This is a genomic window from Embleya sp. NPDC059237 (assembly GCF_042754105.1).
Classification (GTDB): Bacteria; Actinomycetota; Actinomycetes; order Streptomycetales; family Streptomycetaceae; genus Embleya.
Genome location: NZ_JBHZAE010000001.1, coordinates 1036244 through 1093914 on the forward strand (window position 1 = coordinate 1036244; position 57671 = coordinate 1093914).

45 protein-coding genes and 2 pseudogenes (2 of these 47 running past the window's edge) are annotated in these 57671 nt (G+C 71.7%); 14 read left to right on the forward strand and 33 right to left on the reverse strand.

Features of this window, described 5'->3' with window-relative positions; genetic code table 11:
• A protein-coding gene (locus tag ACFXKZ_RS04615) for an asparaginase (RefSeq protein WP_379996329.1) crosses the window boundary here: on the reverse strand, window positions 1-170 show its 5' portion. The gene continues 829 nt to the left of window position 1, outside the view; the window shows 170 of its 999 coding nt (coding positions 1-170); its start codon is at window positions 168-170; its stop codon lies off the left edge, out of view.
• 281 nt (window positions 171-451) lie between these two features.
• Between ACFXKZ_RS04615 and ACFXKZ_RS04620 the strand changes: the two genes are divergently transcribed.
• The 4 genes from ACFXKZ_RS04620 to ACFXKZ_RS04635 all read left to right on the forward strand — a co-directional run bounded on the left by ACFXKZ_RS04620 (window position 452) and on the right by ACFXKZ_RS04635 (window position 6072).
• On the forward strand, window positions 452-769 hold the full coding sequence (locus ACFXKZ_RS04620; protein ID WP_379996331.1) for a hypothetical protein: 318 nt from the start codon (window positions 452-454) through the stop codon (window positions 767-769).
• Between the two features lie 349 nt (window positions 770-1118).
• A complete protein-coding gene (locus ACFXKZ_RS04625; protein WP_379997298.1) occupies window positions 1119-2249 on the forward strand; it encodes an ROK family transcriptional regulator in 1131 nt (376 codons plus the stop codon).
• 121 nt (window positions 2250-2370) lie between these two features.
• On the forward strand, window positions 2371-4320 hold the full coding sequence (gene dxs / locus ACFXKZ_RS04630; protein WP_379996333.1) for a 1-deoxy-D-xylulose-5-phosphate synthase: 1950 nt from the start codon (window positions 2371-2373) through the stop codon (window positions 4318-4320).
• Window positions 4321-4602: 282 nt separating this feature from the next.
• Window positions 4603-6072, forward strand: a complete 1470-nt coding sequence (locus ACFXKZ_RS04635) for an amino acid permease (RefSeq protein ID WP_379996335.1) — start codon at window positions 4603-4605, stop codon at window positions 6070-6072.
• 99 nt (window positions 6073-6171) lie between these two features.
• Here ACFXKZ_RS04635 and ACFXKZ_RS04640 read toward each other — a convergent pair whose 3' ends face one another.
• The 3 genes from ACFXKZ_RS04640 to ACFXKZ_RS04650 all read right to left on the reverse strand — a co-directional run bounded on the left by ACFXKZ_RS04640 (window position 6172) and on the right by ACFXKZ_RS04650 (window position 9160).
• A complete protein-coding gene (locus ACFXKZ_RS04640; protein WP_379996337.1) occupies window positions 6172-6966 on the reverse strand; it encodes a hypothetical protein in 795 nt (264 codons plus the stop codon).
• 129 nt (window positions 6967-7095) lie between these two features.
• Window positions 7096-8214 carry an LLM class flavin-dependent oxidoreductase gene (locus ACFXKZ_RS04645; protein ID WP_379996339.1) on the reverse strand — a complete coding sequence of 373 codons (1119 nt, stop codon included), beginning with the start codon at window positions 8212-8214 and terminating at the stop codon, window positions 7096-7098.
• A gap of 136 nt (window positions 8215-8350) precedes the next feature.
• Window positions 8351-9160 carry an SDR family NAD(P)-dependent oxidoreductase gene (locus tag ACFXKZ_RS04650; protein ID WP_379996341.1) on the reverse strand — a complete coding sequence of 270 codons (810 nt, stop codon included), beginning with the start codon at window positions 9158-9160 and terminating at the stop codon, window positions 8351-8353.
• Between the two features lie 1664 nt (window positions 9161-10824).
• On the opposite strand from ACFXKZ_RS04650, the gene ACFXKZ_RS04655 reads away from it, so the two are divergent.
• A complete protein-coding gene (locus tag ACFXKZ_RS04655; RefSeq protein WP_379996344.1) occupies window positions 10825-13812 on the forward strand; it encodes a hypothetical protein in 2988 nt (995 codons plus the stop codon).
• A gap of 4 nt (window positions 13813-13816) precedes the next feature.
• Here ACFXKZ_RS04655 and ACFXKZ_RS04660 read toward each other — a convergent pair whose 3' ends face one another.
• Both ACFXKZ_RS04660 and ACFXKZ_RS04665 read right to left on the reverse strand, forming a co-directional pair.
• On the reverse strand, window positions 13817-14935 hold the full coding sequence (locus ACFXKZ_RS04660) for an LCP family protein (RefSeq protein WP_379996346.1): 1119 nt from the start codon (window positions 14933-14935) through the stop codon (window positions 13817-13819).
• A 49-nt stretch (window positions 14936-14984) separates the two neighbouring features.
• A complete protein-coding gene (locus ACFXKZ_RS04665) occupies window positions 14985-15488 on the reverse strand; it encodes a GNAT family N-acetyltransferase (RefSeq protein ID WP_379996348.1) in 504 nt (167 codons plus the stop codon).
• A gap of 189 nt (window positions 15489-15677) precedes the next feature.
• Here ACFXKZ_RS04665 and ACFXKZ_RS04670 point away from each other — a divergent pair, with 189 nt between their 5' ends.
• Window positions 15678-16316 carry a hypothetical protein gene (locus ACFXKZ_RS04670; RefSeq protein ID WP_379996350.1) on the forward strand — a complete coding sequence of 213 codons (639 nt, stop codon included), beginning with the start codon at window positions 15678-15680 and terminating at the stop codon, window positions 16314-16316.
• Window positions 16317-16403: 87 nt separating this feature from the next.
• Here the strand turns inward: ACFXKZ_RS04670 and ACFXKZ_RS04675 are convergent, their stop codons facing one another.
• The 3 genes from ACFXKZ_RS04675 to ACFXKZ_RS04685 all read right to left on the reverse strand — a co-directional run bounded on the left by ACFXKZ_RS04675 (window position 16404) and on the right by ACFXKZ_RS04685 (window position 20000).
• Window positions 16404-18521: a 3-hydroxyacyl-CoA dehydrogenase NAD-binding domain-containing protein gene (locus ACFXKZ_RS04675; RefSeq protein ID WP_379996352.1), complete on the reverse strand. Its 2118-nt coding sequence runs from the start codon at window positions 18519-18521 to the stop codon at window positions 16404-16406.
• A complete protein-coding gene (locus tag ACFXKZ_RS04680; RefSeq protein WP_379996354.1) occupies window positions 18518-19765 on the reverse strand; it encodes a thiolase family protein in 1248 nt (415 codons plus the stop codon). The genes ACFXKZ_RS04675 and ACFXKZ_RS04680 overlap by 4 nt, the downstream gene beginning before the upstream one ends.
• A gap of 61 nt (window positions 19766-19826) precedes the next feature.
• The gene (locus ACFXKZ_RS04685; protein ID WP_379996356.1) at window positions 19827-20000 is read right to left on the reverse strand and encodes a hypothetical protein; all 174 of its coding nucleotides are present in this window, start codon (window positions 19998-20000) and stop codon (window positions 19827-19829) included.
• 645 nt (window positions 20001-20645) lie between these two features.
• Between ACFXKZ_RS04685 and efeO the strand changes: the two genes are divergently transcribed.
• Both efeO and efeB read left to right on the forward strand, forming a co-directional pair.
• Window positions 20646-21785, forward strand: a complete 1140-nt coding sequence (gene efeO, locus ACFXKZ_RS04690) for an iron uptake system protein EfeO (protein WP_379996358.1) — start codon at window positions 20646-20648, stop codon at window positions 21783-21785.
• Between the two features lie 85 nt (window positions 21786-21870).
• Entirely contained in the window at window positions 21871-23151 is a 1281-nt protein-coding gene (gene efeB / locus ACFXKZ_RS04695) for an iron uptake transporter deferrochelatase/peroxidase subunit (protein WP_379996360.1), read from the forward strand.
• Between the two features lie 121 nt (window positions 23152-23272).
• On the opposite strand, the gene efeU is transcribed toward efeB, so the two are convergent.
• From efeU to ACFXKZ_RS04715, 4 genes are all read right to left on the reverse strand, one after another.
• Entirely contained in the window at window positions 23273-24124 is an 852-nt protein-coding gene (gene efeU, locus ACFXKZ_RS04700) for an iron uptake transporter permease EfeU (RefSeq protein WP_379996362.1), read from the reverse strand.
• Window positions 24125-24351: 227 nt separating this feature from the next.
• Window positions 24352-25632, reverse strand: a complete 1281-nt coding sequence (locus tag ACFXKZ_RS04705; protein ID WP_379996364.1) for an HRDC domain-containing protein — start codon at window positions 25630-25632, stop codon at window positions 24352-24354.
• A 245-nt stretch (window positions 25633-25877) separates the two neighbouring features.
• Window positions 25878-26546: a response regulator transcription factor gene (locus ACFXKZ_RS04710; RefSeq protein ID WP_078974877.1), complete on the reverse strand. Its 669-nt coding sequence runs from the start codon at window positions 26544-26546 to the stop codon at window positions 25878-25880.
• Window positions 26547-26725: 179 nt separating this feature from the next.
• The gene (locus tag ACFXKZ_RS04715; protein WP_379996366.1) at window positions 26726-27322 is read right to left on the reverse strand and encodes a DUF3000 domain-containing protein; all 597 of its coding nucleotides are present in this window, start codon (window positions 27320-27322) and stop codon (window positions 26726-26728) included.
• Between the two features lie 92 nt (window positions 27323-27414).
• Here ACFXKZ_RS04715 and hemE point away from each other — a divergent pair, with 92 nt between their 5' ends.
• From hemE to hemQ, 3 genes are all read left to right on the forward strand, one after another.
• Window positions 27415-28479 carry a uroporphyrinogen decarboxylase gene (gene hemE, locus ACFXKZ_RS04720; RefSeq protein WP_379996368.1) on the forward strand — a complete coding sequence of 355 codons (1065 nt, stop codon included), beginning with the start codon at window positions 27415-27417 and terminating at the stop codon, window positions 28477-28479.
• A gap of 815 nt (window positions 28480-29294) precedes the next feature.
• Window positions 29295-30746 carry a protoporphyrinogen oxidase gene (gene hemG, locus ACFXKZ_RS04725; RefSeq protein ID WP_379996370.1) on the forward strand — a complete coding sequence of 484 codons (1452 nt, stop codon included), beginning with the start codon at window positions 29295-29297 and terminating at the stop codon, window positions 30744-30746.
• Between the two features lie 30 nt (window positions 30747-30776).
• Window positions 30777-31574 carry a hydrogen peroxide-dependent heme synthase gene (gene hemQ, locus ACFXKZ_RS04730; protein ID WP_379996373.1) on the forward strand — a complete coding sequence of 266 codons (798 nt, stop codon included), beginning with the start codon at window positions 30777-30779 and terminating at the stop codon, window positions 31572-31574.
• 522 nt (window positions 31575-32096) lie between these two features.
• Here the strand turns inward: hemQ and ACFXKZ_RS04735 are convergent.
• From ACFXKZ_RS04735 to ACFXKZ_RS04760, 6 genes and pseudogenes are all read right to left on the reverse strand, one after another.
• Window positions 32097-33301: pseudogene (locus ACFXKZ_RS04735) on the reverse strand (DUF692 domain-containing protein).
• A 132-nt stretch (window positions 33302-33433) separates the two neighbouring features.
• The gene (locus ACFXKZ_RS04740; protein ID WP_379996375.1) at window positions 33434-34321 is read right to left on the reverse strand and encodes a TIGR04222 domain-containing membrane protein; all 888 of its coding nucleotides are present in this window, start codon (window positions 34319-34321) and stop codon (window positions 33434-33436) included.
• 127 nt (window positions 34322-34448) lie between these two features.
• A complete protein-coding gene (gene msrB / locus ACFXKZ_RS04745; RefSeq protein WP_379996377.1) occupies window positions 34449-34859 on the reverse strand; it encodes a peptide-methionine (R)-S-oxide reductase MsrB in 411 nt (136 codons plus the stop codon).
• 70 nt (window positions 34860-34929) lie between these two features.
• Entirely contained in the window at window positions 34930-36357 is a 1428-nt protein-coding gene (gene murC, locus ACFXKZ_RS04750; RefSeq protein ID WP_379996379.1) for a UDP-N-acetylmuramate--L-alanine ligase, read from the reverse strand.
• Between the two features lie 59 nt (window positions 36358-36416).
• Window positions 36417-36893, reverse strand: coding sequence for an indole-3-glycerol phosphate synthase (locus ACFXKZ_RS04755; RefSeq protein ID WP_379996381.1), 477 nt, complete (start codon window positions 36891-36893; stop codon window positions 36417-36419).
• A 137-nt stretch (window positions 36894-37030) separates the two neighbouring features.
• Entirely contained in the window at window positions 37031-37771 is a 741-nt protein-coding gene (locus ACFXKZ_RS04760) for a dihydrofolate reductase family protein (RefSeq protein WP_379996383.1), read from the reverse strand.
• Window positions 37772-37802: 31 nt separating this feature from the next.
• Here ACFXKZ_RS04760 and zapE point away from each other — a divergent pair, with 31 nt between their 5' ends.
• Together zapE and ACFXKZ_RS04770 are read left to right on the forward strand one after the other, a co-directional pair.
• The gene (gene zapE / locus ACFXKZ_RS04765) at window positions 37803-38843 is read left to right on the forward strand and encodes a cell division protein ZapE (protein ID WP_379996385.1); all 1041 of its coding nucleotides are present in this window, start codon (window positions 37803-37805) and stop codon (window positions 38841-38843) included.
• 854 nt (window positions 38844-39697) lie between these two features.
• The gene (locus ACFXKZ_RS04770; protein WP_379997300.1) at window positions 39698-40570 is read left to right on the forward strand and encodes a PPK2 family polyphosphate kinase; all 873 of its coding nucleotides are present in this window, start codon (window positions 39698-39700) and stop codon (window positions 40568-40570) included.
• 49 nt (window positions 40571-40619) lie between these two features.
• Here ACFXKZ_RS04770 and treZ read toward each other — a convergent pair whose 3' ends face one another.
• The 4 genes from treZ to ACFXKZ_RS04790 form a co-directional block, all read right to left on the reverse strand.
• Window positions 40620-42380, reverse strand: a complete 1761-nt coding sequence (gene treZ, locus ACFXKZ_RS04775) for a malto-oligosyltrehalose trehalohydrolase (RefSeq protein WP_379996387.1) — start codon at window positions 42378-42380, stop codon at window positions 40620-40622.
• A gap of 84 nt (window positions 42381-42464) precedes the next feature.
• On the reverse strand, window positions 42465-44756 hold the full coding sequence (gene treY, locus ACFXKZ_RS04780) for a malto-oligosyltrehalose synthase (protein ID WP_379996389.1): 2292 nt from the start codon (window positions 44754-44756) through the stop codon (window positions 42465-42467).
• A 75-nt stretch (window positions 44757-44831) separates the two neighbouring features.
• Window positions 44832-46946 carry a glycogen debranching protein GlgX gene (gene glgX / locus ACFXKZ_RS04785; RefSeq protein WP_379997302.1) on the reverse strand — a complete coding sequence of 705 codons (2115 nt, stop codon included), beginning with the start codon at window positions 46944-46946 and terminating at the stop codon, window positions 44832-44834.
• A gap of 185 nt (window positions 46947-47131) precedes the next feature.
• Window positions 47132-47335, reverse strand: coding sequence for a hypothetical protein (locus ACFXKZ_RS04790; protein ID WP_379996391.1), 204 nt, complete (start codon window positions 47333-47335; stop codon window positions 47132-47134).
• A 309-nt stretch (window positions 47336-47644) separates the two neighbouring features.
• Between ACFXKZ_RS04790 and ACFXKZ_RS04795 the strand changes: the two genes are divergently transcribed.
• Complete coding sequence (locus tag ACFXKZ_RS04795) at window positions 47645-49063, forward strand: SAV2148 family HEPN domain-containing protein (RefSeq protein WP_379996393.1); 1419 nt, start codon at window positions 47645-47647, stop codon at window positions 49061-49063.
• Between the two features lie 52 nt (window positions 49064-49115).
• On the opposite strand, the gene ACFXKZ_RS04800 is transcribed toward ACFXKZ_RS04795, so the two are convergent.
• The 10 genes and pseudogenes from ACFXKZ_RS04800 to ACFXKZ_RS04845 all read right to left on the reverse strand — a co-directional run.
• Window positions 49116-50003 (reverse strand): phosphotransferase enzyme family protein, encoded by an 888-nt coding sequence (locus tag ACFXKZ_RS04800; RefSeq protein WP_379996395.1) that lies wholly within the window; start codon window positions 50001-50003, stop codon window positions 49116-49118.
• A gap of 24 nt (window positions 50004-50027) precedes the next feature.
• Window positions 50028-50765: a sirohydrochlorin chelatase gene (locus ACFXKZ_RS04805; protein WP_379996398.1), complete on the reverse strand. Its 738-nt coding sequence runs from the start codon at window positions 50763-50765 to the stop codon at window positions 50028-50030.
• Between the two features lie 2 nt (window positions 50766-50767).
• Window positions 50768-51688 carry an ABC transporter permease gene (locus tag ACFXKZ_RS04810; protein WP_379996400.1) on the reverse strand — a complete coding sequence of 307 codons (921 nt, stop codon included), beginning with the start codon at window positions 51686-51688 and terminating at the stop codon, window positions 50768-50770.
• Window positions 51675-52472: an ABC transporter ATP-binding protein gene (locus tag ACFXKZ_RS04815; protein ID WP_379996402.1), complete on the reverse strand. Its 798-nt coding sequence runs from the start codon at window positions 52470-52472 to the stop codon at window positions 51675-51677. The genes ACFXKZ_RS04810 and ACFXKZ_RS04815 overlap by 14 nt, the downstream gene beginning before the upstream one ends.
• Window positions 52473-52555: 83 nt before the next feature.
• Window positions 52556-53620: an ABC transporter substrate-binding protein gene (locus ACFXKZ_RS04820; RefSeq protein ID WP_379997304.1), complete on the reverse strand. Its 1065-nt coding sequence runs from the start codon at window positions 53618-53620 to the stop codon at window positions 52556-52558.
• A gap of 217 nt (window positions 53621-53837) precedes the next feature.
• On the reverse strand, window positions 53838-55184 hold the full coding sequence (locus ACFXKZ_RS04825) for a sulfate adenylyltransferase subunit 1 (protein WP_379996405.1): 1347 nt from the start codon (window positions 55182-55184) through the stop codon (window positions 53838-53840).
• Between the two features lie 2 nt (window positions 55185-55186).
• On the reverse strand, window positions 55187-56113 hold the full coding sequence (gene cysD / locus ACFXKZ_RS04830) for a sulfate adenylyltransferase subunit CysD (RefSeq protein WP_379996407.1): 927 nt from the start codon (window positions 56111-56113) through the stop codon (window positions 55187-55189).
• A gap of 55 nt (window positions 56114-56168) precedes the next feature.
• Window positions 56169-56867, reverse strand: a complete 699-nt coding sequence (locus ACFXKZ_RS04835; RefSeq protein ID WP_379996409.1) for a phosphoadenylyl-sulfate reductase — start codon at window positions 56865-56867, stop codon at window positions 56169-56171.
• Between the two features lie 74 nt (window positions 56868-56941).
• Window positions 56942-57142: pseudogene (locus tag ACFXKZ_RS04840) on the reverse strand (hypothetical protein); the annotation flags it as partial.
• Window positions 57139-57671, reverse strand: partial view of a nitrite/sulfite reductase gene (locus ACFXKZ_RS04845; protein ID WP_379996411.1) — the final stretch only. 1165 nt of this gene lie beyond the right edge of the window; 533 of the gene's 1698 nt are visible here — the last part of the coding sequence; its start codon lies off the right edge, out of view; the stop codon is at window positions 57139-57141. The pseudogene ACFXKZ_RS04840 and the gene ACFXKZ_RS04845, both read right to left, overlap by 4 nt.

A 57671-nucleotide genomic window follows, 5' to 3' on the forward strand; every position in this document is an offset into this window, starting at 1 on the left:
GGGAACATCGGCGCGTCGACCGCGCCGTGGCCCTCGACCACCGACCCGTCGGTGCCGGTCAGTACGGCCGTGCCGTGGTGTACCGATTCCAGGAAGCCGTTGCGCCACACACCGACCAGCGGTATGTGGGCGAAGGCGGCCTCGTCGCCGGAGCGGGCGGCCTGAGTCACGGGTCCTCCGTAGGTTGGCGGGCGGCCCGAAGGGGCCGGGGTGCGGCGATGTCGATCGAACGTGGGTGCGGGTGTACCCCTCCATGATCCACATGTGCATTCTCGGCCGACCACCGCGCATAATCGAACATATGTACGGCAATGGCGATCGAGACACCCCGGCATGGGAGCGGCCGGGTCGTTTCGCGCATGCGGCGACGGGGGACGAGGCGCAAGCCAGGCCGCGCGGGAAGGACGGAATCGCGCCGGCGGGTTGGCCGCGGGGTGTTCGACCGCCCGGGGTGCCGGGGTGGGAGGACACCGCCGTCGCATGGCTGTACGACCTGTGTCCGCCCGGTTATCGAAGCCATGAGGTACTGCGCAAGTACCCGGTGATCCTGGCCCGGATGGCCCGTCAGCACGTGGCGGCGGCGCTGGCCGCGGCCCGGCACGGCTACGGCACGGCGCGCGTCGACCTCAAGGAGGCTGTGCCCGTGCACGCGCTGGAGGCGACGTTGCGGATGTACGAGTACGAGGGCTCGCGCGCGGCGGCCACCGAGCGCGCGGTCCGCCTCGTCGAGGAGGCGCTGGGTGGCGAGCGGTGGGAACCGAGGCTGTGACGCCGGCGACCACCCGGGGCGGCCGGGCGAGGCGGAGCGGGGCGGGCGCCGGGGGCGAAAGGGGTGTTTGCCGCCTTCCCCGTACCGCGTGTGCGTGGAGTGGCGAATAGAGGCCCGATCGTGACGCCTGTGTTCAGGTTTGACTCTTCTGTGTAAGCAGAGGGCGCATTAGAGTTCAGGACTTGCACACAACACGTGCTGCAGATGCACCGGGGCGAGGGGAACGCAGATGTCCGACGGCACGACGGGGGCCCGCTTTCCGGAGGCCCAGTCGCCGGGGCCGCACTCGTCGGGGTCCCAGTCCTCGCTGCATCGGGGCAATCTCGACCGGGTCCTGCACGCGGTGCGGATGGCGGGGGCGCTCACCCAGGCCGAGATCGCCAGGAGCACCGGCCTGTCCGCGGCGACGGTGTCGAACATCGTACGGGAATTGAAGGCCCTCGACATGGTCGAGGTCACCCCCACCTCCTCCGGCGGACGGCGGGCCCGCGCCGTATCGCTCAGCCGGGCGTCGGGCGTGGTCGTCGGCATCGACTTCGGACACCGCCACCTGCGGGTCGCGATCGGCGACTTCGCGCACCGTGTGCTCGCCGAGGAGCATGTCCCGATCGACGTCGACTCCTGCGCCGACGAGGGCTTCGCCCTGGCCGACCGGCTGCTGGGGGTGCTGCTCGACCGGGCCGGCGTGGTGCGCTCCGAGGTCACCGGGGTCGGCCTCGGCGTGCCCGGCCCGATCGACATCGACACCGGCGCGCTCGGCTCGACCACGATCCTGCCGGGCTGGGTGGGCTGCCACCCGCGCGAGGCGATGGGCGAGCGCCTGGGCCTGCCGGTCCTGGTCGACAACGACGCCAACCTCGGCGCGCTCGGCGAGTCGGTGTGGGGCGCGGGCGTGGGATGTACCGAGATGGCCTATCTCAAGGTGTCCGGCGGCGTGGGCGCGGGGTTGGTGATCGGCGGCCGGCTCTACCGCGGCCCCGGCGGTACGGCGGGCGAGATAGGTCACATAACGCTGGACGAGTCCGGACCGGTGTGCCGCTGCGGCAACCGGGGCTGCCTGGAGACCTTCACCAACGCCTCCTACCTCCTGGACCTGCTGCGCGGCAGCCACGGCACCGACCTGACCATCCAGCGCATGATCGAACTCGCCAGGGCCGGCGACGCGGGGTGTCGGCGCGTGGTCGCGGACGCCGGCCGGCACGTCGGGGTGGGCGTGGCCAGCCTGACGAACCTGCTCAATCCGCAACGGATCATCCTCGGCGGCGACCTCGCGGGCGCCGGCGACCTGCTGATCGCGCCGATCGTCGAGTCGGTCGGCCGCTACGCCATCCCCAGCGCTTCGCGCCGATTGTCCGTGGTCACCGGCTCGCTCGGTGAGCGCGCCGAGGTGCTGGGCGCGATGGCGATGGTGATGAGCGAGATGACTCCCTTCGCGATCGAACGCATGCCCGAGCCGCAGATCGCGGGCGCCGCGATGTGAGTTGTCCCGCACGGATGGCGCGGCGTGGTGGGTCGATGCGAACCATCCGTCGGCACCGCCGCGTCTAGACTCGATGGACGCCTCTCCCGCACGCACACCCGTGGGGGTGGTGACGGATCCGATGAAGGAGGAACGGGTGGCCCTGCTGGACGGCATTCGAGGACCCCGTGATCTCAAAGCCCTCTCGCCCGAGCAACTCGCACAGCTCGCGGACGAGATCCGCACCTTCCTGGTGGAGTCCGTCGCCAAGACCGGCGGACACCTGGGTCCCAACCTCGGTGTGGTCGAGTTGACCATCGCGATGCACCGGGTGTTCGAGTCCCCGCGCGACAAGATCCTCTTCGACACCGGACACCAGAGCTACGTGCACAAGATCGTGACCGGTCGCAAGGACGGGTTCGATCGGCTCCGCCAGGCCGACGGCCTGTCGGGCTACCCCAGCCGCGCCGAGTCCGAGCACGACGTGATCGAGAACTCGCACGCCTCCACGGTGTTGTCCTGGGCCGACGGCCTGGCCAAGGCCTACCAGGTGCGCGGCCAGACCGACCGGCACGTGGTCGCGGTGATCGGCGACGGTGCGCTCACCGGCGGCATGGCCTGGGAGGCGCTGAACAACATCGCCGCGGCCAAGGACCGCCCGGTGATCATCGTCGTCAACGACAACGAGCGCTCCTACGGTCCCACCCAGGGCGGCCTCGCCGACCACCTCGCGACGCTGCGCACCACGCGCGGCTACGAGCGGTTCCTGGAGTGGGGCAAGGGCGTCCTGGGCCGCACCCCGGTCGTCGGCGGCCCCGTCTACGACATGCTGCACGGCGCCAAGAAGGGCCTCAAGGACGCGGTCGCGCCGCAGGGCCTGTTCGAGGACCTGGGCCTGAAGTACATCGGCCCGATCGACGGGCACGACGTCGAGGCCGTGGAGAACGCGCTGCGCCGGGCCCGCGGCTTCGGCGGGCCGGTGATCGTGCACGCGATCACCCAGAAGGGCAAGGGCTACGCGCACGCGGTCAACGACGCGGCGGACCAGTTCCACGCGGTGGGTGTGATCAACCCCGAGACCGGCCTGCCGGTGAAGAAGTCGGGCGCGTCGTGGACGTCGGTGTTCGCCGACGAGATCGTCGCCGTCGCCGACGAGCGGGAGGACGTCGTGGGCATCACCGCCGCGATGCTGATCCCGGTCGGGCTGCACAAGTTCGCGGCGAAGTATCCCGAGCGGGTGTTCGACGTCGGGATCGCCGAGCAGCACGCGGTCACCTCGGCGGCGGGCCTGGCCACCGGCGGGCTGCACCCGGTGGTCGCGGTGTACGCGACCTTCCTCAACCGCGCCTTCGACCAGGTCCTGATGGACGTCGCGCTGCACCGGTGCGGGGTGACGTTCGTGCTGGACCGGGCCGGGGTGACCGGGCCGGACGGGGCCAGCCACAACGGCATGTGGGACATGTCGATCCTCCAGGTCGTCCCGGGGCTGCGGCTGGCCGCGCCGCGTGACGCCGCGCAGGTGCGTGCCCAGGTGCGCGAGGCGATGGACGTCGACGACGCGCCGACCGTGGTGCGCTTCGGCAAGGGCGCGGTGGGCCCCGACATCGAGGCGATCGGCCGGATCGACGGCATGGACGTACTGCGCCGCACCGGCCCCGACCGCAACGGCGGCGGCGAGGGCGGCGACGTGCTGATCGTGACCGTCGGGCAGATGGCCGAGACCGGGATCGAGGTCGCCGACCGGCTCGCCGACCAGGGCATCGCGGCGACCGTGGTCGACCCGCGCTGGGTCAAGCCCGTACCGGCCGGCCTCGCGCCGCTCGCGGCCCGGCACCGGCTCGTGGTCACCATCGAGGACAACGGCCGCGCCGGCGGTGTCGGCGCGGCGATCGCCCAGTCGATGCGCGATGCCCGGGTGGACGTACCGCTGCGCGACTTCGGCATCCCGCAGGAGTTCCTCGACCACGCCGAGCGGGACGAGGTACTGGCGCGGATCGGGCTGAACGCCCAGGACATCTCGCGCCAGGTGGTCGAGGAAATCGCGTCCAAGACCGCCGACGCCGACGCCGAGCAGCACGAGACGACGGCCTGACCGAGGCTCGCGCCACGACGGCCCCGGGGCGTGGGACGGGAGGGGTACACCTTCCCGTTCCGTGCCCCGGGGTCGTTTGCGTGCCCGGGAGCGAGCGGGGATGACTTCGAGGTGCGAGCGCGGGCGACGATTTCGAGATGCGAGCGCGGGCGACGCCTTCGGGGCGCGAGTGCGACGGCGACCAATAGCAAGATCACCCTGACGCGCCGAGGATCGATCCCCCGTAAACAGGAGTGAAAGCCCCGATCATGGCAACGGTCTCCGCCACCAGGAGGTGTTGCCATGGCCAACGTTTTGTTTCGGACCAAGAACATCGAACAGTCCATCCAGGACACCGACGAATCCGAAGGGCACGGCCTGCGCCGGGAGTTGTCCGCCCTGGACCTGATGGTCTTCGGGGTCGGCGTGGTGGTCGGCACGGGCATCTTCGTGCTCACCGGCACGGCGGCGAAGGACTACGCCGGCCCAGCGGTTGCGCTGTCCTTCGTACTGGCGGGGTTCGTCTGCGGGCTCGCCGCGCTGTGCTACGCCGAGTTCGCGTCCACGGTTCCGGTGGCGGGTTCCGCGTACACGTTCTCCTACACCACGCTCGGCGAATTACCTGCGTGGATCATCGGCTGGGACCTGATCCTCGAACTCGCGCTCGGCGTCGGGGTGGTCTCGATCGGCTGGTCGGGGTATCTGAACTCGCTGCTCTCCCAGGCGGGTCTCGAACTGCCGGAGGCGATCACCGCCGCGCCGGGCGACGGGGGCAAGGTCAACCTGCCGGCGCTGCTGCTGGTGCTCGGCGTCGCGGTGATCCTCGTGTTCGGGGTCAAGTTGTCGGCGCGGTTCAACCTCGTGATGGTCACGATCAAGATCGCGATCGTGCTGCTCGTGATCTTCGCCGGGCTGTTCTTCGTCAAGTCCGGCAACTACAACCCGTTCGTGCCCGATTCGCAGCCGCCGGCGTCGGGCCACGGCGGGCTCAAGGCGCCGCTGGTGCAGACCCTGTTCGGGTTCGAGCCGCAGATCTACGGCGCGATGGGGATCTTCTCCGGCGCGGCGCTGGTGTTCTTCGCGTACATCGGCTTCGACGTGGTCGCCACCGCCGCCGAGGAGACCCGCAAGCCGCAGCGCGACATGCCGATCGGGATCCTCGGCTCGCTGGTGATCTGCACGATCCTGTACGTCTCGGTGTCGCTGGTCGTGGTGGGGATGCAGCGCTACGACATGTTGTCCTCCGCCGCGCCGTTGGCGGAGGCGTTCCGGTCGGTCGACAAGGGCTGGATCGCGACGATCATCAGCATCGGCGCGGTGGCCGGGCTGACCACCGTGTGCATGATCCTGATGATGGGGCAGAGCCGGGTCTTCTTCGCGATGAGCCGGGACGGGCTGCTGCCGCCGTTGTTCGCCAGGGTGCATCCCAAGTACGGCACGCCGCACGTCAGTACGATGCTGATCGCGGTGGTGGTCGCGGCGATCGCCGGGTTCACCCCGATTCACGAGATCGATGTGATGGTCAACATCGGGACGCTGTTCGCGTTTTTGGTGGTCGCGGCGAGCGTGCTGATCCTGCGCCGGACCAGGCCGGAGTTGCCCCGTGCGTTCCGGGTGCCGTTCGTGCCGTGGTTGCCGATCCTGTCGATACTGGCCACGTTGTGGTTGATGATCAACCTCAGCGGCGAGACGTGGCTGAGGTTCCTGGTGTGGATGGTGGCCGGGTTCGCCGTCTACTTCTTCTACGGGGCCAGGCACAGCCGACTGAGTTGACGTGTGGGCCGGTTGCCGTGCCGTCGACGGGTCGGGTCCGGGTCCGGGTCCGGGTTCGTTCGGATCCGAGCCCGCCGACGGCGTGGTGACCGAGGCTGGTCAGTCCCAGAGTCGGTCGGTGTACGTGTCGGTGCCGACCACGGTGGGGATCCACGGGGCGCAATAGGTGACCCGGCCGATGCCGGAGGCGTCGATGCGCGCGGCCCACTCGCGGAAGGTGTCCCAGCTTTCGCGCGGATCGCCCTCGAGGAAGTAGAGCTGCATGCTGCGCGTGGCGGCGTTCGGGTCGCGCGGGACGAAGGCCGGCGCGTCGTCCTTGAGCGGGACCGCGGTCCAGGCGGCGACCGAGGCGATCGGGGACTCGCGGAGGAATTCCGGCAGGTGGGTGGAGAACCACTTCTCCAGGTCCTCCTGCGAGACGCCCTCCTCGCGCTGCACGGCGAGCGAGACCAGGCCCTGGTAGTTGCGGTCGAGCGCGAGTTCCAGCGGGACCGGGTCCTCGTCGCGGTACCAGCGGTTGTCGTGCAGGTACATGGCGGTGTGCGCGTGCACCCGGTGCTGGAAGCCGCGGTCGTTGCCGTAGAGCCAGTTGACCTGGTCGACGGCCCACGCGTTCCACTCGTCGAACTGGCCGTCGTTGATCCAGTAGATCGCGACGTAGGATCCGGCGCCGATGGCGGGTACGACGTCGCTGTCGGCCGGGAAGCGCAGCGCCTTGAGGTCGGCGGTGGCCACCCAGCGGCTGCCCGCGAGCAGGCCGGGGCCGATCATGCAGCCGGCGTAGTAGTGGTCTCGCTCGTACCAGCGGTTGTAGCTCACCTCGTGGCCGCGCTCGGGGTCCACGGCGGTGAACAGCATGCTGCCCACCCGGATCGGGTATTCGGCGAAGCTCATGACGTGACTGCCTTTCGGGTCGTGCGGTGACTCGTGTCGGGGATGGGGTGGGTCGGTCGGGGGACCGGGGTGGATGGTCGGGCCGGTGGTCGGCGTAGTGGTCGCGGTGGTGGCCGCTTCCGCCGGCGGTCAGGCTTGCCGGCGGAAGCGGGTGGTGCGGTGTTCGGGGTCGGTGTCGAGCCCCGGGATGACGTGCCGGCCGAACAGTTCGATGGTCTTGAGCGTGTTCTCGCGGTCGTCGCAGCCGAGGCCGAGGACGAGCTGGTCGACGCCGACCGATTCGTACGCGCGCACCGCCTCCAGGACGCCGTCCGGGTCGCCGCAGATCAGCGCGCCGGCGTCGGCGGCGAACTCGACCAGTTCGGGGGTCAGGTCGGGCATCGTCTCGGGCCAGTAGGGGATGCCCTCGGGGTGCGGGAAGGTGTCGTGGTAGCGGAAGACGTTGCTGGTGAGGTACATGGGCCGGGCGGCGACCGCGTTGGCGATGGCGCGTTCCTTCGTTTCCGCGACGAAGCCGGTGCTGACCGCGAGTACGTTGTCGTTGACGAAGTCGGCGATCGGCTCGGCGTTGACGATCTCGCGCTTGTAGCCGGCGACCAACTGCTCGGCGCTCGCCGGGTCGCCGATCGAGAAGCCGAGGACGCCCAGGCCCATGCGCGCGGCCATCACGTAGGAGGGCGGGCTGCCGGCGGCGTACCACATGGCCGGGTGCGACGTGCCGTACGGCTTGGGCAGGATCCGGCGCGGCGGGAGTTGCCAGTAGGTGCCCTGGTAGCCCTCGTAGACGTCCTGGAGGAACATCTTCGGGAACTCGCGGATCACGTCCTCCCAGATCGCCTTCGTCTCGGACATGTCCTCGATGCCGGGGAGGAAGCCGAGAATCTCGTGGCTGCCGGCGCCGCGTCCGGTGCCGAACTCGAAGCGGCCGCGGGTGAGGTGGTCGAGCATCGTGACGCGTTCGGCGACCTTGGCCGGGTGGTTGACCTGGGGGAGTGGGTTGAAGATGCCGGAGCCGATGTGGATGCGCTCGGTCGCGTGGGCGAGGTAGCCGCACATGACGTCGTTGGCGGACAGGTGCGAGTACTCGTCGAGGAAGTGGTGCTCGCTCAGCCACGCGTACTTGAATCCGGCCCGGTCGGCGGCGATCGCGAAGTCCATGTCGTTCATCAGGGCTTCGTGTTCGGCGTTCGGGTTTCCCTCGCGTCGGAACGCCGGGTTGTAGCCCTGGAGAAAGATGCCGAATTCCATTGCACTCCCAGTTCCGCGGTCGGGGCGGGTGGTCGGTCGGTGCGCTCGGGTGGTTCGGGGCGGGACGGGGTGGCGGTCGCGAGGGGTCGCCGGCGGACTCTGGTGGGCGCCGGCGGGTGCGGGCGGTGGGGCGGGGTCAGGGGGTGAAGGTGCCGTCCGGGCGGCGGACCCAGCCGGAGGCGGCCATGGTGCCGCCGTCTACGTGCAGGGTGGTGCCGGTGACAAAGCGGGCGAGGTCGCCGGCGAGGAAGACGATCGGGGCGGCGCAGTCGTCGGCCTCGCCGAGGCCCAGGGGCACTTTGGCGCCGTAGTCGTACGCGCCCTCGGCTGTTTCGAACGTCTCCGCGAGATCGGCGTCCCCGGGGGTGGGGATGGCGTCGGGGGCGACGCAGTTGACCCGGATGCGGCGGTGCGAGAGTTCGAGTGCGAGCGACTTGGTGAGCTGTTCGACGGCGGCCTTCATCGCGGCGTATACCGCGAAGCCGGGCGCGGCGCGGAACGCCTCGATGCTGGTGACGTTGACGATCGAGCCGCCGTCGCGCATGAGCGGGGCGCCGTGTCGGATCACGTGCGTGACGGAGGTGAAGTTCTCGTCGACCAGTGCGCTCTGGCCCTTGGGGCGGACATCCAGGAACGGCGACCAGAAGCCGCCGCCGGCGTTGTTGACGAGGATGTCGAGCGGGCCGAGGGCGGTGTGGGCGTCGTGGAGGAAGCGCTCGACGCCGTCGCCGTCGCGGACGTCGAGTTCCACCGCGAAGGCGCGCCGGCCGGTGGCCTCGATCGCCTTGGCGGTCTCCCGGAGACCGGTGGGCTCGCGGTCGCAGACGGCGACGTCGGCGCCGAACCTGGCGAGCGCGAGGGCCGTCGCCGCGCCGATGCCCCGGGCCGCGCCCGTGACCACGGCCACTCGATCGGTGAGCAGGGCGGCGGAAGGGTCGAGCAGCACGGGGGCACCTCACTATGGATCGCGTACGTTGTCGCCTCGGCGCGGGGCCGCCCATCGCGGGCCGTGCTCTGCGCTGGGGTCACCATGCCACCTGACGACCCGTCACCTGAAGGGAGACAGGCGTCTTTTTCCGTTCCGGGGCACCGGTGTCGCCGCAGGCCCGCAGGTGATCTGACGGTGCGTCAGTCAAAAGTGGCGGACATCACCGGCAGGAACCACCCCGACGACCCCATCCGCAACGCCCCGAGACCCGCACCCGCACCCGCGCCCATGCCCGGGGCCGACGCCGTCGGCCCCGTAGGCGCGGGTGACCACAAGCGGCCACGTCCGCCCCACAGCCACCGGAGCCCAAGGCTGCCCTCGCAGCCTCCTCGCGCCCGCAAGCCCAGTCGCGAACCGCCCGAGGACACCCGTGCGGGAGCAGGTACCGCTTGTCGGCGAGCGCAGGCGGCAGCGCCGGCGAGCGCGTTGCCGCTCGGCCGAGGTCGGGCGCCGGTCGGGATCGTGCGGGCGCAGGCACCAATGGTGGCCTGCGGTTGTCCCTGCGGGGGCGCGTGCCGCTTGTCGGCGAGCGCAGGCGGCAGCGCCCGCGAGTGCGTTGCCGCTTGGCTGACGTCGCCCCCGCAGGCGCCCGCAGGTGCAGGCGGTCCGAGGCCGTCCCTGCGGGCGCAGTTGCCCCGGCCTGTGATGCAGTCGCAACCTGCTTGTGGGCGTCCCGCAGGTGTATCCGCGTCCAGGCGCTGGTCGCCTGAGGTTGCTTCCGTGGGCGCAGGCAAGGGTGCGGTTGCCACCGCTACCGCCCCCGCCACCGCCCGCAGGCATCGGTGCCGACTGCTAGGGGTTGCCACCACTGGCAGGTGCAGCGGTACCCGCCCGCGTGATGGCCCCGTGGGCGCCGGCGGTCCGAGGTCGTCCTCACACGCGCCGTGCGCCTCCCAGCGCCGGCGGTCCGAGACCGCGTTCGCAGGCGCGCGCGCCCGTCCCGCCGTTCGCGGGTGTTGACGTTGGCCGGCCGAGTCGGCCCCTGCACGTACGTGTGGCCGACACCTGCTTGCGGTTGTACCCGTGTGCGCCGTTCGCCTCCGGATGTCAGTGGCCTGAAGTCTTCCCGCAGGCGCAGGCGCAGGCGCAGGCGCAGGTGCCGTCTGTCTGCGAGGCAGCCGCAAGGCGCGAGGTCGCCTTCGCAGGTGCTACCTGCCGGCGAGCGCGGTCCGAGCGCGGTCACCACCCGTGCGAGGTCGCTCGACAAGCTGGGTTGTTGCCCGTCCGAGGTTGTTCCGCAGGCGTACGTGTCTTCCATTCGGCACGTGGGTGGTGGTTGCTGCCTGAAGTCGCTGCCGCATGGGTGATGCGTTGGTGAGTGTCGGCGTCGGCCGTCCGAGGCGCCCCGCCTGTGGTTGTCCTGCGGGTGCATGTGTCTTTCGTTTGGCACGTGTCGTGGCCGGCTCTGTCTGAGGTCGCCCCGCAGGCTGACGGCGGCTGGTTGAGGGGTGCTTGGGGTTGTGCCTGTGGGTGTGTGGGTTGTTCGGTTGCGTGTGTAGGGGGTGGTGTCTGGGGGCGCCTTTGTTGCTTGTTGCCGATGGGGACGGGGGCTGCGTCGGTGGTTCGCATGGATTGTCCGAAATCCATGCGAACCGGGGATGGTGCTCACTACGCTCTGCGACGTGGCGCTATCTCCCGATTCCTGCGGCATCGTGGCCGACTTCGGAACGTGGCTCGCGCGGGTCGGTCGGCCTGCCCGGGATGCCGAGCGGATGGTCGATGTCCTCGGCACCCTGCTCGATCTGCGGGTCGCGTGCCTGCGGCTCGACGATCACACCCGCTGGCGGGCCGGCGATCTGAACGCGCTGCTCGAGACGTTGGTGCCGGCGCATGTCGCGCTGCCCCGCGAGGACACGGTGGCGCTGGTGGTGCCCGCGTTGCGGTTGTTCCTGGAGTTTTTGCGCGAGCAGGGTCCCCTGCACCCGGACAGCGACCGGCTCGTCCCGTTGTTCGAGGTGCTGGATCGGCACGAGGACGAACTGCCGGCGAGGATGGCCGACTCGCGGCGGTGGGGCTCGGCGAAGAAGTTGTTCGTGGCGGGCTATGCGACCGGGCCCGGGCGAGGGCGGGCGTTGCCGGCGGTGCGGCTGCCGGACGAGCGGGAGTTGGCTCGGGCCGCTTCGGCCGCGCCGTCGTTCGCCGCCGCCCTCACCCTCGCCCGCTGGGTCGGTCGCGGGCGTCCGGTGACCGCGACCGGGGTCCTGAGACTGGCGCCCGCGGCCGAGGCGGTGCGGCTGCTCGGCATCGACGAACCGGTCGCCGGCGTTCGCAGTGCGCGCGACGTGGAGCCGTTGCACCAGGTGTGGTCGATCGCGTGTACGGCTGGCCTGATCGAGGTCGGGCGTACGGTCGCGACCGCCGGGGAGCTTGCCCGGGCGCTGGCGGTCGGGCGACCCGGCGACGTTCTGCGGGTGTGGTCGAGCCTGTGGGAGGGCGTCGCGGTCGGCGAGGCCACCGGGCGACCCGAGGTGCGGCGCGCGGCGTATGTGCTGCGCGGCGGTGATGTGATCCGTGAGTTGTTGCGGGAGTTGTACGACCACGCGGGTCGGTGGGTGCCGATGGGTGGGCTGTTCGAGTTGCTCTCGTACACGCCCGACGGGCGGCCCCGGTCGCCCTCGGTCGCCGACCCGGCGTTGTTCACCGGTTTGTCGTTGGCGCATCAGATGGACGACCTGCGGGCGTTCGGCGTGCTGGAGATCCGTGAGCTGGTGGGTGGCGGGGCGCCGTTCATGGCGGTGCGGCTGACGCCACTGGGGATGTACGGGCTGCGCACCCGCTTCCTGGAACTGGGCGTGCCCGCCCCGCTCACCGGCCCGGGCGGATGCGACGAACCCGCGCTGCCGCCGCTGTACGTGCCGCCCCGATCCGAGTGCGCGTTGGCCGCGCGGATGTCGCCGCTGATGGCGCAGGCTGCGGCGCTCGCGGAGTACGTCGAGCGGCACGGGCCGTTGCCGATCACCCACGAGGGGGTACTGGCGACCGCGGTCGCCGACTGCGTCATGGCCGAACTCGGCATCCCTCGGCAGCCGTCGCGGGCCGAGGGGCCGCCCCGTACCGCCCGGGACGAGCATGCGCTGCACCGGCGGTGGACGCTCGCGATCGGTACCGGGCTGCTGGTGCCGAAGGATGGTGCGGTGCGGGTGGCCGACGGCTTGCGGGTGTGGCGTGAGGGGGACGACGGGGAGCTGATCGCGCTCGCCGCGCGCGCGATGGTGGTGGTGGCCGAGGACAACGCGACGTTCGGGGAGGCGCACGACGAGCGTTGGGACGTCCCCGAGGGGCTGGCCGCGTCGCTGTTCACCGGACTGGTGCAACTCGGCGGGCCGCTCCCGGTGTCGCTGTTCGTCGGCCTCGCGGTGCGCCGCGACCTCGACCACGTGGTTCGAATGTTGCCGCCCGAGCCCTCCGCCGACGACGAGGCGTTCGCGCTGGGACGGATCCTGGACGCGCCCGACCTGGTCCGCGAGATGGGTCGCCTGTGCGGGACGGATGGCCCCGGCACCGCGTCGACCCCACCGGCACCCCCACACCCGCAGCCGCAGCCGCCGGTGTCGGGGTCTGCGCCCGCGACCGGGTCGCCCGCGCCTGCGACCGGGTCACCTGCGTCCGCGACCGGGTTGCCTTCACATCCGCCGGTGTCGGGGTCTGCGCCTGCGACCGCGTCGCCTGCGCATCCGCCTGCGCCTGCGCCCGCGACCGGGTCACCTGCGCCTGCGCCCGCGACCGGGTCACCTGCGCCTGCGCCTGCGACCGCGTCCCCGTCACCCGCGCATTCGCCGGCGCCTGCGACCGCGCCCGCGACCGACTTCCCGCCGGTGTCACCCCCGCACCTGTACCCGCACTCGCCCGCGCCGGGGGTGTCCGCCTTCTCCGGCGAGTGGTCCGGGGAGGTCTTGGCTCGGGTGCGGGCGGGGGTGATCCTGCTTGCCGATCGCCTGGCCGCGCTCGGCATCGTTCGGCGCACCGCCGAGGGCATCACCCTCACCGGCCTGGGCGGCACCCTCGTGCACCGGATGTTTCGCGAGCAGGGCCTGCCGGTCGCCACCGTCGACGACTACACCGCAGCCTCGGGCGCCCGTCTGCTCGGCGCGATGGGAGCGTGGCCGCGACCGATCGCCACGCGTACGTTCGCGAGCTGGATCGGCTGCCGCCCGATCGACGCCGCGCTGTCCGAGCTGTGTGCGGTCGCGGGCGCCGCCGGCCCCACCGAGCGGCTGATGCTCTTCGCCCATGTGGGTGACGCCGACCTGCCCGAGGCCGCCGTCGAACAGGCCCTCGCCGACGCCGGCGCCGACCCCACGCTGGCCCCGCACGTGTGGAACTGGCGACTGACCCACGACCGCGACGTACCGCCCGCGACGCTGCGCACGCTCGCCTGGCTGACCGCCGACAACGCCGCCGCGGCGCTGCTCGGCCGACACGAGGCGGCGGTGCTGGGCCTGCTCACCGAGGTGACGGGCAGTCAGGGCCCGGGCGCCGATGTGGTCTTCGGTGAGCTGGCGACGATGGGCCACCCCTGCGCCGAGGACGTCCTGCGCTTCGCCGAGACCACCCACCCCGACCCCGCGGTCGCCGGCGCAGCCCGCCGCGCCCTGCGCCGCCTGCGCTGAGCGTTCACGGTCGCCAGAGTTCGCCGGGGGCGGGCTCCGGCCACGGGATGTCGGTGCGGACGGCGGCGAACAGCTCCCGGCAACGTTTGTCGTCGAGCAGGACCACGCTCTGCCCACCACCACGCTCGGCGAAGCCGGCCACGGGCGCGGTGCGAAAGGCCAGATCGGACTCGTCGATGCCCTTGAGGTCGGTGGCCAGGTCGAGCAGCGCCTTGAAGTTCAGATTGTCGTCGACGGTCAGCGACTTGGTCAGCGACTGCAACAGGTTCTCGGTGCGCAGCGGACTGCCGAGCACCCCCTCCGCGGTGATCTGCTTCGCGATCGCGCCCAGGAGTTGCTGCTGGTGTGCCACCCGGTCGAGGTCGCCACGCTGCAACCCGTAGCGCTGCCGGACGAATTCCAGCGCCTTGGTGCCGTCCAGCCTGGTTCGGCCGTGGTCGGCGTCCACCGATACGCCGCCGAGCGCGTCGACCATGCCCTTGAAGCCGCCGAAGTCCACCGCCGCGTAGTGGTCGATCCGCACTCCGGTCAGATTCTCGATCGTGGCCACCAGCAGTGCCGGCCCGCCCCACGAAAAGGCCGCGTTCAGCTTGGCCTCGCCGTGTCCCGGGATGGACACCCACGCGTCGCGCGGCAGCGAGACCGCCGAGATGGACGCCCGGCCCGCGGGCAGGTGCAGGATCATCATGGTGTCGCTGCGCCGCCCCTGCAGCGCCTCGGGGTCGGCGCCGGCGGCCGCCGCGTCCATGCCCACGAGCAGGATGTTCAGGGCCCGGCCGGCGGCGGGATCGGCCGGCGGACGCGGTCCCGCCGCGGGGATGCCCGACCGGTCGAACACGCCGTCGATGCGCTTGATGTTGGAGTTCAGCGAGTACAGCAGCCAGGCCGTACACCCGCCGACCACCAGCAACGACAGGGTCAGCAGACCGACCAGGGCGACGGCCGCCTTGCGCCGGCGCGACCACGGCTTGCGCGCGGGTGTCGGGGCCGGCTCGAAGTGAGCCTCGGCCTCGTCGGTCGAATCGTTCGTTCTGTCCGCCTCGTCGGCGTCGGCCGACTCATTCGCTCTGTCCGCTTCGTCGGCCTCGGCCGACTCGCCCGTCGCATCCGGCGCATCTTTCATGCGCAGAAGTTAGCGGACCAACTGTCGCAAATGGCAGGGGATTCGCGGATCAGTGCTGATCCGAGATCGGCCGGCGCATGCACACCCGGGGCCAACGATCGAGTCCGAGCGCCGCCTCGTGTGCCCGGATCGCCGCCAAACCCGGCGTCACTTCGGCCGGCTCGAGCGTGCGGAACCCGATCCGCGCGTAGTACGGGGCATTCCAGGCCACATCCCGGAACGTGGTCAACGTCAACGCCAGCCCGGTGTCCGCCTGCACCCGATCGATCATCGCCCGGCCCAGCCCGCGCCGCGCGCCGTCGGGATGTACCGAGACCTGCTCGATGTGCGCGGCGCCGTCCACGAGGTCCCAGATCACGTAGGCCAGCGCGGGCTCGCCGACCACCAGGCAGCGTCCGCCGGTCCGATATGCGTCCAACTCCTCGACGGAGAACGGCTCGTCCGCCGCGATCTCCGGCATCCCCACATCCAGGAAGCGCACCCCGGCCGCGACCTCGATCTCCCGCAACCGCTCCAGATCGCGCACCGAGGCCCCACGCATCGCATCACTCATGATCACCATTGTGGCCGCTGCCGAAGTCCCGCTGCCCGAACCGGGGGCAGTGCGGGCGGCGGCTGTGGAGCGCCCGAAACCGGGGCCAACCGATTCCTTGACCGGCGTTCGCGTGCTCACTTAACGTGACCTGATCGGCGTCGAGGCCCATCTCCGAGGCATCGGCCGATCGCCGGCGGCCTCACGGGGGTGGTCACCATGACCGATTTCGCCATCGATCTCGCCTGGCTCGAAGGCGTGTCCGGCCGATCGGCCGAGGCCGCGTCCGTCTCCAGGACCACACTGGACGCTCTGGTGGAGATCGGTCCCAAGCGTATGGGGCACAAGGATCTCGACAAGGCGTGCTCGGAGTTCCACGAGAAGTGGGACGAACGTATCCGCGGCTTTACGCAGGGCGTGGACCACATACGTCAGGCGGTGGCCGCGGCGAAGGCGAGCTACGGAGCGACCCGAGACCGCCGCTGGCGCGTCCTTCACCGCGCCGAGCGCGCCCGGCGTGCCCGCTGTGCCGGCTACGACCACGACCGCTCCCGCCGCCCCGACCGCGCCTGCCGCTCCGGCCAAGAGCCGCATCGAGCAGGTGATGGGCTGATGTCGGACGCGAAGGACTTCCCGGGGCTCGGCTTCGATCCCGCACCAGGCATCGTGCCGGCCGTGGACGGGCTGCTCGGTCAGGTGCGCGACGCGGTCAACCTGAACGGCCGGCCGTTGGCGGATTCCGTGAATCGTGCCGCCGGCGGCCGGGCGCACGTCCGCTATACGTATATGTTCCGGCGTATTCAGAACCTGTGGTACTTCCAGAAGGCCGACTCCGAGGCCACGTTCTGATCCCGCCGGACACGAACGCCGACGGGCGGCCCCATTGATCGGGCCGCCCGTCGGATGTTCTCGACTACCGCTATTGCGGAACCGAAGCTACCGCGGAACCGAGGCCGTGCCTGCCGGCAGGAAGCGCTTGCCGAGGGTTTTCTCGGTGACGCCCGCGCGGTCCAGGTACGGGGTGATGCCGCCCAGGTGGAAGGGCCAGCCGGCGCCGGTGATCATGCACAGGTCGATGTCCTGCGGGGCGGCGACGACGCCCTCCTGGAGCATGCGGTCGATCTCGTCGGCCAGGGCCGCCAGCGCGCGGTCGCGGACCTGCTCCTCCGTGGACGGCGAGTCGCCCACCTCCAGGAGCGCCACCACCTCCGGGTCGACCTCCTGCGCGCCCGAGGCCCAGGTCAGGAACGAGCGCTTGCCCGCCTTGACCACCCGCTCCAGGTTCGGCGACACGCCGAACCGGTCCGGGAAGGCGCCGTGCAGGGTGCCGCCCACGTGGGCCGCGATCGCCGGGCCGACCAGTTCGAGCAGCACCATCGGCGACATCGGCAGACCCAGCGGGGCCAGCGCGTTGTCGGCGACCTCGATCGGGGTGCCCTCGTCCACCGCGGCCAGCACCTCGCCCAGGAAGCGGGTCAGCACACGGTTGACCACGAACGCCGGGGCGTCCTTGACCAGGACCGAGGTCTTCTTCAACTGCTTGGAGACGGCGAACGCGGTGGCGAGCGCCCCGTCGTCGGTCTGCTCTGCGCGCACGATCTCCAGCAGCGGCAGGACCGCGACCGGGTTGAAGAAGTGGAAGCCGACGACCCGCTCGGGGTGGGCCAGCTTCGAGGCCATCTCGGTGATCGACAACGACGAGGTGTTCGTGGCCAGGATGCAGGTCGGCGAGACCACCGCCTCCACCTCGGCGAACACCTGCTGCTTGACCGCCATCTCCTCGAACACGGCCTCGATCACGAAGTCGGCGTCGGCGAACGCGTCCTTCGTCAGCGAGCCGGTCACCAGCGCCTTGAGCCGGTTCGCGGCGTCCGGCGAGACGCGCCCCCGCAGCAGCAGCTTGTCGACCTCGTCGTGCACATAGCCGACGCCCTTGTCCACCCGCTCCTGGTCGATGTCGGTCAGCACGACCGGCACCCGCAGGCGGCGCGCGAACAGCAGCGCGAGTTGGGAGGCCATGAGTCCGGCGCCGACCACGCCGACCTTGGTGACCGGGCGGGCGAGCGCCCGGTCGGGGGCACCCGCCGGTCGCTTGGCGCGCTTTTGCACCAGGTTGAAGGAGTACAGCCCGGCGCGCAGCTCGTCGCCCATGATCAGGTCGGCGAGCGCGTCGTCCTCGGCGTCGAAGCCGGCCTGCACGTCACCGTCGCGGGCCGCGTCGATGATCTCCAGCGCGCGGTACGGCGCGGGGGAGGCGCCGTGCACCTTCGAGTCGGCGATCGCTCGACCCCGCGCGACGGCCGCGTCCCAGCCGGCGCGGCGGTCGATCTCCGGGCGCTCGACCACGATCTCGCCGGAGACGACCTTGCCGGCCCACACCAGCGACTGGGCCAGGAAGTCGGCCGAGTCCACCAGCGCGTCCGCGATCCCGAGCTTGAAGGCCTTGGGGGCGTTGAGCTGACGGTTTTGGTTCAGCGCGTTCTCGATGATCACCGTGACCGCGTTGTCCGGACCGATCAGGTTCGGCAGCAGCACACAGCCGCCCCAGCCGGGGACCAGGCCCAGGAAACACTCGGGCAGCGAGAAGGCGGGCACCGCGGTGGAGATGGTGCGGTACGTGCAGGCCAGGCCGATCTCGACGCCGCCGCCCATCGCCGCGCCGTTGTAGAACGCGAAGGTGGGCACGGACAGCGCGGTCAGCCGCTTGAACGTGTCGTGGCCGGCCTTGCCGATGGCGTGCGCGTGCTCGCGGTTGGTGACCTTCTCGACGCCCTTGAGGTCGGCGCCGACCGCGAAGATGAACGGCTTGCCGGTCACCCCGGCCGCGACGATGTCGCCCGCCGCGGCGAGCGTCTCGATCGTGTCGATCGCGGCGCCGAGCTCGGCCAGGCCCGCCGGGCCGAAGGTGTTCGGCTTGGTGTGGTCGAAGCCGTTGTCGATGGTGATCAGCGCGAACTTTCCGGCGCCGTTCGGGAGGTCGAGTACCCGCACCGGGAAGTGCGAGACCAGCTCGTCCGGGAAGACCTCGGCGGCCAGTCGCGTCAGGTCGCTCACTTGTCGTTCCCCTCGGAGTTCGCGCCGGCGGTCGTGGTGTCCGCGTCGGCCCCGGTCCAGTTCGGGTTCTCCCAGATGACGGTCCCGCCCATGCCGAGCCCGATGCACATCGAGGTCAGGCCGTAGCGGACCTCGGGGTGCGCCTCGAACTGGCGCGCGAGCTGGGTCATCAGCCGCACGCCGGAGGAGGCGAGCGGGTGGCCGAAGGCGATCGCGCCGCCGTACTTGTTCACGCGCGGGTCGTCGTCGGCGATCTTGTAGTGGTCCAGGAAGGACAACACCTGGACCGCGAACGCCTCGTTCAGCTCGAACAGGCCGATGTCGTCGATGCTCAGCCCGGCGCGCTCCAGCGCCTTCTCGGTGGCCGGGACCGGGCCGATGCCCATCACCTCGGGCTCGACGCCGGCAAACGCGAACTGCACCAGGCGCATCTTGATCGGCAGGCCCAGCTCGCGCGCGGTGTCCTCGGCGGCGAGCAGACACGCGGTCGCGCCGTCGTTGAGGCCGGCCGCGTTGCCCGCGGTGACCCGGCCGTGCGGGCGGAACGGGGTCTTGAGCGCGGCCAGGCCCTCCAGGGTGGTGCCCGGGCGCATCGGCTCGTCCGCCGTGGCCAGGCCCCAGCCCTGCTCCACCGAGCGGGCCGCGACCGGCACCAGGTCGGGCTGGATCAGATTGTCGGCGTACGCCTTGGCGGCCTTCTCCTGGCTGCCCACGGCGAACCGGTCCGCGCGCTCCTTGGTGAGCTGCGGGAAGCGGTCGTGGATGTTCTCGGCGGTGTTGCCCATGACCAGCGCGGAGGGGTCCACCAACTGCTCGGAGATGATCCGCGGGTTCGGGTCGGCGCCCTCGCCCATGGGGTGTCGGCCCATGTGCTCGACACCGCCGGCGACCACCACGTCGTAGGCACCGAACGCGATGCCGCCGGCGGCCGTGGTGACCGCGGTCATCGCGCCCGCGCACATGCGGTCGATCGCGTAGCCGGGCACCTCGCGCGGCAGCCCGGCCAGCAGCGCCGCGGTGCGGCCGATGGTCAGGCCCTGGTCGCCGATCTGCGTGGTGGCCGCGATCGCGACCTCGTCCACGCGTGCCGGCGGCAGCGACGGGTTGCGGCGCATCAGCTCACGGATACACGCGATGACGAGGTCGTCGGCTCGCGTCTCGTGGTAGATGCCCTTGGGGCCGGCCTTGCCGAAGGGGGTACGGACGCCGTCTACGAAGACGACGTCCCGGACGTTACGAGGCACGAGCGCACACTCCTCCACCGATGGGTACGGGCCCCATGCTACTCATGGGTAACCACGTGGCCTAGCCCTCGGTCCCCATCGGCCCGTCGGCGCGTCTCGACCGCGGTCGCCGGGGGGTCGGCCACAGGTGCACCGGACCGCCGGCCGCGAGCAGTACCGCGCCCTGCCGGATCACCGTCCGGCCGGACCCGACCACCGCCCGGATCGAGTACGCCGCGGCGAGTACCGCGATCATCCCGTACCGGACCAGTGCCGAAGCGTCGAACGCGGCCCGATCGGCGCGCAGCAGTCGCAGCAGCGCGATCGCGGTCAGGCCGTAGGGGGCGAGCGAGATGGAGGTGGCGATCAGGATGATCCGCTCGAACCGATCCCCCGGGCCGCCGCGATCCAGTAGCCCGAGCGCCGGGTGCGGGCGCAGGTACCGACCCCGACACGGTCGCGGCGCCGGGGTCGGCTGCGGCCGCGGTGGTGGTCGTGTCCGCAGCGGCGGCGGTCGCGGTGGCGGAGCGAGCCCCGGGCGATGCGGCGGAGAGACGGTCCTCCGAGGTGGTCACGGGTGCTCCGGGTTGAACGGACTTGGCACGACCCTACGTATTTATCGGGCTTGCCACCTTTTGCCGCGCCAAAGGACCCGAGCGGGACGTGATGTGATCCACGTTCGCCGCGCCGGGCCTTTACTTCGCCTTGACTGTATGGGGTCATTCGGCTGACAAAATAAGCCAAGCCTAGGCTTGGTTAGCCTTGCCTAATAATTGCTTTTCGTCCGTTTTATACGGCACTGCCATGCCCATCCGTGCGTCCTGCGTGTCCTGTACATCCTGCTTCTGCTCGTCTGCCGGGCTTCGACCCGTCTTCGCCTGTCTCGTCCCCGGGAGAGTTCATGTCTGTCGTCCGTCGTCGCCCCACCGCCACCCGCGCGTTGGGTGTCGGGTTGTTGCTGGCGTTGCCGCTCGCGTTGACCGCGTGCAACAGCGACGACTCCTCAGGCGACGCGGTCAAGGTGACCGCCAAGGACAAGTCCTGCGACGTCGCCAAGAAGGACTGGCCCGCGGGCAAGAACAGCATCAAGGTGACCAACAAGGGCAACCAGATCACCGAGCTCTACGTCTACGCGCAGGGCGACCGGATCGTCACCGAGCGGGAGAACATCGGCCCCGGCACGTCGGCCACGCTGAACTTCGAGATCAAGGCCGGCACCTACGAGGTCGCCTGCAAGCCCGGCATGAAGGGCGACGGCATCCGGCAGAAGGTCACCGTCGCGGGCACCCCCGCCGAGAAGCCGATCGACCCCAGGCTCGCCCAGGCCGTCGCGCACTACCGGACCTTCACCAACGACACGGTCGCGCAGATGATGCCGATCGCGACCGAGTTCGTGAAGGCGGTCAAGGCCGGCGACGTGGCCAAGGCCAAGGAGCTCTACCCGAAGTCGCGCCTGGGCTGGGAGACCATCGAGCCGGTCGCGGAGAGCTTCGGCGACCTCGACCCGCAGATGGACGCGCGCGAGGCGGACCTGGAGCCCGGTCAGGAGTGGTCCGGCTGGCACCGGATCGAGAAGGCACTGTGGACCACCGGGCAGATCACCGACGTCGAGAAGGGCTACGCCGACCGCCTGATGGCCGACCTGAACACGCTCCAGTCCAAGGTCGGCACCGTCGACATCACCCCGACCTCGATCGCCAACGGCGCCAAGGGCCTGCTCGACGAGGTGGCCACCGGCAAGGTCACCGGCGAGGAGGAGGCGTTCAGCCACACCGACCTGTGGGACTTCGCGGGCAACGTGGACGGCGCGAAGAAGGCTTTCGAATTGCTCAAGCCGTATGTGGCGGAGAAGGACGCGGCGCTGACCGGCACCCTCGACGCCGAGTTCGCCAAGATCCAGGGCCTGCTGTTCAAGTACAAGCAGGGCGAGGGCTACGTCTCCTACGACACGGTCGACGAGGCCAAGCGCAAGGAACTCTCGGACGCGGTCAACGCGCTCGGCGAGCCGCTCTCGAAGCTTGCCGGCGTCGTCGCCCAGTGACATCGCCCGCCATCGCGAAGCACGAACCGACCGAGCCGACCGAACCCCACGAGCCGACCGCACCGCACGAGCCTAGGGAGGGCCCATGACCGAGATCGAACGTGTCGCCGAGGCGGTCGAACCGCCGTCGGGCGACGGATTCAGTCGACGGGCGCTGCTGGGCTGGACCGGTGGCGCGCTCGTGGTCGGCGCAGCCGCGGCGGGCGGGGTGGCCACCGCGGTCACCGGGAGTGAGGACAAGTCGTCCACGCCGACCCCGGGCGCGGTCGACTTCCACGGCGTGAACCAGGCCGGCATCGCCACCCCGGTTCAGGACCGGCTGCACTTTTGCGTGTTCGACGTGATCACCGACGACCGCGCCAAACTGGTGCGCATGCTCCAGCAGTGGACCGCCGCCGCGGCCGCGATGACCGCGGGCAAGCAGATCGGGACCGGCGCCGACAGCGGTGTGCCCGAGTCGCCGCCCGACGACACGGGCGAGGCGGTCGGGCTGCCGCCGAACAACCTCACACTCACCGTCGGGTTCGGCCCCACGCTGTTCACCAAGGACGGCCGGGACCGCTTCGGGATCGCCGCGAAGAAGCCGGAGGCGCTGACCGAACTACCCGCGTTCCCCGGGGACAAGCTCGACCCGCAGCGCTCCGGCGGCGACATCGCCGTCCAGGCCTGCTCCGACGACCCCCAGGTCGCGGTGCACGCGATCCGCAACCTGGCCCGGATCGGCTTCGGCGTGGTGTCGGTGCGCTGGTCGCAGCTGGGCTTCGGCAAGACGTCCTCGACCACGCCCGAGGCGATGACCCCGCGCAACCTGTTCGGCTTCAAGGACGGCACGCGCAACATCGCCGGCACCGAGACCGACCGGCTGCGCGAGCACGTGTGGGTGCCGGCCGGTGAGGGCCCGGCGTGGATGACCGGTGGCTCCTACCTGGTCGCACGCCGGATCCGGATGCACATCGAGACCTGGGATCGCACCTCGCTGCAGGAGCAGGAAGACGTGATCGGCCGCAACAAGGGTGTGGGCGCGCCGCAGGGCGCGACCGGCGAACACGACGTGGTACCGCTCAAGGCGCTGCCGGAGAAGTCGCATGTGCGGCTGTCACACCCCGACACCAACAACGGCGCGACCATTCTGCGTCGCGGCTACTCGTTCGTGGACGGCTCGGACGGCCTCGGCCGGCTGGAGGCGGGCCTGTTCTTCCTGGCCTACCAGCGCGACCCGCGCAAGGGCTTCATCCCGATCCAGCAGCGGCTGGCGTCGAACGACGCGATGAACGAGTACATCCAGCACGTGGGCTCGGCCCTGTTCGCGTGTCCGGGCGGCGTGCGCGGCGCGGACGACTACTGGGGCAAGGCACTGTTCGCCTGAGCGACCCGGTGACCCGGCGGCCCATGGACCGAAGGCCCGAGACACCGAGGGGCCCGACCCGAAGCACCGCTTCGGATCGGGCCCCTCGCCCGTGCCGTCCCGTCCCACTGACGCCCCCGGATCAGGCGGCGGTCGTCGTCTCCCGAGGCGCCGCCGACGGAGCCTTCTTCGGGCCGCCCTTGGGGAGCAGGAAGAACAGCGCCATGACCGGGATCAGATAGGCCGTCCAGACGGTGACCTGGAGGACCGTGGGGTCGGGCTGGAAGTTGAGGATGCCCTTGAGGAGGGTGCCGTACCAGGTGTCCGGGGGGATGGTGTCGCTGATGTCGAAGGCCCGGTTCGACAGCCCGGGGAGGTAGTCGGCCTCCTGGAGGTCGTGGACGCCGTACGCGAGTACGCCGGCGGCGACGACGACGAGTGCGGCGCCGGTCCAGAGGAAGAACCTGGCGAGGTTGATGCGGACGGCGCCGGCGTAGAAGAGGTAGCCGAGCACGACGGCGGTGGCCAGTCCGAGGGCGACGCCGATCATCGGCTCGGTGTTCTCGCCGGTGGAGCGGGCCGTGCCCCACACGATCACCGCGGTCTCCAGGCCCTCCCGCCCCACGGACAGGAACGCGGTCAACACCAGGGCACCGGTGCCCATCGCCAGCGCGTGGTCCAGCTTGCCCTGCAACTCCGCCTTGAGCGCGTGCGAGGTACGCCGCATCCAGAAGATCATCCACGTGACCAGCGCCACCGCGAAGATGGACAACGAGCCGCCGAACGCCTCCTGCTCCTTGAAGTCCATCTCCGCCGAGGTCAGTTCGAGGGCGGCCTCCAGGGCCACGCTCATCGCGACGGCCGCGCCGATCCCCACCCACACTGCCGGCAGTGCCTCGCGTCGACCGGTCTTGACGAGATAGGCGATCAGGATGCTGACCACCAGGGCCGCTTCCAGGCCCTCGCGCAGGCCAATCAGATAGTTGGCAAACACAGGCCACCCCGCAGGCTCGAACACATGGTGAGAAAATTAGGCGAGCCTAACCAAACCATTCGGAGGGATCCGGCGTCAATGCGGACAAAGCAAAGCTCGGGTAAGGCGGTACGGGCGGCCGGCCGCCGGCTCGCCGGGCGTCCGCGGGCACCCGAAAGCGCGCCGCGCCGGGACCGATGCGCCCGGCTCGCGGCGGTCGTTCCGAGGCTTTGGCCCCGGTGTGTGACTCAGGTTCCGCCGGTGCCGTTGGCGGCGTGTGCGGCCAGGCGCAGGAACGCGCCCGACAGGGCCGGCGCGGTGAGCGCGATCTGCCAGGGCCGGGCGCCGAACTCGCGCAGTACATCGCCGACCGCGTCCGCGGTGGGTGCCGACGGCGGCGCCCAGGCCAACCGGCGTACGTAGTCCGGCGCGAGCAGGTTCTCGGTGGGCAGCGTGTGCTCGTCCGCGATGGCCGCCACCGCGGTCTTGGCGGCGGTCAGGCGCTCCGCGGCGGCCGGGTCCTTGTCGGTCCACGCGCGGGCCGGCGGCGGGCCCTCGTGCGGCAGTGTGGACATCGGCAGCTCGACCTCGGGCAGCGCCCTGGCCTGCTCGATCGCGGCCAGCCACACCCCGGCCTGGCGTCGGCTGTCCCGGCCGGTGAAGCCCGGCAGCGCGAGCAGCGCGGCCACCGACGCGGGCCCGGCCAGCGCGGCCTCGACGATCGCGGTGTCCGGGATGACCCGACCCGGCGAGACGTCCTTTTGGCGGGCGATGGTGTCCCGGGCCTGCCACAACGAGCGCACGATGGCCAACTGCCGGCGGCGGCGCACCCGGTGCAGGCCCGACGTGCGGCGCCACGGGTCGACCCGGGGGGCGGGCGGCGGCGCGGCGGCGATCGCGGCGAACTCCTGCAGCGCCCAGTCGAGCTTGCCCTGCTCGGTCAGCGTCGCCTCGAGCTCGTTGCGCAGCTCGATCAGCACCTCGACGTCCAACGCCGCGTAGCGCAGCCAGGGCTCGGGCAGCGGACGGGTGGACCAGTCCACCGCCGAGTGCCCCTTCTCCAGCGAGAAGCCGAGTACGGCCTCCACCATCGCGCCCAGGCCCACCCGGGGGAAGGCGGCCAGCCGGCCCGCCAGCTCGGTGTCGAAGATGCGCCGGGGGACCATGCCGACCTCGGCCAGGCAGGGCAGGTCCTGGGAGGCGGCGTGCAGGACCCATTCGGCGTCGACGATCGCGGCGCCGAGCGCGGACAGGTCGGGGCAGGCCGCCGGGTCGACCAGGGCGCTGCCCGCGCCGGCCCGGCGCAGCTGGATCAGATACGCGCGTTGCCCGTAGCGATAGCCCGACGCCCGTTCGGCGTCGACGGCGACCGGTCCCGCTCCGGCGGCGAAGGCGGCGACGGTCTCGGCGAGCGCCTCCGGGTCCGCCACGACCGGCGGAACGCCCTCGCGAGGTGCCAGGAGCGGGACCGGCGCCGGGGGGACCGGCGCCGGAAGTTCGGATGAGGTTTCGAAGGAGGCGTCGGTCACCCCACCAAAATAACCCGCCCGCCCGGCCGACCGGGCAGGTCCCCGCCAAGGTGGGCGTGCCACGGCGGGTGTAGGGCGGTCGGAACCGCACGAAATCGCGCGCGGAACCGGAAAGCCGACTCTCGGAAAAGCCGAATCCCGGCGGGTGGGTTCACCCGCCGGGATTCGGCTGTACCTGATGATGTGTCACCTGATGAGGTGTCCTGACGCTCCGCCGGCCCTGGACCGGTCGGTGCCGACCGGGGTCAGCTGATGATGCCCGCCCGCAACGCGAGGGCCACCATGCCGGCCCGGTCGCCCGTGCCCATCTTGCGGGCGATGCGGGCGAGATGGCTCTTGACCGTCAGCGCCGACAGGCCCATCGCCTGACCGATCGCCTTGTTGGACCGGCCCTCCGCGACGAGGCGCAGGACCTCGATCTCGCGCGCCGAAAGCTCCCGGACGCCGGAGCCGGGCTCCGTCCCGCGCTGTTCCGACGGACGCATGCGGTTTGCCTGGGGCATCCCGTGGTGCATTCCGGCTTGCCGTGCGTGTCCAGGGTTCAGTCCCGCTCGCGCGCCGGTCACGACGTAGCCCCGAACACCCGCGGCAAGCGCGGAGCGAACGGCACCGATGTCGTCGGCTGCGGAGAGTGCCAGGCCGTTCGGCCACCCGGACGCGCGCATCTCGGTGAGAAGCGTGAGTCCGGAGCCGTCCGGCAGGTGCACGTCGGCGACACACAGGTCGCGCGGCGTGCCGGCACGGGAGCGAGCCTCGGCGATGGTCGACGCCCCGACGACGTCGCGTACACCGAGGGCCCACAGGTGGCGGATGACGGCGTCGCGAACCCGGGGGTCCGCGACGACGACCATCGCCGTGGGCTTGGAAGGACGATAGGCAAGCAGGTTTGCAGGGTGATCGAGAAGTACCGACACCGGGCCTCCTGCGCAGTGATCGCGATTCCCGAAGAAGCGGCCCGACCAGCTACTCCTTCGGGGTGGTCACCCTGTCCTTCGGCACATATGGCGCCGGGCTTTAGAGGAAGATCCAAATCCGTTATGCGACGTTGACCCGGGTGTGTGACCGAGGGGTCTCGCGACGGTGATCCGGCGTGTCAGGAACCGGGTCGTGAGGGCCGGCGCGGTATGGCGACGACGCCCTCCCCGGCCGTCACCGGTGGCAAACCGGCGCAGGTGCACAGCAGTTCGGTCCACGCCAGCAGATGCGGCAGCAACTCGTCGTCGGCCGGTGTCCACGACGCCCTGACCTCGATCTCGGTGCGGGCGATCTGTCCGGAGAGTCCGCCGAAGCCCTGCGAGGTGCTGCGGCTGACCGTGCCGCTGGGGGCGCGATAGGTCGCGCCGACCGCGTACAGCGACTCGGTCAGCCAGGTCCAGCCGACCTCGGGCAGCAGCGGGTCCATCGCCAGTTCGGGTTCGAGTTCGGCGCGGGTCATGGTGACCACGCGGAACGTGCCCTCCCACGCCTCGTGGCCCGCCGGGTCGTGCAGCAGCACGATCCGGCCGCCGGCGAGTTCGTCCTCGTCCTCGCCGAGCGCCACCTCGGCGGCGAACGCGGCGGAGTACGGCGCCAGGCCACGCGGCCGGGCCATCTCCTCCAGCACGATCTCCGGGCGCAGGACCGCGGCCCGCCATCCGGCCAGTGCCTGCCGGAACTCCTCGGGCTCCTCGGTCTCGCCGACTCCTGCCATGCCTGGCAGCCTAGGCCGCATCGGGGGGGTCGGGCCCGGGCGACGCGCCGGGCGGGGTGCTCCGTCTGGGCCGCCCGCGTGCGTCTGGGACCATGGCGGATGTGACCGAAACGAGCCTTCCGCACGCCACCGTCCGCGACTCGGCCTTCCTGCGCGCCTGCCGGCGCGAACCCGTCCCGCACACCCCGGTGTGGTTCATGCGTCAGGCGGGCCGTTCGTTGCCCGAGTACCGCAAGCTGCGCGAGGGCATCGCGATGCTCGACTCGTGCATGCGGCCGGACCTGGTCACCGAGATCACGCTGCAGCCGGTGCGGCGGCACGGGGTGGACGCGGCGATCTTCTTCAGCGACATCGTGGTCCCGCTCAAGGCGATCGGGGTCGACCTCGACATCAAGCCCGGTGTCGGTCCCGTGGTGGCGAACCCGATCCGCTCGCGCGCCGACCTCGCGCAGTTGCGCGACCTCACGCCCGACGACGTGCCGTACATCACCGAGGCGGTCGGCCAACTCGTCGGCGAGCTGGGCGCCACGCCGCTGATCGGCTTCGCCGGTGCGCCGTTCACCCTCGCGAGTTACCTGGTCGAGGGCGGGCCGTCGAAGAACCACGAGCGCACCAAGGCGCTGATGTACGGCGACCCGCAGCTGTGGGCCGACCTGGTGGACCGGCTCGCGGAGATCACCTCGGCGTTCCTGAAGGTACAGATCGAGGCGGGCGCGTCGGCGATCCAGCTGTTCGACTCGTGGGCCGGGGCGCTGTCCGCGGCGGACTACCGGGCGTCGGTGCTGCCGGCGAGCACGAAGGTCTTGGCGTCGGTCGAGCACTACGGCGTGCCGCGGATTCACTTCGGGGTGGGCACCGGCGAGTTGTTGCGCATGTTCGGCGAGGCCGGGGCGGACGTGGTGGGCGTCGACTGGCGCATCCCGCTGGACGAGGCGGCGCGGCGGGTGGGGCCGGGGCGGGCGTTGCAGGGGAACCTGGACTCGGCGGTGGTGTTCGCGCCGTGGGAGGCGATTCGGGCCAAGGCCGATGAGGTGTTGGCGGCGGGGCGTGGTGCGGAGGGGCACATTTTCAATTTGGGGCATGGGGTTTTGCCGAATACGGACCCCGAGGTGCTCACGCGCCTGGTGGCGCATGTGCACTCGGCCGGCGCTCGGTAGGTCGGCTTTTGGCCTCATGCGCCGGCCGGGCTCGCCGTAACCCGGGCTGGGCCCGCGCTGCGCCCGCGCTGCGCTTGGGTTTGCGGTTCGGCCGGGCTGGGGGTGGGTCGCTTGGCCTCAAGCGCCGGCCGGGCTGATGTGGTGGTTGGGCCGGCGTTGGGATTTGGTCGGGTTGGGGTGGCCTCATGCGCCGGCCGGGCTGGATTGGTTGCGGTGGGGTGGGTGGCTTGGCCTCAAGCGCCGGTCGGGCTGGGGTCGGGGTCGGGTTGGGTGGCTTCAAGTGCCGGCCGGGCTGGATTGGTTGCGGTGGGGTGGGTGGCTTGGTCTTGAGGGCCGGTCGGGCTGGGGTCGGGTTGGGTGGCTTCAAGTGCCGGCCGGGCTGATGTGGTGGTTGGGCCGGCGTTGGGATTTGGTCGGGTTGGGGTGGCCTCATGCGCCGGCCGGGCTGATTTTGGTGGGCTGACTTGGCCGGCTGGCGGATTGGTCGGATCGGGCCGGGCCGGGTTGGCTGGTTGGGCTGGGTGGGTTGGGCGGATCGGCTTGGTTGGGCCGGGTTCGACTGGGGTGGTTGGGGCAGGTGGGTTCGCTGGGTTGGTCTGATTGGGTGGGCTTATTGGGCGTTGTGGGTTGGATTTGGTGAGTTGGGTTGTTTGGGGCTGGGTGGGTTTGGTGCCCCGGGTTTGGTGAGTTGGGGTGGGTGGGGTTGGCCTGGCTCTGCCGGGTTGGGTGGCTTGGGGTTGTCGGGTTGCGGTTGGGGCTTAGGGGGGTTTGGCTTCGGGGGTTCGGTTGGGGCGGCTTTCGGGAGCGGGTGTGACGTGGGTGGTTCGGTGGTGGGTGGCGGGCGGCATGTGGTTGTTGTCGGTGGTGGGATCGCCGGGTTGACGGCTGCCTGGGTTTTGCTGCGGGATGGGGATCCCGGGCTCACCGTTACCGTGCTCGAGGGGGCTTCCCGGGTGGGGGGGAAGCTGCATGCCGGGAGTATTGCCGGGGTTGCGGTCGACGAGGGTGCGGAGTCGATGTTGGCTCGGCGTTTTGAGGCGATCGACCTGGCTCGTGAGGTCGGGTTGGGCGACGATCTTCAGCCGCCGGCCACCGCGGGCGCGTCGTTGTGGACGCGTGGTGCGTTGCGGCCGATGCCGCGCGGCCATGTGATGGGTGTGCCGGGCGACCTGGAGCCGCTGGCGGCGAGCGGGGTGTTGTCGCCCGCGGGCCTGGCCCGGATCCCGCTGGACCACGCGCTGGCGCCGCACCGCTACGAGGACGACGTCTCGGTCGGCCGCTACGTCGCCGAACGGCTCGGCCACGAGGTGGTGGACCGGCTCGTCGAGCCGCTGCTCGGTGGGGTGTACGCGGGCAACGCCTACGACATCTCGCTCGCCGCCGCCGTCCCGCAGCTGTTGCCGATCGCCCGCTCCGGCGGCTCGCTGGTGGCGGGGGTGCGCCACCTGCTCGACGACGCCGCCGAGCGGCCCGCGGGGCCGGTGTTCATGGGGGTACGCGGCGGTGTCGGGCGGCTGCCGCTCGCGGTCGCCGGCGCCGTGGTGGCCGGTGGGCGCGGCAGCATCCGGACCCGGACCACGGTGCGCGAGTTGGAGCGCACGCCGACCGGCTGGCGGCTGATCACCGGGCCGACCAACGCCCCCGTCCCGATCGAGGCGGACGCGGTGGTGCTCGCGGTACCGGCCGCGCCCGCGGCCCGCCTCCTGCGCCCGCACTCGACGGTCGCGGCGGTCGAACTGTCCTCGATCGAATATGCGGGCATGGCGCTGGTGACCCTCGCGTTCCGGCGCGCCGACCTGGCGTCGACGCCCGCCGGAACCGGGTTCCTGGTGCCGCCGGTGGACGGCCGGCGGATCAAGGCGAGCACGTTCGCGTCGAACAAGTGGGGCTGGCTCGCCGAATCGGTTCCGGACCTGTTCGTGCTGCGCACCTCGCTCGGCCGCGCAGGCGAGGAGGCGGTGCTCCAGCGCGAGGACGCCGAACTGATCGCCGACTCGCTCGACGACCTGCGCGAGGCGGTCGGACTGACCGCCGAGCCGATCGACACCCGGGTCACCCGCTGGGGCGGCGGGCTGCCCCAGTACGCGGTCGGCCACCTCGGTCGCATCGCCTGCGTGCGCGACGCGGTCGAGCGGTTGCCGCGCCTGGCGGTGTGCGGTGCGGTGTACGAGGGCGTCGGCATCCCGGCGTGTGTGGCGAGCGCGACCAAGGCCGCGACCGAGGTGCTGGCGCAGCTCGCCAGGCCGTACGCGCGCCCCGTGCACTGAGCGCGGGGACGAGCCAGGCAGAATCGGACCATGACGCAAAGCACCGCGGAGAACAGCCCGGAACCGGTCGACGCCGCCGCAGCGGTGGTCGACGCCGCCCTCAACGCCGACGGCCCGGAGTCCGCAGGCGAACCCGCGCCGGCCCGGCGCAAGGCCCGCGACCTCAACCAGGTGATCAGGTACACGATGTGGTCGGTCTTCCGACTCCGTGAGCCGCTGCCGGGTGCGCGGGCCGGGCTGGCGGGCGAGGTCGAGCAGTTGTTCGAGCAGCTGCTCGACAAGGACGTCGTGGTGCGCGGCACCTATGACGTCTCCGGCCTGCGCGCCGACGCGGACCTGATGATCTGGTGGCACGCGGAGGACTCGGACGCGCTTCAGGAGGCGTACAACCTCTTCCGGCGCACCGGCCTGGGCCGGCTCCTGGAGCCGGTGTGGTCGAACATGGCGCTGCACCGTCCGGCCGAGTTCAACAAGAGCCACATCCCGGCCTTCCTGGCCGAGGAGACCCCGCGCGACTACGTCGCGGTGTACCCGTTCGTGCGCTCGTACGAGTGGTATCTGCTGGAGGACGACGAGCGCCGCCGGCTGCTCGCCGAGCACGGGCGGATGGCGCGCGGCTACCCGGACGTGCGGGCCAACACGGTGCCGTCGTTCGCGCTGGGCGACTACGAGTGGATCCTCGCCTTCGAGGCGGACGAGCTGCACCGCATCGTCGACCTGATGCGGCACCTGCGCGGTTCGGAGACGCGCCGCCACGTGCGCGAGGAGGTGCCGTTCTACACCGGTCGCCGGCACCCGGTCGCCGAACTGCTCGCCGGTCTGGTCTGAGCCTTCGCCCCGGTCGGTCGGACCGCGATCGATCGCTCCGACCGACCGGGGGCGCGGCGACGCGTCGAATCTAGGTCGAACTCGAACAGGACGATCCGCTGGAGCAGGACGATCCGCTCGAACACGACGACCCGCAGGACGATCCACTAGAACAGGACGTCCCGCTCGAACCCGAGGAATCGCCGCCTGCGCCCGCGCCGCAGGACCAGCCGATGCCGCACGAGGTGTGGTGGCCGTGCCAGTGGTGATGGTGATGGTGGTCGTGCGCGTCGTGCCCCTGGTATCCCTGCGGGCCGAGTGGCCACGGACCGGGGTACGGACCGGGCCCGCCGCCATACGGCCTCCCGGTGCCCGGTGCCCGCCCGAAGGCCGGTCCCGCCGGTCGGCCGAAGGTGTGGCGGAGCCGGCGTCGGGCCGCGCGGTGGGCCACGACGACGATCACGATCGGCAGGGCGGCGGCGAGGACCACCAACGCCCCGAGCAGCAACCAGAACATGGTGTCGACCCCCGTGCGTGAAGTGCCTACCCGTGGCCGGCCGGCGCGCGGGATGCGAATCGGGTGCGCAGCCGGGCCCATCGGGACGGCTTTCGTTCGACGAACACCTCGGCCAGCGCCTTCGGCAGCGCGTCCCGCTCCCACAGATGGGCCGCGAAGGCGTGTACGTCGGCGCGGGTGCCTCCCTCGGCGGGCTTCGGGTGGACCAAGGCCCAGGTCATGAACTCGCCCGGCCAGCGCGGGCCCAGCGCCGTCGCCAGCTCCGGCAGCGCGCGCAGCGCCGAGTCGCGCCGTTTGGCGGCCAGCGCGCGGGCCTGTACGCGCACCCGGTCCGGATCGAAGCCCGGCGGTGTCGGCCCGCCGGCGACCAGTGCCGCGAGCAGCGCGGTCTGCTGTGCGGCCAGCCGCTCGCGCGCGCTCACCGGCGCACCGCCGTCCGGTCCACCACGCCCCGGATCGCGGCCAATTCGGCGGCGATCTCGCCCGCCGTCGGGAAGTCGCCGTCGCGTTCGAGCAGTACGCGCGGCGGCGGGCGCAGCCCGCACAGCGTGGCCAGTACCTCCAGGATCGGCGCGGTCACCGGGTGCGCGTGGGTGTCGTGCCACAGGCCGTCGCGTTCGACGCCGCCGGCGACGTGTACGTACTCCACCGCCTCCAGTGGGAGTTCGGCCAGCGCGGCGGCCGGGTCGACGCCGTGGTTGATCCGCTGGGTGTGCAGGTTGGCCACGTCGATCAGCAGCCGCACGCCGGTGCGCTCGACCAGTTCGGTCAGGAAGCGGGCCTCGCTCATCTCGTTGTCGGGCCAGGTCAGCAGCGTCGCCGGGTTCTCCAGGGCGAGCGGGACCGGCAGCGCGTCCTGGGCGATGCGGACGTTTTCCGTGACCACGTCGAGCGCGTCCCACGTCATCGGCGTCGGCAGCAGGTGACCGGCCTCCATGCCGCCGGCCCGGACGAACGCCAGGTGTTCGCTGATCACCGGCGAGCCGAGGGCTCCCGCCACCTCCGCCAGCCGGGCAAGGCGTGCGGGGTCGGGACGGTCCGCGCCCGCCAGGCCGAGGCCGACGCCGTGCGGGATCACCTCGACGCCGCGCTCGCACAACACGCGCAGCGACTCGGGCAGGTGTCCGACGCATACGTTCTCCGCGACGACCTCGACGAAGTCGACGCCGGCCAGGCGCTCGACGGTCAGATCGATCTCCGGCCGCCATCCGATTCCCACCGCTGTCCGCATACGTCCAGCATGGCGGGTGCGTCCCGGACCGAAACAGGCGGAGTTCCCTCGATTCGCCCGCTCCGGACGCTCCGCGTGGCAAGTGGCCCGCGACACCGACGGACTGCGGGCCGCGCGACGGGCGCGGTCGGGTCAGTTGCCGCAGCCGTCGGCGGTGCCGCCGCAGGAGCCGGCCCGGGCGCCCTGGGGGGAGGCACAGGAGGTGTTGCCGCACCAGACGGACTCCGGGGGGCGGCCGGCGGGGGTGGGCGCGTTGCGGCGGAAGATCTCCTTGACCACCGGGTCGGGGAAGCGGTCCAGGCCCCACAGGGCGACCGCGCCCAGGTCGTCGGCGCCGAGCGCGGCCACGGCCGCCTCGTCGCGGCGCAGCCGGATCAGCCGGCGCGTGGTCGGCGCGGTGGGCACCACCCGCTCGCCGAACACGCCCAGGAGCAGCAGGCCCGCGACACACGCCTGGCTGCCGATCACCGCGAGCAGCAGGCCCACCCACGGCAGCGCGCCCGAGGTCGCGTCGTCGGCGCGGACGAAGCCCGCGACCGCGGTGGCCAGGCCAAGGGGGAGGGTGGCGAACAGCGCCCAGCGGGGCAGTCGGCGCGGACCCGCGTCCGGGCGGGCGATCAGGCCGGCCGCGAACAGGTCGGCGCCGATGCCCTGGATCTGCGGCGCCGCGGCCACCCGGGCGCGCAGGTCGCGCAGCGGCAGGCCGCCGTACTCCCGATCCAGGATCCGCAGCGGCGCGTCGCCCGCCGCGTCGCCCGCCGCGTCGGCCGCCGGCGCCCGGGCCGCGACCACCTGCCCGTCGCGGTTCAGGTGCAGCGCGCCCTCGCCGAGCAGGGCCAGGATCGACACGTCGGCCGCGCGGGCCGCGCCGCCGACGACGAACGCGTATTCGGCCGCGCCCAGTTCGGCCAGGCGCGCCCGGTTCGCCCGCCGGCCGCCGCGCCGGGCGGACCCGATGGCGACGCCGAGTACGAGCGCCGTCCAGACCGAGTACGCGAGGGGTGGCAGCCAGGGATTCATGGTCCCCAGACATAGCGGACGCACCCGCCGCACGCGGGCTGGATGTGAGTTTTGCCGCACCGTCCGTACCGATGTTTGAACGGGCGGCGGCGCTCGGGCCGGCCGTAGGGCCGACCCGCGCCTCGGCTCAGCCCTGCGGGTCCGGCTCCAGGGTCAGCGAGATGGAGTTGATGCAGTAGCGCTGGTCGGTGGGCGTCCCGTAGCCCTCACCCTCGAACACGTGCCCCAGGTGCGAGCCGCAGGTCCCGCAGCGCACCTCGACCCGGGTCATGCCCATCGTGTCGTCCTCGATGTATTCGACCCGGTCCTCGGCCAGCGGCGCGTAGAACGACGGCCAGCCGCAGTGGCTGTCGAACTTGGTGTCGGAGCGGAACAGCTCCGCCTTGCACGCCCGACAGCGGTAGACGCCGGTCGTCTTGGTCTCGGTGTACTCGCCCGTCCAGGCACGCTCGGTGCCCGCCCGACGCAGCACCCGGAACTCGTCCGGGGTCAGCTCGGCCCGCCACTGGTCGTCGGTCTTCTCGATTTTGTAGGCCATGTGCACATCCAACACGCAACGGCGCCGCGACGTTCCCCGAGGGACGGCACGGCGCCGGTGGGCGGACGGCTCAGCGAGCGGCGGCGGTGCCGCGGGCGCGGATGGTGTCCAGGATCTCCGGGCCGAGCAGGGTCACGTCGCCCGCGCCCATGGTCAGGACCAGGTCGCCGGGGCGGGCCAGCGCGGCCACCGAGCCGGCCACGTCGGACCAGCTGTGCTCGGTGCGCACCAAGCCGCCGTTGTCCAGCGCGGCGTGCGCGACGATGTTGCTGGTCACGCCGGGCTGCGGGTCCTCCCGGGCGGCGTAGATGTCCATCACCACGGCGATGTCGGCGGCGGCGAGCGCGCGGCCCATCTCCACCCCGAGCTGCTGGGTGCGGCTGAACAGGTGCGGCTGGTACACCGCGATCACCCGGCCCGCGCCCACCGCGCCGCGGGCGGTGGCCAGGTCGGCGGCGATCTCGGTGGGGTGGTGCGCGTACGAGTCGACGACCCGGATGCCGCCCTCCTCGCCTTTGAGCTGGAACCGCCGGCGCACGCCCTGGTAGTTGGCCAGCCCGTCGGCCATGCGCCGCGGCTCGACACCCAGCGCCAGGCCCACCGCGAGCGCCATTACCGCGTTGGACGCGTTGTGCCGCCCCGGCACCGCGACGGCCAGCACCAGCTCGCCGCCCACGGCCTTGCCGTGCACGGTGACCCGGCTGCTCAGGCCCGACGCCTCGATCTGCGTCAGGCGCAGATCCGCGGCCTCGTGCTCGCCGACGGTGACCACGTTCAGCGTCGGCGCGGAGACCGCCAGCCGCTCGCGCAGGGCGCCGGCGCCCGCGTCGTCGGCGGAGAGCACCAGCGTGCCGCCGGGCACGATCCGGCCGGCGAAGATCTCGAACGCGTCGAGCACGTCGTCCAGCGAGCCGTAGTTGGCGTGGTGGTCCAGCTCCACGTTCAACACCACGGCCACCTCGGGCGCGTACTTGTGGAAGCTGCGGTCGCTTTCGTCCGCCTCGGCCACGAAGATCTCGCCCAGGCCGTGGTGGGCGTTGCTGCCCGCTTCGTTGAGGTCGGCGCCGATCGCGAAGGAGGGGTCCAGGCCGAGCGAGGTCAGGCCGACCGCGAGCATGCTCGTCGTGGTGGTCTTGCCGTGCGTGCCCGCGACGGCCACCGAGCGCCGGCCGTCCATCAGCCGGGCCAGCGCGTCCGCGCGATGCACGATCGGGATGCCCCGCTCGCGCGCGACGACCAGTTCGGGGTTGTCCTCCCGGATCGCCGAGGACACGACCACGCACGAGACGTCCTCGGCGACGTTCGCCCGATCGTGGCCCACATGCACCGTGCAGCCGAGCCGGCGCAGCGCCAGCACCTGGGTGGAGTCCTTGGCGTCGCTGCCGGAGACCCTCGCGCCGCGGATCGCGAGGATCTTGGCGAGCCCCGACATGCCGGCGCCACCGATGCCGACGAAGAACGGGCTGCCGAGGTCGACGGGCTCGGCGGGGGGTGCCATGAAGCGGGCTCCTTCGAGTGGGGTGGACCCGCGTTCGGCGCGGGCTCCCCGCGATTGTGTCAGCTCATGTCGTGTGCGAAGAGCTTGAGCACCGGCACGCCCACGTTCTGTCGGGCCCGCGAGGCCCAGTCGCGGTGGAAGACCTCTTCGATGAAGTGCGGGTCGGTGAGCACGATCACCTCGTCGGCGTGGTGCCGGTCGACGATCTGCTTGAGGGTGTCCAGCGGGTCCCGGCCGGGGGTGGTCTCGCCGACGGCGTCGGCGCCGCTCGCGCGCAGTGCCGCCACGCTCGCCTCCAGGGTGCGTCGGGCCGCCTCCGCGCCGTCGTCGGGGCCGGGCCGCTGCTCGATGTCCTCGGCCGCCTCGTCCAGGCGCACCAGGGCCACGTCGTCCAGCGCCTGGAGCAGTTTGCGGTGGTCGGCCTTGCCGGGCAGGACCACCACGAACGACGTCTCGACGCCCTCGTGCAGGCCGGTCACGAACGCGACGTCCGCCTCGTTCAGGACCTTTTCCACGAGCAGCACGATCGTGTACACGCAACTCTCCCTTGATCCATCGGCCGAGCCGGGTGTCTGTGCCCCATCTGCCCGGGAGTTCACCCTCCCACTTTCGCCGACCGGCGGGCGCCGCCGGGGCCGCCGCAACGGCCCCGGCGGGGTGCCGAAGGCACGCGTTACGCGCGGACGTAGCGGGAGAACAGCGCGCCGTTCTCTTCGAGGATCGAGATCGGGCGCATCGCCTGTGCCTCGGGGAGCGCGGGGCCGGCCAGGAGCCGGTGGGCGGGTCCCGAGGTCAGCAGCGGGCTCACGGTCAGACACAGCTCGTCCAGCCGGCCGCACGCGGCGATCTGCGCCAGTACGTGTGGGCCGCCCTCGGTGAGCTGCCGGGTCAGCCCGCGGGCGGCCAGCGCGTCCAGGGCCAGGCCCAGGTCGACCCGGTCGCGCCCGGCCAGGAGCACGTCGCCGTACTCGGCCGCCGCCGCCAGGCCCTTGGGCTGGGCCTCCTCGCAGGTGATCACGATGGTGGGGGTGACCGCCTCGGTGAACAGCGGCGTGGTGAAGTCGATGGCGAGGCTGCGCGAGACGATCGCGATCACCGGCGCGGGCAACTGCCCGGCGGCGGCCCGGGCGGCGGCGTAGGCGGGCCTGGGGCGCGGCGGCCGGTAGCCCTCCTGGCGCACGGTGGCGGCGCCCACCACGATCACGTCGGCCAGGCCGCGCAGCACGCCGAACACGCGCTTGTCCGCGGGCGAGGACAGTCCGGCGGAGAGGCCGTCGGGGGCCTGCGCGGCGCCGTCCAGGCTCGCCACCATGTTCGCCCGCAGCCAGGTGCGGTCGGGGGGATAGGCATAGGCCTCGACCAGGTCGACGTCGGGTTCGTCGGGGGTGGAGGGCACGGGAAGGAGACGGCGCATGCGACCGAGTTTCGCACGCGTCGTAGGCTTGATGATCGTGTCCGTAGCTCCTGTGTCGTTGACCACGCGCCACCCCAGCGTCCCCACCGACCGCCTCGTCGCCGAGATGGTGCCGCCGCCGCGGTTCGGCGACGTGCGTTTCGACACGTACATCCCCGACCCGAATCAACCCGGGCAGGCCGCGGCCGTGGTCCGGCTGGAGCGGTTCGCGGCGGAGCTGAACGGGGACGGCGCCAAGCGCCGCTGGTTCCGCCGGGAGCAGGCGGCCGGGCCGAGCGGGATCTACCTCGACGGCGGCTACGGCGTCGGCAAGACCCACCTGCTGGCCTCGCTGTGGCACGCCTCGCCCGGCCCGAAGTCGCTGTGCACCTTCGTCGAGCTGACCAACCTGGTCGGCGCGCTCGGATTCCGGCGGACCGTCGAGGCGCTGTCCGGACACCGGCTGCTGTGCATCGACGAGTTCGAACTCGACGACCCGGGCGACACCGTCCTGGTGTCCACCCTCCTGGGCAAGCTCGCCGACGCCGGCGTCAAGCTCGCCGCGACCTCGAACACGCTGCCGGACAAACTCGGCGAGGGACGGTTCGCCGCACAGGACTTCATGCGCGAGATACAGGGGTTGTCCTCGCGCTTCGAGGCGTTGCGCATCGACGGCGAGGACTACCGGCACCGGGGCCTGCCGGCGGCGCCCGCGCCGGTGGCCGAGGACATGGTCACCGCGGCCGCCGAGACCGCGCCCGACGGCGCCGCGCTGGACGACTTCCCCGCGCTGCTCGCGCACTTGGCCACGGTGCACCCCAGCCGCTACGGCGCGATGCTCGACGGGATCACCGGTGTCTTCTGGCACGGGGTGCACCCGGTCGAGGACCAGGGCACCGCGCTGCGTCTGGTGGTGCTCGCGGACCGGATGTACGACCGCGAGCTGCCGGTGGTGGCCTCGGGCGTGCCGTTCGACGAACTGTTCACCGAGGAACTGCTCGGCGGCGGCTACCGCAAGAAGTACCTGCGCGCGATCTCGCGCCTGGTTTCGATGGCCCGCGACGGCGCCGAGCGCATCCCCGCCCCTCGCTGATCCGCCGCCGCGGTACCGCCCGTGGGCGATCGGCGGGTCGGTGCGGCATCATCGGACCCGGGTCCCGACGACGCGGAGGCAGCGGCATGGCGAAGAAGGCCGACGGCAGGAGTGCAGGCAGGGCCGACCGGGGCGCGAAGGGGTCGACGCCGGTGGGCCTGGGCGAGGCCCCGGACGCCGAGGCGGTCGTGAAGGGGGCGACGGCCACGAAGAAGGCAGCCAAGGCCGCCAAGCCCGCGAAGGCCGCCAAGTCCGCCAAGCTCGACAAGCCCGCGAGGGGCGACAAGCCCGCGAGGGGCGACAAGCCCGCGAAGGCCGCGAAGCTCGACAAGCCCGCGAAGCTCGACAAGGACAAGGCCGCCAAGAAGGCCGCCAAGCTCGACAAGGTCGCCCGAGCCGCGAAGGCGGACCGGGTCGACGAGGCGGCCAAGGCCGCCAAGAAGGCCGCGAAGAAGGCGGCCAAGGTGCTCAAGGCCGAGCGCGAAGCGCAGGCCGACCTCGCCAAGGCGGCGAAGAAGGCCACGAAGAAGGCCGATCGTAAGGCCGCCGAGGCGTTGGAGGCCGCGGCCGAGCGGGTCGCCGCCGAGGCCGCGAAGGCGGCCAAGGCACTCGCGAAGCAGACCGAGGCCGAGCGCGCGATCGCCGAGGCACCGGCCGCGGACCCGGAGCCCGCCGTCGGCCCGGCCGTGCACCTGGTCGCCGACCCGGCGGACGATCCGGACCCCGACGCCGACCCCGCTGCCGACCCCGCTGCCGAGCCCGCCGTCGACCCGACCGCCTCGCCCGCCGTCGAGCCGGGCCTGGCCGAGCAGGTGCCCGAGCCCGCCCCGCCCCGGCTCCGGGTGCTCGTCGAGGTGCCCGCCGAGAAGTACGCGCCCCCGGCCGATGTGCCGTCCGTACGGGCCGCGTTGCGGCTGCCGGGCGGCCCGGTGGACCTGGCCGCGATCGACCCGCGCGCCACGCCGAGCTTCGCGGGCGACAAGGCCGACGCGCTCGCCGACATCGGCGCGATGGGACCCCGGCTGGCCGAGCTCCAGGAGCGGCTGTACGCGCAGGCCGTGGCCGGCGGCGCGCGCCGCCGGGTGCTCCTGGTGGTCCAGGGCATGGACACCTCCGGCAAAGGCGGCACGGTCAAGCACGTGATCGGCCAGTTCAACCCGTCGGGCTGCCACATCCACGCGTTCAAGGCGCCGACCGAGGAGGAGCTCGCCCACCCGTTCCTGTGGCGGGTTCGCACCCAGGTCCCCGGGCCCGGTCTGATCGGCGTGTTCGACCGCTCGCACTACGAGGACGTACTGATCGCGCGGGTGCGCAACCTGGTCCCGCGTCAGGTGTGGTCGCGCCGCTACGCCACGATCAACCGCTTCGAGCAGGGCCTGGCCAAGGACGAGGTGACCGTGATCAAGGTCTTCCTGCACATCTCGCCCGAAGAGCAGAAGGAACGCCTGCTGGCCCGGCTCGACAACCCGGACAAACACTGGAAGTTCAACCCGGCCGACATCGACGAGCGTTCCGTGTGGCCCGACTACCGGACCGCCTACGAGGCCGCGCTGGAGAAGTGCGACGGCGACGCGGCACCCTGGTACGTGGTGCCGGCCGACCGCAAGTGGTACCGCAACTGGGCGATCAGCCGGCTGCTCCTGGAGCACCTGACCGAGTTGGACCCCCGGTACCCGGCGGGCGACTTCGACGTCGAGGCCGAGCGCAAGCGCCTGCTCGACGCCTGAGCGTCCCGACCACCCGGGCCGGCGGTCGCGGTCGGCGAGGCGGCACTCCCTAGCGGGTGCCGATCCGGACCACCGCGACCGAGGTCGCGGGCAGCCGCAGGGTGGTGCCGACCAGGCCCCGGCGGATCTCCGCGCGGTCGTCCCAGGCCGCGACGATCTCCGCCGCCCCGGTGCCCATCGGCAGCGTCGCGGGCTGCTCGGCCAGGTTGACCGCGGTACGGAACGCGCCCCGGTGCACCATCAGCCAGCCGGCGGTCTCCTCGAAGCTGACCTGCACCCGGGTCAGGTCCGGGTCGGTCAGGTTCTCCCATTCCCGGCGCAGCGCGATCAGCCGCCGGTACCAGGCCAGCAGGGCCGCGTGCGGGGCGCGGGCGGGCTCCTTCCAGTCCAGGCACGAGTCGCGCACGGTCTGCGCCGACTGCGGGTCGGGGATCTGCGCCGCGTCCCAGCCGTGCGAGGCGAACTCGGCGCGGCGGCCGTTGCGTACCGCCTCGGCCAGCTCCGGGTCGGTGTGGTCGGTGAAGTATTGCCAGGGCGTGGACGCGCCCCACTCCTCGCCCATGAACAACATCGGGGTGAACGGCGCGGTGAGCACGAGCGCGGCGCCCGCCGCGAGCAGGGCCGGCGGCAGGGTCGCCGAGATCCGGTCGCCGGTGGCCCGGTTGCCGACTTGGTCGTGGGTCTGGAGGTAGCCCAGGAAACGGTAGGCGGGCATCCGCGAGGTGGGCACCGGGCGGCCGTGCGTGCGCTCGCGGAACGAGGACCAGGTGCCGTCGTGCAGCCAGACCCGGGTGAGCGTCTTGGCGAGGGTGCCCATCGAGCCGAAGTCGCCGTAGTAGCCCTGGCGTTCGCCGGTGAGCAGGGCGTGCAACGCGTGGTGGAAGTCGTCGCTCCACTGGGCCTGCACGCCCATGCCGCCACTCTCGCGCGGGGTGACTACGCGGGGGTCGTTCAGGTCCGACTCGGCGATCAGGAACAGCGGCCGGCCGGTGGCGGCGGCGAGCTTGTCCACCGCCTCGGACAACTCCTCCAGGAACGGCACCGCGCGGTTGTCCGCGAGCGCGTGCACCGCGTCCAGGCGCAGTCCGTCCACGTGGTAGTCGCGCAGCCACATCAGCGCGCTGCCGACCAGGTAGGCGCGGACCTCGTCGGAGCCCGGGCCGTCCAGGTTCACCGCCGAGCCCCACGGGGTGCGGTAGCGGTCGGTGAAGTAGGGGCCGAAGGCGGGCAGGTGGTTCCCGGACGGGCCCAGGTGGTTGTGCACGACGTCGAGGATCACACCCAGGCCGTGCACGTGGCAGGCGTCCACGAACCGCTTGAGGCCGTCCGGGCCGCCGTAGGGCTCGTGCACCGCCCACGGGCACACGCCGTCGTAGCCCCACCCGTGCCGGCCCGGGAACGCGGACACCGGCATCACCTCGACGTGGGTGACGCCGAGGTCGACCAGGTGGTCGAGCCGCTCGACGGCCGCGGCGAACGTGCCCTCGGTGGTGAACGTACCGATGTGCAGCTCGTAGACGACCGCGCCCGGGAGCGGCCGGCCGGTCCAGGCCCCGTCGCCCCACGCGTACGCCGCGTGGTCGACCACGCGGCTCGGGCCGTCGGGGCCGGTGGGCTGCCACGGCGACCGCGGGTCGGGTAGCGGGTCGTTGCCGTCGATGGCGAACGCATAGTCGCTGCCGTGTACCGCCGTCGGTACGTCCGCCTGCCACCACCCCGGCCGGTTCGCGTCGCGCATCGGCTTGCGTCGGCCGTCGACGACGACCTCCAGGGACGACGCTTTCGGAGCCCAGACCTCGAACCTGACCACGATGGTTGTGTCCTTTCGGGAACGGGTGCGAACGGGGGAGCGGGTGCGAACGGAGGGGAACGGTCCGGCGCCGGCCCCGGCCGGTCAGCCCCGGGTGAGCAGGGCGACGGGCAGGTCCTCCAGGATGTGCCGCAGGCGGGCCTGGCCGGTGTACGTGCCGCCGGTCAGCGCGTCGACCCAACGGCCCTCGGGCAGCGGGAGCAGCGCGCCGCCCCAGTCGCCCTTGGCGGCGAGACCGGCCGGCAGCCGGGTCGCCACGGTGATCGCCTCGCCGCCGCGGATGAAGGCGATGGCGTGGTCCGCCTCCTTGCCGCGAGCGCGCAGCGGCGTGTAGGCGCCGGCGAACCAGTCGGGATGCGCGCGGCGCAGCCGCAGCGCGGCGGAGGTGACCTTGAGTTTGAGCGTGTCCAGCGGGCCGTGCTCGCGCCCGAAGTCGACGGGGGCCCGGTTGTCCGGGTCGACGAGGGTGTACAGCGCCAGTTCGCCGCCCTGGTACACGTCCGGTACGCCCGGCATGGTCAGCTGGACCAGCTTGGCGCCGAGCGAGACCGCGTGTGCGGCGCGGTCCACCACGGCGCCGAAGTCGGCGATGTCGGCCGTGAGTTCGTCGTCGGCGAGGACGGCGCGCACGAATGCCTCGCTCGCCGTCTCGTAGTCCGGGTTCGGGTCGGCCCAGGTGGTTTCCCGGGCCGCCTCGCGCATCGCCTTGCGCAGGTAGGCGACCGCCCGGTCCGGAGTGAGCGGCCAGGCGCCGACCAGGGTCTGCCACAGCAGGTAGGTGTCGTAGCGGTCCGGGCCGAAGCGGAATTCGGAACGGTGCGGTCGGGACCGGTCGTTCCAGGCGTGCACCCGCTGCGCCCAGTCCTCGGGGATCTCCGCGAGCACCGACAGGCGGGCCCGGACGTCCTCGCTGCGCTTGGTGTCGTGGGTGCTCAGCGTGGTCATCGTGGTCGGGGACATGCGCCGGCAGGCGGCGTGGAACCCGGCGATGTCCAACCCGAACGTGTCGGGCGCGCCGCCGACCTCGTTCAGCGAACTCAGGGTGTACCAGCGGTAGAACGCACGATCCTCCACGCCCTTGGCCGCGAGCGCCGCCGCGACCTGGCCGAAGCGAATGCCGAACTCCCCGTCGGCGAGCGCCAGTTCGGCGATCTCGCGGGCCGCCTCGGAAACCTGCCCCGGGACTCCCGTCAGGGCCCGGGCCATCGCGGCGATCGAGCCGGGACCGGCGCCGGGGTAGGGGCGGTAGGTGGGGAACGCGGTCAGCAGCGGGGGCAGCGCGCGGCCGACGTCGCCGGCTCCGGCCACCGGCTCCAGCCGGTCCAGGGTGCGGCGCAGCCGGGCGAACTCGGTGGCCAGGCCGCCGGCGAGGACCTCGGCCCTGGCTTCTTGTGCGAGGTAGTCGAAGCCTTCGCGCACCCCGGTTTGTTCGCGGTGCAGCGCGCGCAGCGGGCCGGCGCCCTCGGGGTCCAGGAAGAGGTTGTCCACCCGGCGCAGCGCGTCGTAGCCGGTGGTGCCGTCGCAGGCCCAGTCGGCGGGCAGGGTCTCCTCGTCGGAGAGGATCTTCTCCACCACGATCCACGCGTTCGGCGCGGCGGCGCGCAGCCGCTCCAGGTAGGCGCGCGGGTCGGCCAGGCCGTCGGGGTGGTCGATCCGCAGCCCGTGGATCAGGCCCTCGTTCAGCAGCCGCACCATGGTGGCGTGGGTGGCCGCGAAGACCTCGTCGTCCTCTTGGCGCAGGGCGATGAGGCCGGCGATGGTGAAGAAGCGGCGGTAATTCAGTTCGGTGTCGGCGCGCCGCCAGTGCGCGAGTTCGTAGTGCTGGGCGGCGAGCAGTTCGTCGAGCGCGAGCTTTTCGGTGCCGGGCCGGAGCGGGAACTCGTGGTCGTGGTAGCGCAGCACGTGGCCGTCCACGATCAGCTCGTCGGCGACCTCCTCGACCGGGCCGCCGAGCACGGGCAGCAGGACGCGCCCGTCGTGCCGGGTCCAGTCGATGTCGAACCAGCGGGCGTAGGGCGAGTCGGCCCCCTCGCGCAGCGTCTCCCACAGCGGCCGGTTCAGCGACTCGGGTGCGGGCACCGCCATGTGGTTGGGCACGATGTCCACCACGATGCCGAGCCCGTGTGCGGCGGCGGCCGTCGCCAACTCGCGCAGCCCGTCCTCGCCGCCGAGGTCGGCGGACACGCGCGAGTGGTCGACCACGTCGTAGCCGTGGGTGGATCCGGGGACGGCCTGCAGGATCGGCGACAGGTGCAGGTGACTCACCCCGAGCGAGGCGAGGTGGGGCACGGCTGCGGCGGCCTCGGCGAACCCGAAGGCGGGTTGCAGCTGGAGCCGGTAGATGCCGGTCGGAACACGAGAAGGCGACGAGGTCATGCCGACAAGCTTCCCCGGACATCCGCGACCTACCACCCGCCGGGGTGGTGAAACCCACGCCGGCGGGTGATCGGGTCACGGTCGTTGCAGGACCACCAGCGAGCGGGGCTCGACGGTCTGGGCGGCGCCGCCCTCGATGGTGGGGCGGGACTTGGGCTCGTGTATCACCGTCTTGTCGTCGGCGGTGTCGACCACCACGGTCCAGGATCGGCCCAGGTCCGCGGGGATGGTGAACTCCTCTGCCTCGTGCGAGGCGTTGAACAGCAGCAGGAACGAGTCGTCGGTGATCTTTTGGCCGCGCGGGTCCGGTTCCGAGATGGCGTTGCCGTTGAGGAAGACGGCGACCGACTTGGCCGCGGCCGCCCACCAGTCGCCGTCCGACATCTCCTCGCCCGTGGGGGTGAACCAGGCGATGTCGGTCAGCTCGTCGTGGGTGCCCTGGACGGATCTGCCGTGGAAGAAGCGGCGGCGCCGAAAGACCGGGTGTTCGGCGCGCAGCCGGGTCATCATCCGGGTGAATTCGAGCAGGTCGGGGCCCTCGCCCTCGGGCCAGCGCACCCAGGAGAGTTCGTTGTCCTGGCAGTAGACGTTGTTGTTGCCCTGCTGGGTGCGGCCGAACTCGTCGCCGTGCGCGATCATCGGCACGCCCTGGGACAGCAGCAGCGTGGCGATGAAGTTGCGCTGTTGGCGGGCGCGCAGCGCGAGGATGTCCGGGTCGTCGGTCTCGCCCTCGACGCCGTGGTTCCAGGACCGGTTGTGGCTCTCGCCGTCGCGGTTGTCCTCACGGTTGGCCGCGTTGTGCTTGTCGTTGTACGACACCAGGTCGTGCAGCGTGAAGCCGTCGTGGCAGGTGACGAAGTTGATCGAGGCGATCGGTCGGCGGCCGTCGTCCTGGTACAGGTCGGAGGAGCCGGTCAGCCGCGAGCCGAACTCGGCGAGGGTGCGCTCCTCGCCGCGCCAGAAGTCGCGCACCGTGTCGCGATACTTGCCGTTCCACTCGGTCCACAGCGGCGGGAAGTTGCCCACCTGGTAGCCGCCCTCGCCGACGTCCCACGGCTCGGCGATCAGCTTGACCTGGGAGACCACCGGGTCCTGCTGGACCAGGTCGAAGAACGAGGACAGCCGGTCCACCTCGTGGAACTGCCGGGCCAGCGTGGCGGCCAGGTCGAAGCGGAACCCGTCCACGTGCATGTCGGTGACCCAGTAGCGCAGCGAGTCCATGATCAGCTGCAACACGTGCGGGCTGCGCATCAGCAGGCTGTTGCCGGTGCCGGTGGTGTCCAGGTAGTAGCGCTTGTCGTCGGCGAGCCGGTAGTAGGACGCGTTGTCCAGGCCGCGGAAGGACAGTGTGGGGCCCAGATGGTTGCCCTCGGCGGTGTGGTTGTAGACCACGTCGAGGATCACCTCGATGCCCGCCGCGTGCAGCGCCTTGACCATCGAGCGGAACTCCTGGACCTGCTGCCCGCGTTCGCCGGTGGAGGAGTAGGCCGCGTGCGGCGCGAAGAAGCCGATCGTGTTGTAGCCCCAGTAGTTGCGCATCCCCAGGTCGGACAACCGGTGGTCCTGGACGAACTGGTGCACCGGCATCAGCTCGATCGCGGTCACCCCCAGGCTCACCAGGTGCTCGATCACCGCCGGGTGCGCCATGCCCGCGTAGGTGCCCCGGATTTCCTCGGGCAGGCCCGGGTGGCTGCGGGTCAGCCCGCGCACGTGCGCCTCGTAGATCACCGTGTCGTGGTAGCCGGTGCGCGGCGGCCGGTCGTCGCCCCAGTCGAAGTAGGGGTTGATCACCACCGAGTTCATCGTGTGCGGACCGGAGTCGGTGGTGCTCATCAGATCCGGGTGTTCGAACGAGTAGCCGTACATCGACTCGTGCCAGTGCACCTCGCCGCACATCGCCTTGGCGTACGGGTCGAGCAGCAGCTTGTTCGGGTTGCACCGGGCGCCCGCGGCCGGGTCGAACGGGCCCTGGACGCGGTAGCCGTAGCGCTGCCCGGGTTGGATCCCGGGCAGGTAGGCGTGCCGGACGAAGGCGTCGGCCTCGCGCAGCTCGATGCGCTCCTCGGTGCCCTCCTCGTCCAGCAGACACAACCAGACGCGTTCGGCGGCCTCCGAGAAGACCGCGAAGTTGGTGCCGGCGCCGTCGTACGTGGCGCCCAGCGGATACGAATGACCGGGCCAGACCTGCATGAGCAACCTGCTTTGTCGCGGATCGTGCTTCGGCAGCATTTCGGCAGCTTGCAGTCTCCCGTACCGGACCCGATCCGGGGGTGCAATCCACTCCGGCGTCCCCCGGTCGGGTGGATTTCATGCCTGGAGCGGGCGTCGTCCGGTCGGCCGAACCGATCGTTGCCGATCATTTGTGGTCGTAACGGTCAGATCCAGTCGAGCAGTTCGGCGGCGAGCATTTCCTCCCGGCAGGGCCGGGCGCCGCCGCACGAGCACGCCACGCCGTCGCTGCCGGGGGTCGCGGTGCGCCGATGGTGCGCGAAGATCCCCGCGACCACATCGCGATACCGGGCGAAATCGTCCTCGGCGCCGTCGTGTACCGCCGGGATCCTGCTGTTCGTGGCCAACATGACGACCTCCTGGGTGCCACGGTTCCTGCCGGATGAGACGGATCGTCGATCCGTCTCGGTTGCGCCCCGGACCAGGAGGAGGGAAGACCCTCCCCCATCCGGCAATTGTTTCGCTGGGACATTGCGTTGCTCGGCAGAAGTTGCCAGAGCGTGTCGAGTCCCCCCAATCGCCTTACGCCATCCGGGTAATGCCGGTGGATTCGTCACCCGAACGGGGCACGCCGACCGGCCCGCGCGGGCCCCCCGAGGCCGCCGGGTTTCGCTATACGCTCGTTCGGTTCCGGCTCGACGACGAACGGATGGGACGCGATGGCCGATCGGGAGTCCAACCCGCCACCCTCGACAACCGACGAGGATCCCGCGGCGGGGACGAGTACGACCGGCCTCGACGGCACGACCGGATTCGGCTCGGGCGGCGACACCTTCCCGGACCCGTACGCCCCCTATCCCGACGGCGATCCCCCGGGCGGCACCGCCGGCCTCCCGGGCACCGTCGGACTCACCGACACCGGCTCGTTCGCCCTCGACCCGGGCGGCCTGCCCGGCCCCCGCCACGCGGCCGCCGGCACCGCCGTCCTGGACGGTTCCGGGCCGCCCGACCCGCTGCCGGGGATAGACCCCGCGACGCTCACCTGGACCGAGGACGACTGGGCCGCCGCCCTGCTGCGTGGGCGCCGGGCAGGTCGGGCGTACGTGTACCTGAACCTGATCGAGCAGCGGCTGCGCGCGGTGATCAGCGCGGTGCTCGTCCCCGTCTACGGACCCGGCGAGCACCCACACGACGACGGCGCCTGGGTGCTCGCCGCGGCCGGCAACGTGCAGAACGAATGGGTCGAACGAGCCGAGGCGGTAAGGGAGATGAGCCGCCGGCGCGGCTACATCGTGGACCCCGCCGACGACGAGCTGATCGCCTTTTTGACCCTGCCGCAACTGCGCGAGCTGATGGTGCGCAACTGGTGGTGCTTCGAGCCCTTCCTGCCGGACCGGCGCAAGCTGGAACGCGCCCTGGAGGAGGTCGAGATCGGCCGGCACATCGTGGCCCGCAACCGGGTGCTCTCGCCCGACGTGCTCGCCCAGGTGGAACGCGCGTGCCTGCGCGTGCTGGCCATGCTGGACGGGCCGCTCGCCGAACAGGGCGACCGGCGGCTGGCCCTGGACGCGGTCGAGGAGTTGTTCGCCGGGCGCTACGCCGACGTGGTGGGCGTCTTCCAGGACCGCTCCGCGCTGCAGCGCCGGTTGCCCTTCGCCGACCTGGTCGACGGCGCGCGCGGGATCGACGCGATGGGCGTCTCGCTCAACCTGCTGTGCCAGAACTACTCGGGCCGCGATCTGGCCCGACTCGGCGCCGGCGGGTGCGACATGCGGCTGCTCTTCCTCAACCCGGCGGGCGACGCGATGAAGCAGCGCGAGCGCGACGAGGGCATCAAGAAGGGACTGCTGTCCCGGATGACCACGCTCAACATCCTGCACATGCGCCGCGTCCGGGCGAAGCTGCGCGAGCCGCGCCGGATCGAGATCCGCCTCTACGACGAGGCGCCGCGCTTCGGCGCCTACCTGGTGGACGGGGACGTGGGGCTGATCCAGCCGTATCTGCGGCACGCGCGCGGCGTCGAGTCGCCCGCGTTCGTGTTGCGCGCCGACGCGGCGGGTGGCTCCGCGCGCGGGCTCTACCCGCTGTTCCAGGAGGAGTTCGAGCAACTGTGGGCGGCGGGCAAGCGGACCTCGTGAGCGCCGGGGCGCCGGGGCCGGAACGCGTGCCGGTCGAGCGCCGGAGCGCCCGTCAGAACGCGTGCCAGCGCGTCTCGGTGTCACCGGTGCGCAGGGTGCGGACCCGGTGGTGGAACTCCTCCTCCGCCGCCGGGTTGCCCGGCACGTGCTGGGCCACCCACGCGGTGGCGGCCAACTCGCGGGTGTCGCGCAGCACCCGGTAACCGGCCCACTCGGTCACATCGAAGCCGTACTTGCGGGCGAACCGCCGCTCCGCGCCGTCGGGCAGGCCGTAGCGGGCGGCGGCCATCGGGGTGAGCACCAGGTCGAACTCGCGCAGGTCGTGCGCGACCGTCTCCCAGTCCAACAGCAGTGCCCGGCCGCCGTGTACGCCCACGTTGCGCAGCAGCGCGTCGCCGTGGATCAGGCCGGTCGGCAATGCCGGGGTCAGCTCGCGACAGGCCGCCTCCAACTCGTCGCGGCGCGCCGACAGATAGCGCCGATCGGCCAGCCCCACCGCCGCGTCGGCCGAATCCAACCAGGTCTCCACCAGCGCCAGCGGATGCCGCGCGGGCAGCGCGAACGGCGGCGCGGGCAACGCGTGCAGCTTGCGCAACAGCCGGGCCAGATCGCCCACGTTCGGCTCACGCTCGGCCGGCGGCAACAACTCCCAGAAAGTGACCGGGCGTCCGTCCACCAACACCGGCCGGGCCTCGACCCCGGCCGCCGGTCGCACCGCCGGGAAGTCCTGTTCGGCCAGCCAGCACGCGACCGCGATCTCGCGCCGCGCGCGCTCGGCCAGATGCGCTCCTCGGGCCACCCGCGCGACCAGGCCCGGACCGGGCAGCGCGAACACCGCGTTCTCGCCGAAGGAGAGCAACGTCGCGTCGGCGGACGGCACTCCGACCTCCGCACACGCGCGCACGAGCACCGAACGTTCGCCGGCCACCGAGTCGATCACGCCGGTGATGGTACCGGTCCGGACTCAGGCGGAGAGCCCGGATCTCGACGGCAGCGCCGCGTCGTAGCGATCGAGCACCAACCGGGCGATTTGGGGGGTGTCCGCGACCGGTTCGGTGACCAGTTCGGCACCGGCCGCAAGCGCCTGTTCGACGATGCGGTCAGGCAGGATCCCGGGCGCCAGCATGCAGGACGCCACCACGATCCGCTCGGCGCCCAGGGAGCGCAACCCCTCGATCGCGGCGGCGACCGTGGAGCCCTGGTGGACGGAGGCGAACGCGGGGACCACGGCGCACCAACCGGTACGCCGCCACTCCCGCGCGACGATGGTGGTCACCGCGTTCGCCTCCGGATCGGTGGAGCCCGCGGTGGCCAGGACGACGCCGTATCGGGCGTCTCCCGGCCGTATCCCGGCCTCGTGCATGCGCAGGTTCAAAGCGTCGAGCAACAGCGGGGACGGGGCCAGCGTGGCCGTCTGATGCACCGTCAAGCCGCGATGGCGCAGTACGTTCGGCACGTCCTGCTTGGCGTGGAACGCCGGGGTGAACAGCAGCGGCACCGCGACCGCGGTGCCCGCCCCGGCCGCGGCCAACTCGGCCAACCGTTCCGGCACGCGCGGCCCGCAGTGGTCCAGATAGCCGATCTCCACCCGCAACCCGGGCCGCAGCGCGCGCACCCGCGCGGCCAGGGCGGCCATCGCCGCGGCATGCCGGGGATCGCGGCTGCCGTGCGCGACGGCCAAAAGCGGGGGAGCGAGGTTCATGGCTATGCGCCTCCGGTCAGTCCGCGTCGGCGCAGCACCACACGTTCGATCGGGGTGAACACCAGCATGTCGATGCCGATGCCCACGATCAGGATCAACACCACCGCGGTCAACATCATCGGCATGTCGCCCAGGTCTCTGCCCTGGTTCATCAACTGGCCCAGACCCACGCCGAGTTCCGGCCCGGCCGCGATCAGCTCGGCAGCCATCAGCGAGCGCCAGGAGAACGCCCAGCCCTGCTTGAGGCCGGCGAGGTAGCCGGGCAGCGACGCGGGCAACATCACGTGCCACACGCCGTTGAGCCCGCGCGCCCCGAGCACCCGGCCCGCGCGCAGGTACAGCGGAGGGATCTGGTCGATGCCGGACACCAGACCGTTCGCGATCGAGGGCACCGCGCCGAGCAGCACCACCGCGTAGATCGCGCTGTTGTTCAGCCCGAACCAGATCACCGCCGGCGGTACCCACGCGACCGAGGGCAACGATTGGAGCCCGGACAGGATCGGTCCGATCGCCGCCCGGATCCAGCTCACCCGGGCCACGATCAGACCCAGCGGGGTGCCGATGGCGACCGCGATCGCAAAGCCCAGGATGCCTCGGGAGAGGCTGGTCCACAGGATGTCGAAGACGGTGCCCTTGTTCCACTGCACCATGAACGCGTCCCACACGTCGGCGGGGCTGGGCAGCGCGTAGCGGGGCTTGAGCTCCATCCAGTAGGCGATCTGCCAGGCCACCAGCACCAGCAGGATCGCGACGACCGGCGGCAGCACCTTCTCCAGGAGCACCCGACCGAACGACGCGCGCTCCTTGTCGTACGTCTCCAGCGCGTCCAGCCCCGCCTCGAGGCCGGCGAGGTCCGCCGCGTCGGGCTCCGTGGCGTCGGCCCCCGCCGCGGGGGCGGACTTGGTCAGATCAGGCGCGGCCATGGCGGCGGATCTCCCCTCGCAGGTGGTCGGTGATCTCGACGGACAACTCCGATACGCCGGCCGATTCGATCCGGCGCGGCTGCGGGATGTCGATGGTCCATTCACGGGCGATCCGCCCCGGGCGCGAGGACATCAGCACGACGCGCTGGGCCAGTCGTACCGCCTCGCGCACGTTGTGCGTCACGAACACCACGGAGCGGCCGGTCTCCGCCCAGATCCGGGTCAGTTCGTCGTGCAGCACGTCGCGGGTGATCGCGTCCAGGGCGGCGAACGGCTCGTCCATCAGCAGCAGATCGCCGGCCTGCGCCAGCGCGCGCGCCAGTGCGACGCGCTGGCGCATGCCGCCGGACAACTCGTGCACCCGCTTGTCGTACGCCTCACCGAGCCGGACCAGCCCGAGTAGCGCCTGGGCCTCGGCGCGGCGCTGCTCGCGCGGCACCCCGCGCAGTTTCAGGGCCAGTTCGATGTTCTTGCCCGCGGTCAGCCAGGGAAACAGCGCGTGGTCCTGGAACATCAGCGCGGGGCGCCCGCCGGGGACCTCGATGGTGCCCGAGGTCGGCTGGTCCAGGTCGGCTATCAGGTTGAGCACAGTGGACTTCCCGCAGCCCGACGCGCCCAGGAGGCAGACGAACTCGCCCGGGGCCACGGTCAGGTCGATGCCGTCCAGGACCGGGGCACCGCCGGAGCGGCCGAACACCTTGGTGACCTGGTCAAGGCGGACCGCGAAGCCGGTTCCGACGGGGGTCGTGGCCTGGGGCGTGGCCTCGCTGATGGTCTGGGTCATGTCCGGATCACCTCTCTCGGTGGCGCGTCGGGCGGGAAGTGCTCACCCGGGCCGGCCGGCCCGGGGCGGAACGGGCGTGGGCGCTACTTCTTCGGGCCCAGGCCCGCGTCGCTCACCGCGGGCTTGCCGGCGGCGGTGAGGACCTTGTTCAGGATGGTCAGGTCGTAGATGCCGTGGATGTCGAGCTTCTTGGTCACGCCCACCGCGACCCCGTCCTCGGAGAGCTTCACCAGCGACGCGGCGAGCGGGTCGTTGGTGATGGCGATGTTCGGCCACGCCGCGTCGAGCACGTTCTGCGCGAGCGGCTTGCCCGCGAACTCGGTGATCTTGGCGTTGACCGCGGCCTTGGCCTTGTCCTGGTTGCCGGCCGCCCAGTCGTTCGCGGCGACCTGACCCTTGATCAGGGCCTCGACGGTGTCCGGGTGTTCCTTGAGGAACTTGGTGGACACGATCAGGTCGGTGGTGACGAACTTGCCCTCCGGCCACAACGTGCGCTCGTCCACGAGCACCTTGGCGTTCGCCTCCAGGACCAGGCGGGTGGCCCACGGCTCGGGCAGCCAGGCGCCGTCCAGCTCGCCCTTTTGGAACGCGGCGAGGGACTGCGCGTTGTCGGTCGGGACCACGCTCACGTCGCCCTTGCCGGAGGTGTCCACGCTGTAGCCGTTCTTGGTCAGCCACGCGCGCAGGGCGACGTCCTGGGTGCCGCCGAGCTGCGGCGAGGCGATCTTCTTGCCCTTGAGGTCGGCGGGCCCGTTGATGCCCGGCTTGACCACCAGGGACGCGCCGCCCGAGGTGGCGCCCGCGACGATCCGCAAGAGTTCGCCGTTGGTGCTGGTGAACCCGGAGATCGAGGGGTTCGGGCCGATGTAGGTCGCGTCGATCGAACCGCCCTTGAGCGCCTCGATCGCGGCCGGACCGGCGTTGAACACCTGCGGCTTGATCTCGGTGGTGCCCAACTCCTTCGCGAAGAAGCCCTCGTTCAGCCCGATCAGCGGCGTCGCGTGGGTGACGTTGGCGAAGAAGCCGAGCCGGATCTGCGAGGCCGACGTGCCCGCCTTCGCGCCGCCCGCCGTCGCCGGACCCGCGCCCGCGGCGGGCGTCTTCTTCTTGTCGTCCTTCTTGTCCGAGCCGTAGCCGCACGCGGACATGGCGAGCAGCGGCAGAAGGAGGGCGGCAGCGAAGCCGGTACGGATGGATCTGCGGCGGTATTGGCCGGAATGCGTCCCGAAAACGGACATGCGGGGACCTTCCCTCGGGCCCGCGCCGTCGGGCGCGGGCCGGGATGACGAATGTGATGGGCGACGGGCGATCGTGCGGACAGGGCTGACGGAGCGTCAAAAGCGGGTGGTCAGACCCGCGTTCGGATCAGCCGTGACATCGGCCCGGCGCGGCGAACGCAGCGCCGGCCATGCCGGCGGTGAGCGTCGAGCCGTCGGCCTCGTCGATCAACAGGAAGGAACCGGTACGGCGGCCGACGGCGTAGTCGTCGAGCGCGAGCGGCTGGGCGGTGCGCAGGACCACTCGCGCGATGTCGTTGGCGCGCAGTTCGGTCGGGTGCTGCTCGTGGCCGAGTTCGCCGTCGATCGGCGCGTCCAGGTCCAGCCGGTAGGCGATGTCCTTGACGATCGCCTTGACCGTGCGGGTGGTGTGCTTGAGCAGCACTCGATCGCCGGTGCGCAGCGGCCGGTCGGCGACGTGGCACACGGTCGCCTCCACATCCTGGGTCGGGGTGGGCGCCTCGCCGATCGGCGCGATCAGGTCACCGCGCGAGACGTCCACGTCGTCGGCAAGCCGCAGGGTGACCGACTCGCCCTGCCGGGCCCGCCGGACCGGGACACCGAGCCGATCGATGCCGGCGATCGTGGTGCGCTGCCCCGACGGCAGCACCACCACCTCGTCGTCCTCGTGGAACACGCCGGAGGCGATCTGCCCGGCATAGCCCCGGTAGTCGCGGTACTCGTCGTCGGACTGCGGCCGCAGCACGTACTGCACGGGGAAGCGCGCGGGCTCCTGCGTCGGGTCGGTCTCGACCGGCACCGTCTCCAGGTATTCCAGCAGTGTCGGCCCGGAGAACCAGTCCATGTGCGAGCTGGGGTCCACCACGTTGTCCCCGCGCAGCGCGGACACCGGGATCGAGCGCACGTCCGGCACCCCGAGCGCCTTCGCGTATGCGGTGAACGTGTTGGCGACCTCGGCGAAGCGCTCCTCGCTGTAGTCGACCAGGTCCATCTTGTTGACCGCGAGCACCACGTGCGGCACCCGCAGCAGCGCCGCCACCGCCGCGTGCCGCCGGGTCTGCTCGACCACGCCGTTGCGCGCGTCCACCAGCACCACGGCCAGCTCCGCCGTGGAGGCGCCGGTGACCATGTTGCGCGTGTACTGCACGTGGCCCGGGGTGTCGGCGAGGATGAACCGGCGCCGGGCGGTGGCGAAGTAGCGGTAGGCGACGTCGATGGTGATGCCCTGCTCGCGCTCCGCCCGCAGGCCGTCGGTGAGCAGCGCGAGGTCCGCCTCCTCCTGGCCGCGCTCGTTGCTGACCCGGGTCACCGCCTCCAACTGGTCGCTCAGCACCGACTTCGAGTCGTGCAGCAGCCGGCCCACCAGGGTCGACTTGCCGTCGTCGACGGAGCCCGCGGTGGCCAGTCGGAGCAGGCCCACACGATCGTCGACGGCCGCGCCGGCCGTCGGGGAAATCTCGGACGTCCCACTCATGACTAGAAGTACCCCTCGCGCTTGCGGTCCTCCATCGCGGCCTCGGACATCTTGTCGTCCGCGCGCGTGGCACCTCGTTCGGTCAGCCTGCTCACCGCGATCTCGGCGATGACGTCCGCCACCGTGGCGGCGGGGGAGTCGACGGCACCGGTGCAGCTCATGTCGCCGACCGTGCGGTAGCGCACCACGCGCCGCACGACCGCCTCGCCGGCCCGGGGCCCGCCCCACTCGCCGGGGGAGAGCCACATGCCGTTGCGCTCGAAGACCTCGCGCTCGTGCGAGAAGTAGATCCGCGGCAGCGCGATCTTCTCCCGCTCGATGTACTGCCACACGTCCAGCTCGGTCCAGTTCGAGATCGGGAACACCCGCACGTGCTCGCCGACGCGGTGCCGGCCGTTGTACAGCTGCCACAGCTCGGGCCGTTGGCGCCGCGGGTCCCACGCGCCGAACTCGTCGCGCAGCGAGAACACCCGCTCCTTGGCCCGGGCCTTCTCCTCGTCGCGTCGGCCGCCGCCGAACACCGCGTCGAAGCGGTTGGCCTCGATCGCCTCCAGGAGCGGGACCGTCTGCAGCGGGTTGCGGGTGCCGTCGGGGCGCTCGCGCAGCCGGCCGTTGTCGATGAACTCCTGCACGCTGGCCACGTGCAGCCGCAGGTTGTGCTCGGCGACCACGTTGTCGCGGTATTCGATGACCTCGGGGAAGTTGTGCCCGGTATCGACGTGTAGGAGTGCGAACGGCACCTGCGCCGGCCAGAAGGCCTTGCGTGCCAGGTGCAGCATGACGATCGAGTCCTTGCCGCCGGAGAACAGGATGACCGGCTTCTCGAACTCGCCCGCCACCTCGCGGAAGATGTGCACGGACTCGGCTTCCAACGCGTCCAGGTGGGTCAGGGCCCCGGGTGCGGTGCCCTTGTCGATCGTCGTGGTCACGCCAACCCCTCCTTCGTCTTCGTCGAGCACGGTGCCGTGGTGCGTATCGGGCCGATCATGCGTGGATCCCGCACTCGGTCTTGCCCAGGCCGGCCCAGCGGCCGGCGCGGGCGTCCTCGCCGGGGGCGACCCGGCGGGTGCAGGGCGCGCAGCCGATCGAGGCGTAGCCGTCCATCAGGAGCGGGTTGGTCAGCACGCCGTGTTCGGCGATGTACGCCTCCACGTCATCCTGCGTCCAGCGCGCGATCGGGGCGACCTTGACCTTGCGCCGGCGCGCGTCCCAGGAGACGACCGGGGTGTTCGCCCGGCTCGGCGAGTCGTCCCGGCGCAGGCCCGTGGCCCACGCGCGGTAGTCGGTCAACGCCCGCTCCAGCGGCGCCACCTTGCGCATCGCGCAACACGCGTCGGGATCACGATCGTGCAGCGCGGGGCCGTACTTCGCGTCCTGCTCGACGACGGTCAGCTCCGGGTGCACGGTGATCACGTTCACGTCGTAGACCGCGTCGACCGCATCGCGCGTGCCGATGGTCTCGGGGAAGTGGTAGCCGGTGTCGAGGAAGACCACGTCCACCCCGGGGGCGACCTTCGAGGCCAGGTGCGCCACCACGGCGTCCTCCATCGAGGAGGTCACGCACCAGGCCGGGCCGAACTGCTCGTGCGTCCAGGCCAGGATCTCGGAGGCGGTCGCGTCCTCCAGTTCGAGCGCCGCCCGGCCGGCGAGCGCTTCGAGGTCGGTGCTCTCGGTGACGGTCATCGGCCCTCCTTCTGTGCGATCGACTGGTGCGCGTGGCCGGCGAGGGGCTCGGTGCCGGGCCCGTCGGGGCCCGGCGTCCCGTCGCCATGCCGATCGGGGCTGTGCCGTGTCGGGAAGACCAGGCCGAGGAACTTCAGCGAGAACGCCCGCCGGCAGGCCGAGCACAACCAGGTGCCGTGCCCCTCCTCGTGCGGGCGCAGGTCCTCGTCGCCGCAGAAGGGGCAGTAGAACGGCACGGCCCGTTGGCCCGGCTCGGCACCGCCGGCGGCGCTCACGACAGGTCCGTGTCGGTCGCGCGCACGGCCCACTGGGCGAAGCGCTCGCCCTCGCCGCGCTGTTCCTCGAAGCGACGCAGCACCCGCTCGATGTAGTCGGCCAGCCCGGCCGAGGTCACCTTGAGGCCGCGGATCTTGCGGCCGAAGCCGGGGTCGAGGCCCAGGCCGCCGCCCAGGTGCACCTGGTAGCCCTCGACCTGCTCGCCGTTCTCGTCCAGGACCAACTGGCCCTTGAGGCCGAAGTCGGCGACCTGGATGCGCGCGCAGGCGTTCGGGCAGCCGTTGATGTTGATCGTGATCGGCTGGTCGAACTCCGGGAGCCGCTGCTCCAGTTCGTCGATCAGGGTGATCCCGCGGCCCTTGGTCTCCACGATCGCCAGCTTGCAGAACTCGATGCCCGTGCAGGCCATCGTGCCGCGCCGGAAGGGGCTCGGGTCCACCCGCAGGCCCAGCGCCTCCAAGCCCTCCTTGAGCGAGGCCACCTTGTCCTCGGCGACGTCCAGGATGAGCATCTTCTGCTCGACCGTGG

Excerpts from the sequence above, each read along its gene's own strand:
- ACFXKZ_RS04625 (WP_379997298.1), top strand. The coding sequence starts at position 1,119 with ATGGCGGGGGCGCTCACCCAGGCCGAGATCGCCAGGAGCACCGGCCTG.
- dxs (WP_379996333.1), top strand. The coding sequence starts at position 2,371 with ATGAAGGAGGAACGGGTGGCCCTGCTGGACGGCATTCGAGGACCCCGT.
- ACFXKZ_RS04635 (WP_379996335.1), top strand. The coding sequence starts at position 4,603 with ATGGCCAACGTTTTGTTTCGGACCAAGAACATCGAACAGTCCATCCAG.
- ACFXKZ_RS04640 (WP_379996337.1), bottom strand. The coding sequence starts at position 6,966 with ATGAGCTTCGCCGAATACCCGATCCGGGTGGGCAGCATGCTGTTCACC.
- ACFXKZ_RS04645 (WP_379996339.1), bottom strand. The coding sequence starts at position 8,214 with ATGGAATTCGGCATCTTTCTCCAGGGCTACAACCCGGCGTTCCGACGC.
- ACFXKZ_RS04660 (WP_379996346.1), bottom strand. The coding sequence starts at position 14,935 with ATGAAAGATGCGCCGGATGCGACGGGCGAGTCGGCCGAGGCCGACGAA.
- ACFXKZ_RS04665 (WP_379996348.1), bottom strand. The coding sequence starts at position 15,488 with ATGAGTGATGCGATGCGTGGGGCCTCGGTGCGCGATCTGGAGCGGTTG.
- ACFXKZ_RS04685 (WP_379996356.1), bottom strand. The coding sequence starts at position 20,000 with ATGATCGCGGTACTCGCCGCGGCGTACTCGATCCGGGCGGTGGTCGGG.
- efeO (WP_379996358.1), top strand. The coding sequence starts at position 20,646 with ATGTCTGTCGTCCGTCGTCGCCCCACCGCCACCCGCGCGTTGGGTGTC.
- efeB (WP_379996360.1), top strand. The coding sequence starts at position 21,871 with ATGACCGAGATCGAACGTGTCGCCGAGGCGGTCGAACCGCCGTCGGGC.
- ACFXKZ_RS04715 (WP_379996366.1), bottom strand. The coding sequence starts at position 27,322 with ATGGCAGGAGTCGGCGAGACCGAGGAGCCCGAGGAGTTCCGGCAGGCA.
- hemE (WP_379996368.1), top strand. The coding sequence starts at position 27,415 with ATGGCGGATGTGACCGAAACGAGCCTTCCGCACGCCACCGTCCGCGAC.
- hemQ (WP_379996373.1), top strand. The coding sequence starts at position 30,777 with ATGACGCAAAGCACCGCGGAGAACAGCCCGGAACCGGTCGACGCCGCC.
- ACFXKZ_RS04740 (WP_379996375.1), bottom strand. The coding sequence starts at position 34,321 with ATGAATCCCTGGCTGCCACCCCTCGCGTACTCGGTCTGGACGGCGCTC.
- msrB (WP_379996377.1), bottom strand. The coding sequence starts at position 34,859 with ATGGCCTACAAAATCGAGAAGACCGACGACCAGTGGCGGGCCGAGCTG.
- murC (WP_379996379.1), bottom strand. The coding sequence starts at position 36,357 with ATGGCACCCCCCGCCGAGCCCGTCGACCTCGGCAGCCCGTTCTTCGTC.
- ACFXKZ_RS04760 (WP_379996383.1), bottom strand. The coding sequence starts at position 37,771 with ATGCGCCGTCTCCTTCCCGTGCCCTCCACCCCCGACGAACCCGACGTC.
- zapE (WP_379996385.1), top strand. The coding sequence starts at position 37,803 with ATGATCGTGTCCGTAGCTCCTGTGTCGTTGACCACGCGCCACCCCAGC.
- treY (WP_379996389.1), bottom strand. The coding sequence starts at position 44,756 with ATGACCTCGTCGCCTTCTCGTGTTCCGACCGGCATCTACCGGCTCCAG.
- glgX (WP_379997302.1), bottom strand. The coding sequence starts at position 46,946 with ATGCAGGTCTGGCCCGGTCATTCGTATCCGCTGGGCGCCACGTACGAC.
- ACFXKZ_RS04790 (WP_379996391.1), bottom strand. The coding sequence starts at position 47,335 with ATGTTGGCCACGAACAGCAGGATCCCGGCGGTACACGACGGCGCCGAG.
- ACFXKZ_RS04795 (WP_379996393.1), top strand. The coding sequence starts at position 47,645 with ATGGCCGATCGGGAGTCCAACCCGCCACCCTCGACAACCGACGAGGAT.
- ACFXKZ_RS04805 (WP_379996398.1), bottom strand. The coding sequence starts at position 50,765 with ATGAACCTCGCTCCCCCGCTTTTGGCCGTCGCGCACGGCAGCCGCGAT.
- ACFXKZ_RS04810 (WP_379996400.1), bottom strand. The coding sequence starts at position 51,688 with ATGGCCGCGCCTGATCTGACCAAGTCCGCCCCCGCGGCGGGGGCCGAC.
- ACFXKZ_RS04815 (WP_379996402.1), bottom strand. The coding sequence starts at position 52,472 with ATGACCCAGACCATCAGCGAGGCCACGCCCCAGGCCACGACCCCCGTC.
- ACFXKZ_RS04820 (WP_379997304.1), bottom strand. The coding sequence starts at position 53,620 with ATGTCCGCGTGCGGCTACGGCTCGGACAAGAAGGACGACAAGAAGAAG.
- ACFXKZ_RS04825 (WP_379996405.1), bottom strand. The coding sequence starts at position 55,184 with ATGAGTGGGACGTCCGAGATTTCCCCGACGGCCGGCGCGGCCGTCGAC.
- ACFXKZ_RS04835 (WP_379996409.1), bottom strand. The coding sequence starts at position 56,867 with ATGACCGTCACCGAGAGCACCGACCTCGAAGCGCTCGCCGGCCGGGCG.